A 57,671-nucleotide genomic window follows, 5' to 3' on the forward strand; every position below is an offset into this window, starting at 1 on the left:
TTCATGGTTATGACATTACGAATACAAAAGTAGCACAAACAACAGTAGAAGGTACGAAAACGTGGAAGGACGGAAACTCAACAAATCGTCCGGCAACAATCAAAGTAGACTTACTACAAAATGGCCAAGTAGTTGCGACGCAAGAAGTAAGTGAAGCAACAGGTTGGAAATATACATTCAAAGACTTAGCGGCATACGATGCCGAAGGCAATGCATATAAGTATGAAGTAAAAGAACAACCAGTGGATGGATATAAATCTGAAGTAAAAGGTTATGACATTACAAATACAAAGGTTGGTAAAACAACCGTAGAAGGAACGAAAACATGGAAGGGCGACAATGCGAAAGATCGTCCGGCAATGATTAAGGTCGACCTACTACAAAATGGCAAATTGATCGCAACACAAGAAGTGAGCGCAGCAAGCGACTGGAAATATGCATTTACAGATTTAGCGGCATATGATGCCGAAGGTAAGGTATACAAGTATGAAGTAAAAGAACAACCGGTAGATGGATATAAATCCGAAGTTCATGGTTATGACATTACGAATACAAAAATCAAAGAAGATCCAAAAGATCCAAGCGTAGATCCAAAAGATCCAAGCGTAGATCCAAAAGACCCGAGCACAGATCCAAAAGATCCAAGCACGGATTCAAAAGTTCCACCTACTAAAGAAAATACTAAGACATCAGTATGGCTTCCTAATACAGGTGGAACATCAATGGAGATGATTTCATATATTGTAGGAATGTTGTTGATGGCTTTAGGTGGATTCGTATTTGTTCGTCAACGAATGAGATAAAAAGACTGGTTATGCTATAAAAAATCAAAAGGCCGTAAAGCGCTGTGTGTAAAACGCTTTGCGGCCTTTTCTTATTTTAAAATCTTTTGTTATAACAGGTTTTGCGATATGGGAAAGTGTATGAAAGACTTTAGTCCAACTTTTAGATTTGGAATGAAATTAACGTTTTTTTACAGAAAACTACTTGTTTTTGAGGCTATAATTCATCTATAGACAAAGGAAAGTCTTTACAACTCCAATGTGTTTATAAACTGTTTAACTCTATTGAAAATTAATACTTCATGGTTCAAGGATGTACCTAAAAAGATGAATAAACGTTTTCTTTTTCAAGAGTAGATATAGGAAGGTTTATATTAACTGTTGTTCCTTTTCCTACTTCACTTTCAATAAGTATCTTTCCTTGGTGCTTTTCAATAATTTTATAACAAATCATTAATCCTAAACCGATACCATTTTCTTTGATACTATAAAATGGTTCCCCTAGATAAGGTAAACGTTCTTTTTCAATTCCACACCCGTAATCGGTAAATTGAATGTTTACCTGTTTTTTATCAGGTGCATATTCGATTTGAATCAAGATTTCCCCTCCCATTGGTGTTGCTTCAATCGCATTTTTTAAGACATTTATAAAAGCTTGCTTTAATTGATTTCCTTCACAAAGTATGAATGAAGTATCAGATGTAAACTCAGTTGTAATTTGTATGCAATTCATTATCGCTTGAGGTTCAAGTAACATTACAATTTGCTTCATTAATACATTCAGGTCATTCGTTTTAATTTCTAATGCCTCAGGTTTTGCTAATGTCATAAATTCATTAGTAATACTATCTATACGTTCAATCTCTGCTAACACTATATCTATATAATGCTCAGTGTTCTTATTTTCTATTGATTTTAATAACTGCATGAATCCTTTCATTGCTGTTAAAGGATTTTTAATTTCATGAGCAATTGCAGTGGATAATTGACCTACTACAGCAAGTTTCTCCGATTTTCGTAATAATTCTTCTGTTTTTAACCGTTCAGTGATATCACGAGAGATACTTAGGAAAACGTTTTTGCCATTCAAGTTAAAAATACGTACACTAAACTCAGTTGTAATTGTTTGTCCTGTCGGAAAAACAAATTCATCTTGCAAAGTGAAAAAGGTCTGTCCTTCTCTAATTTTTTTTAGCAACCGTATAATCATTGGAGAATCTTGCGGTACAGTATCGAGAAATGGTATCGAGAGAAGCTCTTCTCTACTATATCCAAATCTTTTACACCCAACAGGATTTACTTCAATAAATCGAGTTGGAACATGATCCTCATCCATCTCTACTACATATACTGCGTCAGTTGCTTGTTCGATTAATGCACGGTATTTCATTTCACTGTCTCTTAATTGTTGATGTAATCGATGTAGTTCTCTTTCTGCTTGTTTTTTTTCAGTAATGTCTCTACAAATTCCTGATAAAGCAATTACATTGCCCCTTAAATCTAAAATGGGTGAAATTGTCAAGCTTACATCAATGAGCGTGTTGTCTTTTCGTTGTCTAACTGTTTCTACTCTATTTATAACATCTTTTGTATTAATATTTTTAATAGTTTCTAAGGTTTGATTCATTAAAAAATCAGGTACGCAAGGTAATTTTTTCCCCAAGCTTTCTTTTTCTGACCAACCAAATATCTTCTCATAAGCTTTATTCGCTTGTATCATATGTCCATCTAAATCAAATATAGTGATAGCATCCACGTTATGATTTACAAATGACTCCAGACGTTCTTTCGTCACCTTTAGTTCATCTTCCGCATTTTTTCTTTTCGTTATATCAACCGTAGAACCAACTACCTCAATAACTGTTCCTTCTCGTATAACAGGCCTAAGAGAGAAAAGGATAATAGTCTCATCAGTTGGCCATGGCAGTTCGAAATTGACTTCTTCACCATCCCATGCCTCTTGATAATATTTTAGTAGTCGAGGAAGTAGATGAAATGGAACAATGGAAGAATCTATGGTCAGTAAACTTTTTCCTACCACTTGTTCGGAGTGAAACCCATGGTGATAAAATAACTGCCCATCACATAAAGTGTGGATAAAATCCCCATTTTCTTTTTTAAATTTAAAAATACCTCCTTGCAATTCATGTACGGTATCCCTTAATACTTGCTTTGATTCTAGTAAAGTTTCATTCGCTTTAGCTAGGTCTTGTGTTAAGTTATATAAATTTTGATAGGATTCCATAAGAAAAACACCAATTAAGAGTCCGCAAGATATAAATAATGTACCTTGGATGTCAAGAAGTATAAGTGAGATAGAAGGAAAAAAGAATCCAAATACCCAATGAATTATGGCTAGATAAACAGCTAGATAAAGAAAGACGCTTTTAAAGGGATGGGTATTTTTGAGATATGTTTTGAATATAGTATATATAGTAGCAATTCCTAAAGCAGCTATCAAAGCTGGTCCCCAATCACCACCAAGGTAGAAAATACGCATAAATAAAATAAACATTAACGTAATCCAGCCAGCTGTACGACCAAAATAAATAAACGAAATAATAAGAGGAACGGCTCGCAAGTCATAAAACAATCCCGTGTGCTTAAAATTAAAAACCATCAAAATAGCAGCTATGATACCTGCATATGTGCCCCAAAATAAATGGATAAATTTATAATCCATTTTCCTTATAAATACTTGAATAAAAATAGCTGAGCTAGCTAGGAAAGAAAAAATAGATAGATTAATGAAGAATCCTGTGAATAGCATGCCATATTCCCCTCCTTTTTACATGTATTCGACAAAGAGTATAAAAATCCTACAAATTGCACCGTAATTAGACTAATTATTCTAAAAAACAAGACTGTTTTTGGAGGAGAGATATGAGTAGTGATAAAAATTTAGCCCCTTTTTACCAGGATTATCAATTGGGTGTGTTGGATAACAATATTTATATAATTTTCAGCACAAAAAGTTTCCATTCCAGAGAAAATCACGTTCCAGATTTATTTGTAATCGATTTTTAATGAATCGTTAATATATTTGGTATCGAATGAGATTGTGTTTGTTATTCGGGATCCTAAGTAGTTTAAATTAAATTTCGAAAAAAAGGGTGTGAGAATGATTTTTTTAAGGGTGTTGCATATATTTTATTAATTATTGGAATTTTTAAAGGTTATTTTGGCAGGGTTAGCGAGGATTGTGAAGAAACATAGTGTAATTGTAAAAATATACGAAAACAAAAAGCATTTGACACTCCCACCCCTAAAGGGGCCAGCTGACTAACGTCAGTGGGATTCAAGTCCTGCGTGGGTTTTCCCGTATCGTAAATTCTGTAAGGATGAGTTGTAAGCGTACTATTGGAAAGGAAGTGGAGAAATCATGATACATCGATATGAAATTGATTTTTCTGTGATGTATGATGGCAAGGTAACAGACTTACAATCAGCAATTATTCCAGCACATTCTTTAGAAGAAGCAAACAAGAAATTACAATCGGAAGTAAAGCGGAGGTTAGGGAAATGTGTTGTCAAAATTGATCATACAAGTTTACTGGTTTCAGAGGATAGTCGATACACAATTGGATGAAATTAGGAGAGGAGTCTTGCAATCAGCAAGGCTTTTTTATTGATAGAGCTTGATGGAAAGCGAACAATTACAGAATTATTATATCTACCTCGACAAGATTGATTAGAAAATGGTCATATTTTAACGGATTACCCGAAAGAATTCTCCTTCCTCAAGCGTGCGCAGGGCGTAGCCCAACGATAGGTGGGAGATGAATTTCGGTTTGGCGTAGCCAAAAAGCACGTAATTGTGCTTTTTATTTTCTATACAATATAATCAGTCTTATAAGATAAAAATGTTGGTATATCAATGAAATTAGATAGTAATAATCATTCAGTGTTCTTGTTGTATTATCATCTTGTGTTGGTTGTGAAATACAGAAGAAATGTCTTTGATGATGATATGTCAGACTATGCAAAAGACATGTTTGTAAGGTTATCCGATAATTACAACATAACACTGGTAGAATGGAATCATGATGTTGACCATGTACATATCTTGTTTAAGGCACATCCTAATACAGAAATGATAAAATTCATTAATGCTTATAAAAGTGCAAGTTCTCGACTCATTAAAAGAGATTTTCCACAAGTAAAAAAGAAACTTTGGAAAGAGATGTTTTGGTCAAGAAGTTTTTGCTTACTAACTACTGGTGGTTCACCAATAGATGTGGTAAAGAAGTATATTGAAAATCAAGGTGAAAAGTGAGGTGAAATGATATGACAAAGCATAATAAAGCATATAAGTTTCGTTTGTATCCAACAGAAGAACAAGCATACCTTATGCGTAAAACCTTCGGTTGTGTACGTTTTGTGTATAACAAGATGTTAGCAGAACGTAAAGAAGCGTACGAAAAATACAAAGATGATAAGGAACAACTAAAGAAACAAAAGCTTCCAACTCCTGCGAAATACAAAGCAGAATTTGAGTGGTTAAAAGAAGTTGATTCATTAGCTTTGGCAAATGCTCAACTAAACTTGCAAACTGCCTATAAGAATTTCTTTAGTGGTCAAAATGACTTTCCAACATTCAAAAGTAAAAAAGACAGAAAGTCTTATACAACGAATGTAGTAAACGGAAATATTATGTTGCTAAATGGTCATATCAAATTACCAAAACTGAAAATGGTACGTATCAAACAACATAGAGAAATACCACAAGGCCATATTATCAAGTCATGTACGATTTCTATGACACCTACTGGTAAATGCTATGTGTCCATCTTGACTGAATACGAAAAAGAGATTGTACAAAAAGAAGTAGAAACAGTTGTTGGATTAGACTTTGCGATGGATGGATTATACGTTAGTTCTGAGGATGAGAAAGCCAATTATCCTAAGTTCTATCGTAAAATGTTAGACCAGTTAGCAAAGGTACAAAGAGTATTAGCAAGACGTTCTAAAGGCTCAGAACGTTGGAACAAACAACGTATTCGTGTAGCGAAATTACATGAAAAAGTAGCGAATCAACGAAAGAATTTTCTTCATCATAAGTCTAAAGAGTTAGCTATTAATTTTGATGTTGTAGCTATTGAAGGCCTAAACATGAAAGGGATATCGCAATCACTTAATTTTGGAAAAAGTGTTGCTGACAATGGTTGGGGTATGTTCACTTCTTTTTTAGCTTATAAACTACAAGAACAAGGCAAACAACTTGTGAAAATAGACAAATGGTTTCCTTCCACAAAAACATGTAGCAATTGTGGAATTGTGAAAGATATATCATTGTCTGAACGAGTATATTCTTGTATATGTGGTATAAATCTCGATAGAGATTATAATTCAGCTATCAATATCAAAAATGAAGCAATACGTCTATTAGCGTTAGCATAAATAGCAATAAAATAACCTTTGGAACAAGGGAGTTAGCTCGGCTGTCTAAGGACTAATTCGTTAGCTATCAAAAAGTAACGACTAACCGAGAAGCCCCCACTTCAGACAGTCCGTTAGGACGTTAAGTGGCGGGTAGTTCACAGAAATCCGAATAGAAAATGAGTAAATCTTCCTTACAAAAATGTCACATTCCTGTAAGGTTATTAGATAGTTTAGCTACTTTTTCCATGTCATAATAAAGACATAAGAAACGCCAATTAAAAATTATAAGTTATAGGAGAGTGTCAATCATGATTGTAACAACAACGCAGGGAATTCAAGGGAAAGAAATTAGTGAATATATTGATATTGTAAATGGTGAAGCTATTATGGGTGCGAATATTGTCCGCGATTTATTCGCTTCAGTTCGTGATGTTGTCGGTGGTCGTGCTGGTGCTTATGAAAGTAAATTAAAAGAAGCACGTGATATTGCAATGGACGAAATGAAAGAACTTGCAAGACAAAAAGGTGCTAATGCAATCGTTGGTGTTGATGTAGACTACGAAGTTGTTCGTGATGGTATGTTAATGGTTGCTGTAAGTGGTACGGCTGTACGTATATAATAAGTTAGAAAACAGGCTCTCCCCGTAAAGTGTATATGCTTTGAGGGGATTTTTTTGTTAGGTAAATTTTGGGAGTATACCCACGAGGCCGCTTGTACACATGTAATCTCAAAATAACATGCCATAATTTCATTTAATAACTGTGTACTATCGTCAAAAATGATTCACCATAACTTTTATTAATCAAACATTTGTTTAAAATTCTTAGGTATGATACGTTTGAATTTGGAAGAGCATACATACGTTCAGCTAACTTCCAAATTTGATATACTAAAAGAAAAAATTAGGATGATAAGGCTATGCCAACAAAAGAATTCTAAGATACAGTACAGCATTTTTCTTCGTTCTTACAGCCCGTTCCGAACGAGAAATCCGAGATCGCCTTTAGGCATGGGATGAAAGTGAGGTTGGATACGGAGTACCACTAAAAATCGAAAGGTTTGTGGTACTTTAAGTATCCAAAATGTTGGTATCTTTTATTTTTATCCTTTTTGTTGCATAAAAAACAAAGCCGTTATCTCTAAATTTTCTAAAGTTCTCCCTTCATAAATCGACTTTTTAAATGAAATTCCATATATATCCGAATAATAGGGCGTGATATACAAAGTACTAATAAATTATATTATAAATATTTTTTTATTAAAAAATCGTTATATATAAATTGATATTTTTTCCTCGCATATCTCAAAAATTAAGTATACTCTTTGTTTTGAGATATGAGACATTTTTAGTTTAGAATTAAAACTTGCTATCTATCAACATATTAATTTCATAATATAAACCGTAATAAATTTTTTTAGTAAAAGACTCTGTGGTCATCCTAGATTGATTTACTGCATGATGCTACCCATAACACAGACCTGAAAATGAGAAAATTCCCATGTTTTATCTCAATGACATAAGATTACTTTTCATTTTGAGATAAAGATTTGATGAAATCATCAACTACTGATAATATATGTTATGTAAACTGAATGATTATAAATTCATATAGGAAGCCCGTAAAACCTTATCCTTTCTGAATATAAAAATATAGGGACCTTTATCGTTTTCCGTCAGTAGCGTAAGCCTAACGTTTTTTGCTTCTTGTGTAAAGATAAAATAAAAGAGCATATAGCACATATATTTTTAGTGGAATTGTATTTTATGCTATAAGTCCAAACACTTGGTGGATGAACTCTTTTTGATTTTGGACAGACTGGCTCAGTAAATCAATCTGTCCCTTTTTTATCATATGTATGGCTTCAACACCACTCAATATAGAAGTTGCAGTTTTAAATGACTTAAACCCTAAGATATGACGCACACGTTTCTTAATAAAACGATGATCTTGTTCCACTATATTATTGAGATGTCTGACTTGTCTTATCTTTATGCCTCCGGGCATATGTTTCTCTTCTTTCAACGCTTGAATCGCTACAGGATAGGCAGGGTTTTTATCTACTGTTATCACACGAGGTTTAGAAATGTACAAAAAAGCCAAGGCTTTCTTGAAAAAGCGCTTGGCTGCTTGTTTATCCCTTGATTTACTTAGATGAAAATCAAGGGTATTCCCTTCTGAATCAACGGCACGATATAAATACATCCATTGCCTTTTTACTTTAATAAAGGATTCATCGACTCTCCATGAATCCTTTGTTGATTTAAGATCATGCCGTATTTTCTCTTCTAAGTGAGGGCCATATTGATGAACCCATCGCATAATTGTAGTGTGAGCTATGGATAAGCCTCTTTCCTCCATCATTTCCACCAACCAGGTTACGGAAGCTCAAATTGTAACGTAGGCACCACCTTACCGTTAATAAAATTAGTTCCGGCTGATAATGCTTCCATTTAAATATATTTTCCTTTTCCATACTGATCACACACCTTTTATAGAGTAGTACTATCAGTATGTCCAAGTTTAATAGACAAATTTCATATACTTCTAAGTTTTTTGCACCAGAACCAAAGAAAAAGACATCCTTCCGGATGCCTTTCCACAGTTTCTAGGTTTACACATTTTGTAAATTTGATAGGACGTTAGGTTCGAATCTAACGATTAAAGAAAAAAATCTGAGCAGTTCTATTACATTATATGCTAATCTGGACTAGTAATTCTATGCAATTTTACATATTAGGGGTCACAACGCAGACCATCAAGCTAAGGTCTTGAAGTACCCCCTAAACAAAATTTTAAATTTTCCCACAGTTATTTATGTGAATTCAATTCGTTTTTTGTTTTGGGGGCGTTATAAGCGTGTCCTTTTACACTTTTCTATCAATGAAACTATTATTTTACTCCTACGTCATTCCAAGCTTTTTGCACAGCTTGATATGTCGCGCTATTAACGCCATCGTAATCAGCAACAGATTGTAATAAAGCAGCACGTGCCTTGCTGAAATCACTTGTTGGCGTAAGGTACGTTGTTAAAGCACGGTAGTAGATTTTTTCTGCTTTTTCCTTACCAATAGCATTGATTGTTAAATAAGCAGCTTTATTTGGAATACCGCTATTGATATGTACGCCGCCATTATCTCCTTCTTCTGTTGGTGGTAAATATTGATAGTCATTCATATGAGCAGGTTGGCCATACTTTTCAGGATTTGATAAGCTGCGAAGTGCATCTCCTGCAACTTTTGGCGTAGTTACAGCTTCTCCTAAATCCCAGTTGGCTGGATCAACGAAATATCCAAATACATCAGAAAAAGATTCATTTAGTGCCCCGGATTGATTTAGGTATTCAAGCTCAGCTGACTTGTCAGTTACCGCATGTGTTAGTTCGTGTGCAACAACATCAAGAGAACCTGACAGCGGTGCGAATTGAACACCATCGCCATCACCATATACCATTTGTTGTCCATTCCAGAATGCATTATTGTAGTTGGTTCCGAAATTAATTCCAGAACGAATTGTTGCACCTTTTCCATCAAAACTGTTACGGTTATGAACATTTTTATAATAATCATATACTTTTCCTGCATTGAAGTGTGCATCAACTGCAGGAGCTTGGCTCTTATCTATCCAAGCATTATCTGTATCGAATAAATTGTAATTACTTGGATTTTGCCAATCAGTGCCATGATTAGTTGTAGTTGTCTCAATAACGCCACCGTTCATCGGCTTTGTTGTGTCTTTTAAATAGTATTTTCCATATTGACTGCTATAAGTTGTATTCAGGCTTTTTTGATCCCCTAATACGCCGTTGCCATAGCCTTTTTGCGGAGTATCTGCATCTGTAACTGCATTATATGAATTTACAATTGTTCCATCTTCTGCGTTTACATAGATTTTCCAGTTTGCTCCATAAGGTTTAATGAATTGTAATTGTACTTTATAAGTTAAGTAATAATTCCCGTCTTTTTCATAAACAACTAAATCTGCCTTTTCATTTGTAGATTTTACGGTTTCTTTCATTTGTTCTAACGGAGTCCCATTTGTTTCTACAAATGTATCTTTTTTTGCTAGATTAATATGTTTCCATGCATTTGAAAGGGCAGTTTCATTTGAAATCTTTGCCTTTGTATTTCCTTTCAAACGTTCAGTGGCAGCGGGATGTACGTCTCCGTTTACCGTTGTTACTTTGCCATCACGATCTGTATGAACAATGAAACGTGCACCATCAACTGGAACTTTATTAATAGATTGAATGTACACATAATGTTTCATTCCTAAATCATCTGACTTTACTTCTTTCAGTGTTAAGTCAGTTTGGGGGTTGATTTTAAATAATTCTTTATTTTCTTCAAGGAACGATTTTACCGCCTTTTCTGAATCTACTTTTTTACCAGATAATTTTCCTGAAAGGAAAGATGGATTTCCTTGTTCATCATTCCACTTTTTTTGAACGACTTCCATTTTGTCCAAAGCTTCTTGCTGTGGTACTTGTTCTGCTGCAAAGGCAGTTGAAAATGGAGCACCTAAAACCATTCCGGTTGCTAGTAATGTAACGACGGATTTCTTCATTTTTATTTCTCCTCTCAATACTACGTATAATAAAGATGTATCTTATTAAGGAATTATACAGAAAAAATATTATTTTGTTATTATTAATGCAAAATTTCATATTTTTTAAAAATTATAATATTTTGGGTTCTGGTGCAAAAACTTTGAAGTATATGAAAATGGTCTATCAAACTTGGAAATACTGATAGTACTACTCTATAAAAGGTGTGTGATCAGTATAGAAAAGGAGAATTTATTTAAGGGGAAACATCATCTTGTTAACCGTACGTTGGTACCTACGGTACAACTTAAGCTTTCGTGATTAGGTGGAAATGATGGAGGAACGAGGGTTATTCCTGGCTCATACAACTATTATGCGATGGGTACATCAATATGGGCCGGAGTTTGATAAACAAATTCGATGTCATCTCAAACAAACAAATAACTCATGGAGAGTGGACGAAACATATATAAAAGTAAAAGGACAATGGATGTATTTATATCGTGCCGTTGATTCTGAAGGAAATACAATTGATTTTCATTTAAGCAAAACAAGAGATCATAGGGCTGCAAAGCGTTTTTTCAAGAAAGCTTTGCAGTCTTTTCATGTTTCAAAGCCCGGTGTGATTACAGTAGACAAAAAAACGGCCTATCCAATTGCTATCGAACAGTTGAAGAAAGAAAAAAGGATACCAATAGGCACCCAAATCCGAAGGATAAAATATTTAAATAACATAGTAGAACAAGATCATCGTTTTATTAAAAAACGTATACGCTCTATGTTGGGATTTAAATCATACAAAACATCAGCCTCTATATTGAGTGGTGTTGAAGCCATGCATATGGTCAAAAAAGAACAAATTGATTTGCAGGACCAGTCTATCCAAAATCAGAATATTTTTATTAACCAGCTGTTTGGATTAACTGCTTAACAGGGGTCACCATACATCGCTATCAAGCTAAGAAATACAAATACCCCCAAAACGAGAAAATTGACTTCTTCATGTGAAAATGTACAATTTTTTTGTTTTGGGGTGTTATAAAATTCTTAAGTTGATGGGCATGTATGGTGAGATTGCGTCCCTACCTCTTTTGTGTAAAGTCATAAAAAAAGACACTCCTCTTGAAGTGCCTCTCTCTACTTAATCTACATAAGACTTTTCTTACAGCACAAATATATCTGGGTTCCCACCCGATTTTATTTTACTACATCTATTTATAAAGTTTAATTGATTTAATGTAAATTATATAAAGAAAAGACACCCTAAGGTGCCTTCCTCCGACTTGAGATCACATCTATGTATTGAAGAAATTTTGAAAAGATAAATACAAAAAGGAAAGCTTCTAACTATAATTTATAGATGTTTGTTATTCTCCAATGTACTAAAGATCTCCTGATTTATGTAAAGCCGCTGTTACTTCATCACCGAAATTATTTAAAGAGAATGTTTGCTCTTCTATCGGATCCATTTCTGTAGCTTCACCTATCTTGCCGTCTTGAAGTTCCCAGAAATAGTTATGTTCTTCTACGATTTTACTAAAATCTCTATTTACCCATCTTTCAGTGATTGCTAATAGTTCTTCTTTGTTCTTAAAATCATTTTGGTTTAGAATGCTTCTTACTTTTTCTGCATTCTTTTTAGACATAGGAGTTGCTCCCCGTCCGTCATTTGCTTTTACTTTTTGATGAGTCATGCTATGCATTGCTGAAATAACTTCTTCTTCAGTAGAACTTTTAGTGATGTGAAGTTGTGCATTTGAACCTTCAATTTCTGCTTCATTCGATGGTGGTGCTTCTTTATAATCAGACTCTGCAAAAGCATGCTTCTCACTACCCATTGGTACTTCAGCAAACTGTAACATTCCATAAGTCATACCAGCTGAAAGTACTATTACCCCTATAATAGATCCTAGCCAATACGTTAGCTTCTTGTCCATATTCACTTCCCCTATCTACATTTTAATATTTCATATAAATAATATTATATCGAATTACCTTTTTATGGATATATCATTTTACCATGTTAAGTTATATTGTTCATTGAGAAATATGATTCAAGTCTATTGTTTTACTTTTAAACTCTTTTCGTATTCTTTAGCTTCATCAACATTTTTAAATGTTTTTAAATTAAATATCTTTTCTCCATCAATACATACAACTAATACTCCATCTTGAGCTTGAAGAACACTGCCTATATTGCCTTTTCCGAGTGAAATACTAAAGGGATTCTCTACATTTAATGATTTCTTTTTAGCAAGATAATCATTAAATGACATACCAATGGTTAGTTCGTCTTTTAAGCCTTTAATAGTGTTCCCAGAAGTAGTTGTTGATTGTTCCTTTTTTGTAGCTTCTTCTTGCTGTTTCCGTTGTTTTTCAGCTGCCTCTTGTTCTGCTTTCTCCTTTTTTACTATCCCTTTTTCTTCAGCTTTCTTCGCTTTCTCAGCTGTTTTTTGTGCTTCTTGCTCAGCTTTAGATTCTTTAGAAGTACTTGCTGTTTCATTAGATGAACATGCTGCTAATCCCATAAATAAAGCGCAACAAGTAAGTGTTTTTAAAAGTTTATTGTTCATAATATGTTTCCCCCAGCGTTTAAAATGTTAGATTTCCTGAACTATCATAACAAATGTGGTTACAACTATTTTGTTATGTTTTGTCGAATAAAAATAAAAAAGAGAGATTCCGCTTATGTAAAGATCATTTATCTAATATTGAGCATTTAATAATTATGATAAGTACAAGCATCGTAAGGAGGTGTGTACATAAATGAAAAAAATGAGTTTTTGAGCGGAGCAGCATTTGATCCAAATTTACTGGGTCCTACATTGCCGCCAATCCCACCATTCACTTTACCCACAGGACCAACGGGTCCTACTGGAATTGGAAGTACTGGTCCAACAGGTCCAATTGGTTTAGGATCTTCTTACTTTTTTAATCAAACAACAGAGAGGTTGGATATTCCGGAAAATCCGAGTTTCACTTTCCAAACTATTTTACAAGTTGACATAACTACAACAATACCAGGAGAAAGAGTAAGGCTAGATTCAATGATTGAAACTGTAATTGACACTTTTAACGAAGGTACATTGTATACCTGTCGCTTAACTTTTAGGTTCACACGAACTGGAGATGTACAAATAATCGAGGCTGATTCACACGTAATCAATTTCGTTAAACCAGTAGGATCTAGTTCTGTTATAATTGATACCCAGAATTTAACGTGGACTGATATACCTCCAGGCCCAGGCACCTATACCTATTCTCTTGAAATTCGTCGTGGCACAGGTGTTTTTGAAAGCAATATAGATAGTGTTATAGTTTTAGCTAGGTCAATGGATGCCATTGTATTTCCGCCGTCTCCATAAATCAGTAACAAAAAGAGAGCAGAAGCTCTCTTTTTCATGCTACGGAAAGCATTTTATTATAAAGAAAAGACACCCTAAGGTGCCCTCCTCCGACTTGAACCATCTTAATTTTAATAAGGGGTAGCGTCACATCGCCATCAACTTAAGAAATTAATTGTTCCCCAAAACGAAAAAAATGAGCCGAGTTCTCATAAATAACTGTAAAAAGGTAAAGTTTTCGTTATGGGGGTGTCTCAAAGTCTTAGCTTGATGGGCATGGGGTCACCATATCAAAAAAAGAAAATTGTACGTTTAGACACAATTCGGACACATTTTAGCCGGTTCCCTGTACGTTAAGGAACCGGCTACTTACTTTACTACTTCTTTATATAATTTTTGTCTCGTAATGGTCTTAGATTATTAAAATTTGTTTTTTCATTTAAGTTCCAAACATAATCACCTGTCAACGTAATATGTTCCCATCCAAGTGGAGATATATGTTGTAAATATTCTTCTGGAATGTCCACACCTTTTGCACGTAAAGCATCTACTGCACGTGATATATATACCGTATTCCATAATACAATTGCTGAAATAAGAAGTTGCAAACCACTTGCTCTATGTAATTGATCCTCATAAGAACAATCACGAATTTCCCCTAATCGATTAAAAAATACAGCTCGAGCAAGTGCGTGTTTTGCTTCACCTTTATTTAAACCAACCTGTACACGTCTTCTAAGCTCAGGACTCTGCAACCATTCTAATGTATATAAAGTTCTTTCAATCCTTCCTATTTCACGCAAAGTTACAGATAAGCTATTCTGCCTAGGATAGGCCGCAAGCTTTTTGAGAATAAGAGAAGCTGTGACGGTTCCATTACGAACAGAGCTAGTTAATCGTAATAAGTCATCCCAATTTTCTCTTATTTTCTTTGTATGAATTGCTCCACCAATCATAAATTCTAGATGTGGTTGATTTACGGGCTTTTCAAAAGTATAAATTTTATTTTTACTAAACGCTTTAATTCTAGGAGCAAATCGAAATCCTAGCATATGACACATGGCAAAGAAATGATCTACAAAGCCTGCTGCATCCGGATAATGTTCTTCAATTTCCAAATCTGTTTCATGATATAGTAGGCCATCAATAATATGTGGCGCTTCTTCTGAAGAAGGGGCACGGCAACGATTCTTTCTTTTTGGGGCCATTCAAAAAACAGATAGAATTCAAAGAACATATTGCATTCTATCTGTTTTTTATTTTTTCACATAAAGAACATTGAGGCTGCTTATACTCTTATCAGTCAGATGGTTTACTAAAACATCATCATAACAGAAATAAAAACTTTTTTATATTTTACTAATATACAAATACTTTTGATGAGTTTTCCTCTAACAAACTAGAATTATAATTAGGTGCTAGTACGATGTTTGTATATGTTCCTGTACCCGAAAGGTATTTGTACCTATGTTTTAACCCCGATGGAATAAAAACAGATGCTGGACTTTCAATTATTTGCAATTCTCCTTCAATTTCAACTTCACATATGAGACCTGTACCATCTATTCTATTCCCCCAAAAAATAAAGGCACTATCACAATGATGTGCATGAGTATCTACATGTCCTTCTAAGTTCTCATCCATATGGGCGTCGTAAAATACACGCTGTATTACATAAAATGAAGCACGTTCATCAGTTCTATAATCCATCTGTACCCAACGCTCTCCTGGACCATCACGATGATATAAAAGCTCAGATGCTCCTTTTACAAATGGTTTACTAACTCGGAGAGACTTTGAAAGCCGAGGCCCTTTTCTTTCTATATGTTTTTGTTGTATGTTCCTTACTCTTCCTATCATTTCAGGTTGAATGCCCTCGTATGCTGAGTAATTCTGCTGAACAGCTTGTATATGATAGGATGCAGTATGAGTAAATATATTCTTTCCAATAATCGGTCTCCAATGATCTACTTGACAACCAGTAGCTAATTGGAGAGAGTGCGTTAATTCAGGAATCATCTGTAGTTTAAAGCATTGTAGATTACGCTTTTGAGATAAAAATACTGATAAATTTAGCAAATCAACAATCCCAGCACGTTCACCTATTCCGCACAATGTAGCATCAATGACAGATGCCCCTGAATCGATTGCCGCAAGAGCATTTGCCATGGCTAATCCTAAATCATTATGAAGATGAACTTCAATCTCACAAGGGAATGTCTCAACAGATTTCTTCACGATTGTCGCACACTGACCTGGCTCCCAAATTCCTACAGTGTCTGCTAAACTGATTCGATCTGCTCCAGCTATATGTGCAATCTGTCCAATGTAGGCGATATCTTCCCATTCCGTTCGTGAAGCATCTTCAATAGTAAAACGGATTTTCATTCCTAAAGATTTTGCTTCTTCAATAGCATGTTTCACCTGATTAATAACATAATCTTTTGATCGATTGGTATACTTTGTTTGTAAAGAAATAGGATTAATAGACGCCCAGATTCCTATCCAATCGGCACCAGCACGATAAGCCGCATGAACTTCTTCTTTTTTCGCCCGAGCATGCATAAGTATTTCGGCGTGCTTTGCAGATGCTGCAACTTCTCGGCAAATCTCTTCTTCTTCTTCAGAGATGCCAGGGTGTCCAACTTCAATAAGACTTACTCCAAAATCCTCTAACATGTGAAGTAATGTAATTTTGTCTTCCTTGGAGAAACGAATACCACATTGTTGTTCTCCTTCACGTAAGGTAGCATCTAATATTGTTAAACCCTTTTTCATTCCTGTTTGCCTTCTTTCGCTTCTATAAAGTTTAATGTTTGTTCGAATAGGGTATTACGATTCTTTTCATAAACAGCCCAGTGTGTTGCATCGGGGATTACTACTTCTTTTTTTTGTTTTGCACTTGTTAATTTTGACATCATATTTCGGTCTGCAAATATGTCATCTTCCCCGTAAATGACAAGTAATGGAGCGGTAATCTTAGATACATCATATAGAGGCTGATTTTTCCAAATATAAAATAAATCTTCAAGTGGACCGACTGGTCGACGAATCGTTTGATTATTTTTCTTACTCATAGGATCTGAATCAATAAAAACTTGTTTTACGGCATCCATTGCTTCGTTTGTAACAATTTTTTTATTTCCCATCATCATATGCCAATGATGCATTCCTTTATCAAAGTCCAACATTTGATAAGCTGGTGCTTCAGGATTAAACTGATTAGGTTGTAGTGGGTTTTCGAAAGGCTGTGTCATCATAGGAAGTGTGAACCCATGCATATATCCATATAAAATAAGTTTATTAATATCTTGAGAATGGGATATTGCATAATTTCCAGCCACAACACCTCCATATGACCATCCAACAATATGAATTTTTTTTACGTTTCTCTTCTTTTTAATCCAATTTACAATTGTTTCCAGATCCTTAGTTGCATCATTCAAATGAATAACCGGACGGTTTTGGGCAGGAGGATCTGACATTTCTTTAGGGCGAGAAGAACGACCAAACCCTCTGAAATCCATAGCCCAAGTATCATACCCTTTTCTGGCATACTCATCCATCCATGAAAATTTTGGTACATCAAATGCTTGAGCTGTAGGTACACTAAATGGTTCTAAAAATAAGATGATTTCATCAGATGTATACTGTTTTTTATTATTTAAGTTTTTATGAAGTAAAAATAAATTTTCTTCTCCTTGCTGAATTTCTAATTCTTGTTTTACCACTTTAGAAGTTTGATCATTTTGAGAAGTTTCTTTGATATTAGAACAACTAGACATAAGTATTATCAAAAAAATCCCTACTAAACTAATATGTGTCCATTTCATCTTCATTTAGAATATTCCTTTCATTTCATAGAAATGATAGCTATGATTCCAGCCGCAATAATTAATCCGGCTGGTAACCCTTTTGTAAATAATACGGCAATAAGAGTACCTATTAAGACACCTAACAATATCGTAGGATTCATAGGTAGAACTCCTACACCTTTTCCTCCTATGTATGACACAGTAAAACCCGCTAGAATGGATCCTAATCCGATAGGAGAGGTAATTAATTTTATTACGTTTTCACTTGTAATCTTTCCAGATGTAATTGGTACTAAAAGGAATAGCATCAGAAAGAAAATACCAATTGTAAAAGAATATTGTTGAATAAGATGTAATAAAGTTTTTTGTCCAACAGCAAGTAAAACTCCTAATAAACAAGCCGCACCAGCTAGCGCATAATCCTTAACAAGTAGAGCGAGTGTAACAATAATCCCCAGTAACAAAAAAGGAAGCATATTCTCTTACCTCATCTATAATGTTGTATAATCCCAACTATCATTTTCAGGTACAGACACATGTACCATATTTTGATTTGCAAGGTTAATTTGTATTAAATTTGGACTTATTACAGGTTTTAAGTCTTCTCGATTTATTATAAATTTAAATGCTTCAAAGCTTGCTAGAATGCCTACGATATTCGCAACGGGAGACAGCACAGCCCATGGACGATCTTCTTGTACATAATTATTTGCCCATTTCTCATCCGCACCATGTTTGACGGAATGAAGAGCACGTCCATCTTTTAATTTATGAATTTTATTTTGCATTTCTGGTGTTAGCTCTTGTTGATAAGACGGATATCCTAACGCGATTTCATAAGGCGTAGAGTCAGGAGTTAAAGACATGACGCCACCTCTAAAGGGAGGTGTAACTGCAATCCAAATAGAAGGAATCCCTAATTTTTGAGCTGTACGATGGATGATTACTCTCGCTACTAAATTATCAGTTGCATCTATAATGACATCTGTATTCGTTAGAAGCTCTAATGCATTGTCCTCGGTAACAAATTCTTTCGTTATCTCTATTTGTAATAATGGATTAATGTCTTGCAAAACTTCTAAAGCAACATCTGCCTTCGGCTGTCCTAATTTACTGTTGGAACTTAGCATTTGTCGATTGATATTGCTTGCTTCAAATACATCTTGATCAATAACATGTAAAGAACCCACACCCATTCGCGCCAATTGGATGAGTGTAATTCCTCCTACGCCCCCTGCTCCAACTACAGTAACTCGAGAATTTTTTAATTTCTCCTGCTCTGCTACAGAGATAACACCAATATTTCGCGTAAAACTTTCTTCATATATATTTTGCATATCATTATTTTTTGTTAACAAATTATATTCCTCCTTACAGTGTTTTATAATCCCATCCACCCTTTGGGACTTCTTTTACTTGAACCGGGATATGACTATCTAAATCCATTACAATGCCTTTAGGCGCTCTAGCTAGAGGCTCACGACCAGTTAAAACTTGTATTGCTTCATGAAAGCTAAATAGTGACAATAGATGAGCACGCATCGGTGTGATAATCCAGCCTGCTTTTCCATCACAAAAATCTTGCGCCCACTCTTTTGGTGCGCCTTTCTCCACAGAATACCAAGCTCGACTTTTCTTTATATCAGCAATCTGTTGTCTTAATTCTTGATTTGTTAATTTGCATCCGACACTTGAGATGTTTAATGCTTCTTCATAAGGAATTCCGGTTGGGAAAAATGTAGAAACAAATCCTCGTGTTGGGGGGCTACCTGACATCCCCACACTTGGTATGCCTAATTCTCTAGCTGTTCTATGTATAATAACTCTTGAAGGCATATCATCTACGGCTTCTACTACAATATCATGCCCTTTTATAAGCTCGATTACATTATCTTCATCTACTCTTGTTTGTATAAAGTTTGTTGATATATAGGGATGTATATCTTTTACAACCTGTTCTGCAACTTTTGCTTTTGGTTCACCTACAACACTAGAAAGCGCTAACATTTGTCTGTTAATATTAGAAACTTCAAATTCATCGGGATCAACACCGGTAATATGCCCTATTCCCATTCGCGAAAACAGAATTGCTTCATATCCACCTACTCCCCCTAGTCCAAAAATAATGACCTTCTTATTTCGAAGACATTCTTGTTCCTGTTCAGAATACACACCAATATTTTTCTTAACCATTTCCCAATAATATGAATCCATATCCATTTTGAAGTCTCCTTTATATGTAGTAACTATTTCAAAAAATAATTCCTCTATATAAAAATAGTCTAGAAGTATGTCATTTTTGTGTGCTATTTGTAAAAAAATTTAAAAACTTTAAATTCTTAGTTTTTTAACAAATGAATATATCTCCATTTATTAAAAAACTAAATAAATATAGCATTTTTTTAGTTAACAGAAGATGTCTTCCGTTAACCTATTAAACTTAATATAATAGATATTGTTTACAGAACACATTTAAAATCGATGATAAATTAAGTTTACGTGTCACTTTAGGAGTTATTTTGCACCTATTTTAAGCGCTATTTTGCACTATAAGTAAATATAAAAAGCCCAATTTCTCATTAAAATTGAGAAATTAGGCTTTTTTCGTTGCTCCATTAAAGCGCCCGATTGTGGAAAATCATTTATGTTTTCTTATTGAAGATAAGACCCTCGTTAGCAACAACTTAGACTCACAATGACTCGTCAACAAATTGAATCACTTGCTGATGAACCCGTTCCCAATTGAGGTCATCATTTCTTATAACTGACTTCGAAATCAAGAGTTGCTCTATGATTTTTAACTCTATTTCGGTTCGAACTCTTAAAAACTCAACAAGCCCGTCAAACCCTGTCAACCCGTGACTCCGTCCATACCCCTGCTGAGTGTAATACTGAGTTACGCCATCTCGCCATTCTGATGAGCGTTCCTCGAATGCTCTCTTTAAAATAGAGCGAACATCACCAGGATGAAAATAGAGAAGTGATGGATTCAACGGCTTAATAATGTCGCCTAACTTCAGTATATAATCTGTAATCACATCTTGCGAAGCATCATATCGACCAAGCATAGCTGAAAGGGGGTTTTGAATGAAACAGCACTCAAAGACTGTTACCGTCTCCTCTTGTTGTTGAGCCTTTACAAACTCACTCCACCTATTCAAATGCACTTCACAATGCCGCTCTAATGGCAGTGTTCCATCATAAATATCATATTGCATCACATCAGACAATAGTTCATCAGGGAACGCCTTACTTAATTCCTGTTGACGCTTTCCATATTCAATAAAATTATAATTCCTTTTGCTCTGAGTAATCGACCGAATCAATCCGATAGACTCTGAATGCTTCTCTAATAGCTTGTTAAACTCTTTATGTGTAAAGCATGCTACTTTATCGTAATCTGCTGGATTATCTAAATCTCCCTCAAGAAATAGACGTGTCTCTATTCCAGATTCTGTTAAATGGTCATAAATCAATTTAGATGTAGTGCTCTTGCCAGAACCCCACATACCTTCAACGATTATCAACTTAGTTCTTGTCATATTAATCACCCACCACAATTTAAAATAAATGGTGGTCAGTCTAATTTAACCACCATTTTAATTCTTGTTACCTTGTGTAAACTCCATTTCGTTCATCTCCCTTCACTCTTTATAAAAATCATATATCCATTGTGAAATATTAACAATATTATTCAGCAAAACTCCCTATAAAAAAATGGTAGGTTCTTATTCTACTTGAATACTTTAAATCCCTGCCCTGTTAGATAATAAAAAAGAGTTGTCGATTCAAACATTGATCTTCAACTCTTGCGCCCTTTAGTTGAGGAGAGGGTGGTTATACGGACTAACTACTTAGCCGTCGTCCCATAAACTCTTTTTATTGTTTCATCCTTTTCATTTTCATTCAAATATTCGAAAAAACCTAAGCGATTCCCCCATGGGTCTGTAAAGCTACCCCATTTTACGGGAACCTCTTCTCTTGAATATATTTCAAAAGGCTCAATATTTAATTCCTTTATCATTCTATCCCTTTCAGCCTCTATATCCATCACACCCATGCGTATAGGACCGCTACCTTCTGTTGGCGTTCCCTTGGCTACCTGTAACCAACTCCCGGGTACGAGTTCAAACTCAACAAATCCTTCATGAGGTACAAAATCAGGCTCTTTATTCAGTAGTGACTTGTACCATTCCTTTCCCTTTTCAAAGTCTGAAACACGAACTTGCACAGTCGTTTCAATAATCACCATAACCCCTCCATTTTTTAAACATCAACCTTAATCTACTTCAACACAGTTGTATACATTCCTTCTTTGCTGATATTCAACAAAATGGCCCGATTGCTGAACAAAGAAATACTCTATAAAATGGATCTTTTTATCAAACTTTTTTACAAATTATCACTCTTTATTATAAATGATCGAACTTTATTTTAAATCAACACAAGAAAAATCATAAGAGAGTTCTTCAAGGCTTAACCAAATGTTATAAACCAAAAAACCTCCTCCATATTGCATATTAGTAATGAGAGGAGGTTTTTATTGGTAAAGAGTAGGCATGTCTTGGTAGATTCTTTGTCAAAGAGTGGTACAAAAGATGGCATAGGTGGTAAATTCCTATGGCCATAATCATCTATATCTATATTGAGAAATTTATTACAAAATTAGCTATAAATGATTCTAAACCCGAAAGTAAACTTTCACCCAAAAGTTTACATTTGTACATATTAATAGTTTGGTGTCGCATAGATCGCAAAAGTTTCCCCAATTGAGAATGCCCCCCCAAAAAAAATAACACCTACAAACATTTGTAGGTGTTATTTTAATCTATTTAGGATTGTAAAATTTCTCGTATTTCTTCTATACTTAACTTCGTGAACTTTGCAATGTCCTCTACTGACATTCCATTTTTATGCATACCACTAACTAATTGAATACGTTCAGCAAGCTTTCCTTCTTCTCTTCCTTTTTTTATCCCTTGTTGTTCTGCATGAGCAAACTTTGCAGCCTCATCCATTAATGCTTTTTCCCTTGCTTCATAGGCTTGACGGAAAGAAGAATCTTGACTCATACGTTCCCACTTATTCATTGCCTTTTGTAAAATTGGATCTTGGTTCATCGCAATATCCTCCAATGTTTGGGTTAAGTGTTCATCTTCATTAGCTGGAAGTAATAATAACCAACGAACAAACGAATCTTCCCAGGGATTTACTTGTTCATTACGCCATTGTTGCATTAACTTCGGAATTTCAATAATATGCATTTCTATATCATCACTCAATACCTTTTGTTGTTGCTGATTCCACAAGATTCCGGTTGTATGAAACGCTTCATATTCTGGAAACATCACAAAGTTTAACAAATTGATGGTAATTGTTTTATGAAGTGAGCTATATGGCATTCCTTTTTTTAATTGAGAAGTGTATAACCTTCCCCAATAATACAAGCTTCGTTTGATCATATCGTGATTGTTATTCAGCTGTATTTCTACATTTATCTTTGTCCCCGTATCTAATGTCGCTGAGATATCTAAAATCGATAATTTATCTTCTTCATGTTCTCGATGCAAATGTGGATCTTCTAACTGCAAGGATATAATGGGTGATTCTAAAGAATCATGTAACATAGCATTTAAAAAGGCAACCAGAATATCCTCGTTCCCACTTGTACCAAATAATTGTTTAAATGCAAAATCAATACGTAAATTCACTAATTGTTGATTGGACATGGGCTTCCTCCCCCTGCCTTATACTATTTCTTTCCCTTATTGTACATAAAATGAAAGTAAAGATGCAAACAGGATTTTATATCTAATAAAAAACAAATCATTATATCTATGTTCATGATAACATTAAAAATAAGATGATTAATCTAATGGAGAACTACAACATGAAAAAAATAAAAAAAATCTTAAATAATCCATTTGTGAAATATCCATTAACTATAATTTCAGCCATTGCAATAATAAATGTAGGGTATGATTTAGGATCATTTTTAATAAGATTAAAATATATTTAAGTAATAATAGAGCATTTATTTGATTCCAAGCTGAGATGGCTGCTGGTATCTATGAACAAAAAAATATAGAAAGAAAAAAATAAATAAATATAATAAGGGAATGCAAGTATACTAATCTATACTGCATTCCCTTATTGTAATTGTATATCCACTATATTTTTATTCTTCCTTTTCCAAAATTAAAAAACTAACATCCGAATTTCTTAGTTTTCACCTCTTTCTAGCTTCACTCTATTGTAATGCAAACTCCTCATTAAATATCCAATCTATTAGCTATCGCCCCCCTATAAACCATAATAACTTTTAAAATAGTAATCCCAACTGTTAAACAACAAATTATATTTTTATAAAAGAAAACAACTTGGATAAAAACAGGTTGTTTTCTTTTATAGGGTAGAACAAAGAAAGAGTGGAAAAGCAATACACAAAAGTGTAAATCACATGGAGTAAACCGATAAATAATACTAAATATTCTGAAAATTTAACCGATAAGGGTTTTCGGTGACTCTTTCTTTGTTGTTATGAGTTTAACATAAAAAATAACACGAATCAACAAAAAAACTAAAAATTCTGTTTAATTCGACATTTTTTGATATTTTTTTACCCCAACTTTTAAAAATCTGCTATTCTTTATATATATCTTTCACTTTAATATTGTTTTCATTTTAATGTTGTAATACATTCCCCAAGGAGGCTTATTATTATATGAAGATGATCACTACCACTTTTTCATTAACAACTGCTGCAATTGCTACGCTTCTCCCTTCGGTAGTAGCAGCTGATTCTCATGCTGTATCAATACCACAAAATGACAAAGTAAAAATCAGATTTGTAAATTTTGACAAAGCACATCTGTATCAGGATGCTACTACAAATAGCAACTCTATTGGAAATATTACATTCAATACTCCAGTTAAAATAATAGAAACAACACCTGACTGGTATAAAGTAGATGTACAAAATAAAATTGGTTACATGCAAAAATCTTATCTTTCTCCCACAAAACAAACACAACCAAAAAATCAATATATTGTAAATGCGATTGCATTAAATGTTCGTATAGAGCCAAATGCAGAATCTACTATTCTCGGTGTACTACCAAATGGAAAATACATCTCCATTTTAGAAGAATGTGGTGAATGGTATAAAATTTCTTATAATGGAAAAACAGGATATGTGAAAAAAGAATTTGTCTCTGATGGTTCCTATTCAATGGTTAAAGGAACCACCGTACAAGGAAATTCATCTTATTATGTTGCAACTCCTGTATTAAGAGTACGAAGTGGAGCGGGAACTAACACTTCTATAATTGGATCTTTAAAAAATGGTACCCAATTACAAGTTGTAGAAACAATGGGTTCTTGGTATAAAATACGTTTCGGTTCAGGTTTTGGATATGTAGCTAAACATTATGTATTACAAAACAAACCACAAGAAACTCCTTCTATTCCAGCTGTTTTCAAGTACCCAACGAAAGGGATAGTCAGCTCTACATTTGATGTTCGTTGGGGGGAAATGCATTACGGAGTAGATTTCACAGCTCCAGGTGAAGTTCCAATCCTGGCAGCAACAAGCGGAAAAGTAATAAAATCCTACTACTCTAATTCCTATGGAAATGTTGTGTTTATTGCTCATACGATAGATGGGAAATTATATACAACCGTTTATGCACATTTGAAGGATCGTACAGTACAAGCGGGTGATCGGGTTAAAACCGGACAAATGATAGGACACATGGGGAATACAGGACATTCAACCGGGCAACATCTTCATTTTGAATTACATAACGGCGAGTGGAATTTTGAAAAAACAAATGCAGTGAATCCCATACCTTATCTAGTTCAGTAAAGTATTGTACCAAGTATTTGTAAAGAGAACCACTACGGATTTATTTCCGGGTGGTTCTTATAATCTATATAGATTATAAGAATGAATGGCTTTTTATTCGTGCAATCATCCTGCCCATCACTACATCACTTAATAATCCAATTATAAATATAATATTAAAACAAATTAATATAAATTTACAATAATTTCATAGGAATAACTTCCGCATCAAAAGGTGCAGCATGCAGAAGAATTTGAATTGAATGGAGAAGACGTACAGCGCCATGCTTCCTTATTGAAAGCTTTACAACCGTGGCACATACGCAAATATAATAACTGGATAAAAAATGTAGAGAATGGAAGAGGAAATACTCGCTATAGCGTTGCAACGCTTGCGAAGAAAACGGTGTTAATTCGTTCTTTCTTAAAACAACTACATGTATTTGAGTACATAGAAAAACCTCTGTATGAAGAACTGCAGCGTGCAAATGTAAATGAACAAGATCGACCGAATCGTGATTTATCCTATGATGAAGTGATGAAAATATTAAAGTTTTATAAAGAGAGAGGGTATTTAGTTAATTATACAATCCTGCTAGCTTTAGTGAGTACAGGTGCAAGGATTCAGGAATTGTGTACAGCCAGGGTAAAAGATCTACACTATGACGGGAAGTACTGGCTAAAAGTCACAGGAAAAGGGGATAAGGTACGGGAACTTTTCATTTCAGATCATTTATATCAGTGTATTTGTGAAATGAGAAGAAGAAGAGGGTTTCAAACAGTATTGGAACAAGGTGATGAGAGTCCTTTACTTGTAAATCAAAGAAGAGATTTTTATAAATCAAAAACGTTATCGAACCAGGTAACGGACATGATAAAGAAAACGAATTTAGAGTTCTTACAGCATCGTGAAAATCCAGTAACAGCACATACGTTTCGTCATGCTTTCGCAATTATGGCAGTAGAACAAGTAAATGCAGATTTATATCACTTAATGCAAACACTGGGGCATGAAAATATCCAAACAACAAAAATCTATTTAGAGAAATATATGAAACGGAAGAATAATGTGGGAACAAGTTTTGCGGATATGCTAGGTTGATAGAAACAGCCGATGTAAAGGTATAATTAGGTTCCTAAAATCCTTTTTTGTATATTTATGTAAACTATTTATCTGTCATGTGAAAAAACAGGCGCTCAAATTTCGATTTAACAGGTGTTATATTGTTAATCAATACAACAAAGGTACCACTCTCCACAAAACCCCATTTACGTGCTGTTAAGTACCTTATATGACACCCTTTCAAAAATCACGATCTAAAACAAAAATAATGTGATTTCTCTAATCATAGGAAAGTATGGTGTATGTTTCATTATAAGCACAATTTTGTTTTTCTGGCTTGAAATTTTTAGTTTAGATATTGAAGATATGAGCTATATTCTCTTTTATTTTATCTTTGCACCAGAACCATAAATAAAAATTTAAAAAACTACTTCAAATAAAATACAAGCTAATCTTACGCTTCATCTCCACACATATCCTTTTCCCCATACTGTTTGGAGAAACTGAGGTCCAGAGGGATTAGGTTCTATCTTTTGACGTAAGCGCCTTATATTTACACCTATTACTTTGGTTTTAACTACATAATTTACACCCCATATTTCATTTAAAAGCTCATCACGTGAAATTGGCTTGCCCTGATTTTCCATTAAGCACCGCAAAATAATATACTCTGTTGGGGTTAAATCAATTACCACTCCCTCCCTATATAATCTTTCTTGCTGAAGATTTAATCGAAATGGTTCCGAATGAATCGATTCCATATTTTCTTTGTTTCCTTTTACCCTTCTTAGTATTGCTTGTACACGTGCTGTTAATTCAATTGGACTAAATGGTTTTTCAATATAATCATCTGCTCCAATTGTTAAACCTTGTACCTTATCCCTATCTTGAACACGTGCCGATAACATAATAATACCAATTTTTTTATTGTTTTCTCGTACACTTTTACATACCTGAAAACCATCTATTCCAGGTAACTTCACATCAATTAATATAATATCAACATTGTGTTTACCTAAAAGTTCGAGAGCTGTTTCTTCTGTATCTGCTGCTAACACATTGAAACCAGCACGCTTCATATTTAATACAATAAAATTACGAATCGTTATTTCATCTTCTAATACTAAAATAGTCGTCATACATCGCTTCTCCTCTACTCATGATGATATTCAGCTATAGGTTTAATATAGGATTTGGGCTTTTGGTATTTTAATTGTTTTGGCACTGCATACCACATGTAAATTTGTTTGACTGCTGCTTCATAATTTTTCGCCTTTGGCCATACCTTTGCATCAAAGGTGTGAACTTCAAGCCACTTTTCGTCTGTATCAGTATAAAGAAAATGCTGAGTATTCTTGGAACCCGCTTGAATTGTAATTTCTCCAACTAGATTTTTAGGAATTGTAATAAAATATCCTTGCTCTATATTTACATATCTCTCTTCTATAGGCCGAAATTCAGTATTTCCCTTCCACTGTACATATTGTTCAAACAATGGGATTTCAGCATATGGATATTCTCCCCATCCTTTCGGACGAACAGAAGTGGAAAACTCAATTATTCCATCACCATTCAAATCTTGACTCTCTAACAAAAATTCATTCATAAATGGATTTGTTTCATCTGAAATGTTGACAAGTCCACTTATGAATGAAATAATGTGTCTAACTTTTTGGGGGCACTTCAATGCCCGGTCGTCTTTTCATTATATTTTTTTTCATGCAATTCTTTTAAAAGCTGTATCATTTCAGCTTGTTGTTTTATCTTCTTATGACCATTTCGATTAATCGCTGCAAGTTCACATGCAATTCCAATGGCAAAGAAAAACAATAAACTTTCTAACATATAAAATCCTCCAAATGTATTGTCTACTACACAGCTTGGCGTAACTGTTCCTCTTGTAAAACCTGTATATTCTTATTTTTTCTCTACGCTGACAATACAATAAACACATACAGTTGTATCACTTACAGTAACCATTAATATTCCGTCACAATCGAAAATTCCTAGTTAATTGAATTTGCATTATAACCAAATTTGAATTATTCGATTTTATCATGTATTTATCTTCTAGTCCGTATTTTTTTGACCCTATATTTTCTCTTCTTATTAAGTTGAGAAATATCTTTTAACAAAAAAACAATCGTAATGACAACCATTCCAAAATTAAATATAAGAGATGTTATAACAATTTCGTCAGTGGAAGGTAATAAGAAAGTGGATACAAGAAAAATAATCGTAATAAAAGAAATGCTTTGTCTCATTGGTAAGATAGAATGCCTTTTTCTTGTATTATGGTATGTCATAACGGTGCCAATAATTAATAATAAAGGAGCAGTGAAAAAGATTTCATAACATCTAACAGCACCTTTAACAACCCAAGGTAAAAATCGCATGGTTGAGGAACACATACATAGGTTGATTACTAAGGTAAATAATTGTATGAGGGATAACGTTATATTTAATTTTGCTTGTTTCATTTTATTCACCCCGTCATCATTGTTATATATGAGTGTGTTTATGTTGCTACAAAGGAAGTTTTATCAAAATCACTGTTCTCATCTCTTCTTTATTCACAACACTTACCGTGCTGTCATGTAGTTCAACAATTTCCTTAATATATATTTGCACCAGAACCTTTTAAGATACTAAAGCTGATAATTAATTTTCTTGCTTTTGCTCTTTTATTTTAATCTTCGCGTCTTTATAGAATCTTAGTTTTCCTTCATTATAATCTTTAGTATATTGATTGAATTTTTCTTTTTCTTTTAGTGTTTCTTTATTCAATGTATTGACAGCTTTAACTTTCTCACTAATCTCTTTTAGATTTGTTCCTTTTTCTTTTAACTTTTCATAAAGTTCTTTTTCAGTTATTAATGATTCTTTGCAGATTTTATCCATTTTTTGAAAAACTTCATAACGATTTTTGTAAACTTCTTCTACTTTTTTCGCTTGCTTTTGTAATTTTTTGTCCTCGATTTTATCTATATAATTATGAACCGATGTTGTTTCTTTTTGGGCTTTTTCTATTACATCTTTTTCACTTTTCAACACTTTTTCACGTTCATCTACATTTGTAACAGCCTGTTCTATTTTTGGTATTACTGCCTCGTTATGCTCTTTCCCTTCCTTTACAATTTGATCGTACAATTCCTGTCCTTTTGTTTCTAACTGCTCTAATTTTTTTGCATTATCAAATAAAGTTTTTTCTTGGTTTGCTGCGTTTTCAAAAGCAACATATAACTCTTCCTCGGGTTGTGCTCCCAAACATCCTCCAAGAAATCCAATTGATATAATTCCAATTAACGCCACTTTCCTGTAAGTCAATGTCAATTCCTCCTATGTTACATACGTTTATCATGCATAAAGTTCAATGGGAAATGATCTTCTTCATGATATGCTTCAAATTCATACCCTTTTTCTTTTAAACCTTTAATAATAGCAGGTACTGCAGCAACGGACTGCGGATGAATGTCATGCATCAAAATAACTTCTTTTGGATCTGTCGCACCAGCAAGTACATTTTGAACAATTTTCGCTTTCGCAGTATCAATTGGTATACTATTATATTCCCAATCTAATGAATCAATTGTCCAATCCCATACTCTAAGACCATCTTCTACAACTTTATTACGAAGTTCTTCATGTAATCCTGGCATGGAACCATATGGTGGACGTGTTAGTTTTGGGGCATGTCCAAGAATACTAGCAATTAGACCTTGATCCTCTTTCATTTCATCTACATATCCACCTTGAGTATACAGTTTCTTATAATCGTGCGTCATACTATGCATTCCAACATAATGCCCTTCCGCTTCTTCTCGTTTTACTAAATCAGGATAAGATTTTACATTTTGACCAATTAGAAAAAATGTTGCTTTTGCATCATTTTCCTTTAATATGTCTAGTAACTGTGCCGTATACTTTCCTGGACCGTCATCAAAAGTAAGATAAGCCACTTTTCTCTCTTGACCATTAAGGCGAACTGGTACTGCTTTCTTTATTTCGGTTTCGGGTTGAGTGCTTACTAGCTGCACCGGGTTTTCTTGCTTAGCTACAGCTGTAGCTGATGAAGTAATAGTTTGAAACATAAAGTAACCAATTGCAATTGCAACAATTGTAATTACTATGCGTTTTATATTGGTGATATTTCTCATGATAGAAGTCCTTTCCTCTTAAATCTTTATATACTAATATTTTTATAAAGTTTTTGTTTATTTTATTACAACCCCCAACAATAAATATTGGGAAGATTACAATGTACCCATTCTTCATAATAGCCCATTTAACTTCTGTTCTTGACGAGTAACTATTAATTTGATAAATAAGCTGGTTCACAAATGTCAACTGCTCTTTTTTAATTTCTGGATCTATTATAATGATTGCTGTTTGTCACATCTTTTGTATTAAAACTAATAATATGTTTCTTTTAACAGATGTGATATCGATTCCAGTTAGGTTTTTAATTGAAGTTTTTTGGTAATTCAAGAAGACTGGATAAACAGTTCATCCAATCTTCTTGAAAGAATATGGTAATGCAATTTCTTCATCCATAGCTTCTTAAAATATGCAGCTATAGGTCTAATTGCTTTGAACGAGTAATGCCTGCATTTCATAGTTTCATCGCTTTATCCAAAACGAGTCACAATCCTATTGTCTGTCTCTATTTATATGAAACTCTTTATAATTTCAACCCTATGTTAACAACTGTCATAACGTCTGTTTATTCCTTTATATGTTTCCCAAGTTATAAATAATTACAATAGATGTTATCTAATAAAATGTTAGCCAATAATATACGATAACATTCTTATTTCTTTGTCCATCGCTTTAATATATGAAAAAACACACAAATTTTATCCTTAATTAGAGTTTTATCCAAAAACTTTAATTACTTACAATTCTTTTTGCAAATGCTTCTTCTATGGAAACATACTTGTAGCCAAGTTCCTTTGCAACCACTTCACATGTAATTTCACCGTTCAACGTGTTTACTCCAAGTTTTAAAGCATCATTTTCAAATATTGCTGTTTGTACACCCTTGTTAGCAATTTGTAGTGCATAAGGAATTGTTACATTTGTTAAAGCGATAGTGGATGTTCTAGGAACTGCTCCTGGCATGTTCGCAACGGAATAGTGAAGCACTTCATATTTTTCAAATGTCGGATTATCATGTGTTGTTACATGGTCACATGTTTCCACAGCTCCACCTTGGTCGATCGCTACATCCACGATTACAGAGCCAGGCTTCATTCTTTGTACCATTTCTTCGGTGACAAGCTTAGGAGCTTTAGCACCAGGAATCAATACGGCACTAATTAAAAGATCTGCTTGTTTTACTGCCTCCGCGATGTTGAACGGATTAGACATCAATGTCTTGATTTGAGTACCGAAAATGTCATCTAGTTGTCGTAGACGGTCTGCATTTAAATCAATGATTGTTACGTCGGCGCCAAGACCAATGGCCATTTTCGCAGCGTTTGTACCGACGATACCTCCACCGATGATAGCAATTTTACCACGATTTACACCAGGTACTCCTGCAAGAAGAATACCTTGACCACCGTTTGACTTTTGTAGAAATTGTGCTCCTATTTGTACAGACATGCGTCCAGCTACCTCACTCATTGGTGTAAGAAGAGGGCGGGTATGGTTTACTTCTACTGTTTCGTATGCGATGGCGGTAACTCTTTTATCTTTAAGGGCCTGAGCTAAATTAGATTCGGCAGCTAAATGTAAGTATGTGAATAAAATTAAGTTTGGACGAAAGTGAATATATTCACTTTCGAGAGGCTCTTTTACTTTCATAATCATTTCTGACTGATTCCATACTTCGGCAGCACTTTCAACAATTTCAGCACCAGCATATACATAATCTACATTTCTAAAGCCACTACCAACACCCGCATTTGTTTCAACTAATACCTTATGGCCAGCTGTCACAAATGGAATAACTCCTGCAGGTGTAAGTGCGACACGATTTTCATTATTTTTTATTTCCTTTGGTACACCAATAATCATAAAATTTCCTCCCGTTACTTAATCTTTGAGCTACCATATTTTAAGTATAGAGTATTGAAAATGCCTTTTCATTGTGAGAAAAAACAAAAATACAGCATCCTTTTGTGGAAATCCACAAAAGGATGCTGTTACATAAATTTTTTCAACTTGAGATCCAAGTACAGAATCATTTTTTGATTTGGATCTTTCAAATCAATCTCACTAATTTCATAAATACGCTTAAGTCTATAGCTAAGTGTATTAGCATGAATATTCAATACCTTGGCTACCTCGCCAACATTGCTATCTTTATTTAAGTAGGTTTCCAACGTTTCAATAAGATTGCAATTATACTTTTGGTCATATTCATCTAGCTTTTGCAACGCCTGATTTTCATACTCTTCATCTTTTCTTTGCTCAAGTAGAAGATCGATCAATTGATAGATCCCTAAGTTTTGGTAGCTGTGAATATTAGTTGTGTCAGAAGGGAATTTTTCTTTTATGGATAAAACCGTTAGCGTTTCTTTGTAAGCTTTACTGATCTTTTGGTAATCACTATATACGCTGCTAAATGCTGGCTTGATAGATTTGATGCCATATCGCTTTTCCATATTGTGTACAAACGTTTCGATGAAATTGTTGATTTCATGAAAAGGGCGCTTCACATTATCCAATGAAGTAAGAAGGATCAATTGATTACGATCAATTGTATAAAGTAAAACTTTCAAGTGTTGACTTGTTTTTAACAAATAAGAAATTTGTTTTTCTTTTTCATTCGTAATTCCTTGCTCAAAACGGAATACAGACACAGTAAATAAGGATGCTGGAGTTATTTGGAGCAGGTAGAAATTTTCCATAATTTCTGTATTTACCTGCATATGATTAGTTAGCAGTTTCCAGAAAAACTCCTGTGATCGTTCTTCTTTTTGGTTTTTTCGGGCTTGAAGTTGCAACAGCTTACTTTTTACGACCTCCGCGTATTTTTTTAGCAAGAGACAATCTTGTTCAGTTAAAGATTTTTCAATTTCTAAAGCCCAAATGAATCCTAAAACGTCTTCTTTGTTCCAAATAGATATCGCGACTCTATCGCCGAGACCAATATCATCTCTTTTTTTTACACGAATAGGCTCCCGATTTTTTAATAAATCGGGAATAATTCCTTCTTTCCACAGGTTATTGATTACTTTTTCAGGTACGCGACGCCCCATAATAGTACCAATTCTCGCTGGGTCTGTCCTTTCATCATGGGTACTATATGCGAGAAGACGATGATTTACATCCTCAATAGTAATCGGACATTGCAAAGTCTCACTGACTATATCAGCAAATTCATCCAAACTATCAAAGGTAACTCTAAAAGAATCATTTTTCATATATGTCAAGGTTCCTCCATCCTAAGTTAATATAAATTTTCGTATTCACTGACTGTAAGAAAAATATCCTTTGTATAAATTAACAAAATGATAAAATAAATAACTGGCTACAGCAACGCTGTATTGGTCCCTACAGTGAAGTATCTTACATCAAAAATTAACAACTATACTTTAACCCCGTTCTAAATTTAGAACGGGGTTAAGTATTTGAAGTTTTAAAATCAAATAACTTTATTGTCACTTTACAGCTCGATATTTGCTACTTACCTCATGTATATAATCTTTCCATCCTGCTCAATTTGGACATCATTAGAAATAGATTGTAAATACTGTAGCATATTTTGTTTCTCCTGTCCTTGGATAGGAATGATTTGATTATTACGAATGATGTATGGATTAAATGACATTTGTTCATTTTCCCCTTTAAATTTCATTGTTAACACTCCTGTTTCTGCACTATGATTTTCACATAATCAGGAAACAAGAAATTCCCTAGAGAATATGCAACAGGAACCTTATTATAATATTCAAATCCCTTCACCAATGTAAGGAAAACCTATCTTTTCTACATGAGAAATCGTATCCATTAAACCACCTTACCAGTAATCTTTTGTATGTTTAGACACAAATTACCTTTTTGCTGTACGCTAAGAGACATTTGTTCAGAAAATCTTATGTTTATAAACAAAGGATAAAAACTCAATAATTTCACCCTTTTCTAGCTATAATCATGTTCATAAAGCATGTAAATAATTCAATGTTCAGTTAATCGGCTATTTTTATCCTTCTAATCGTTCTCCAAGAACGCTGTCATAGTAAGAATTTATAGTCCTTAGTGTACAATTTTCTCTGAATGATATAGTGACCTCTATTAATCACACTGAAAAATGACGCAGAATACATATTCTACGTCATTTCATCTAAGCACTTCAAAGAATAAGGGGATCTTACACTCACATTAAAACACTAAGTTTTTGAAAAGTAAATTACAGAATTTCATCTGTAACCTTTTGTAACCTTTCATAATCTTAATATAGAGAATAAATACGGTTTTGGTGCAAAGATTGCATTTATTTGAAAGAGGTATATAGATTCCTAATGGAATCTATTCTTATGCAGCCATTCCGAATAGTTGATGAATAAACTTCACTTCATTTTGGACAGACTTGTCCCGTAAAATAAGTTGGCCTTTTTTAATGATATGCATCGCTTCTATTCCTGAAAGAATAGATTTAGCTGTACGAAAAGATTTCAATCCTAGCATTGAACGAACTCTCTTTTTAATAAAACGATGATCTTGCTCTACAATGTTATTAAGGTATTTTACCTGCCTTATTTGGATGCCCACAGGCATCTTTTTCTCTGTCTTCAACTCTTCAATCGCTATAGGATAGGCCGGGTTTTTGTCCACTGTAATCACACGGGGCTTTGAAACATGAAAAGACTGCAAAGCTTTCTTGAAAAAACGCTTTGCAGCCCTATGATCTCTTGTTTTGCTTAAATGAAAATCAATTGTATATCCTTTTGAATCAACAGCACGATATAGGTACATACATTGACCTTTGACTTTCACATACGTCTCATCGACTCTCCAAGAATCATTGGTTGACTTAAGATGACGTCGTACTCGCTTATCTAATTCGGGACCATATTGATGAACCCATCGCATGATAGTTGTATGAGCCAGGGATAGCCCGCGTTCTTCCATCATTTCGACTAAATCACGAAAACTGAGGTTGTACCGTAGGTACCATCTCACGGTTAATAAAATAATATCCGGTTGATAATGTTTCCACTTGAATAGATTTTGCTTTTCCATACCAATCACATCCTTTTTTAGAGTAATAGTATCAGTATGTCCAAGTCTGAAAGACTTTTTTTAGATATTTTGAAGTTTTTGCACCAGAACCATATTTTTTAATTATCATTATGGTACGTGAAATTATATACATATATTTCTTCAATATTCGACCACTGAACAATATAGTATCTCTTAATTTATTAAACTCGTTTTCATTACTCCATAAATTAAGAAAAGCCTAAACCCTTGTGTACCAATGGATTTAAGCTTTTTATTTTGTAAGAATACACTTTGCAACAAGTTGCCATTAGGATAGTGTATCAGCAACTTGTAGCTATTACTATGAATGCTAGATTCCTCAAAATTATTCCATATTTTTTGATTTTCTTTATATTATTCTATGCTTTGTTTCAAATTATAATTCCATATTTATGAACAAAGGTTTAGTTTTATGGAATATTGTACAAGCTATAAGTACGATATTCTTTATTTAGGAGGGATTCCTTATGTTTGGTCTAGGAAAAAAAAGAACTCCATTTGGTGACTATTTGGATCGTAGAGGAATTAAACAACAGTGGTTAGTGCAAAAAACTGGATTAAGTAAATCATTAATAAGTGATTTAGCGAATAAAAAGGATCGTGTTCCCACTTTAACATCCGCAACTAAAATCATTAAAACACTAAGAAAATTTGATAACCGCATTGATTATCATGATTTTTGGGATATCAATATTTAAAATTCCTAGAATATGTGGTCCATCACGAACGTTCTCATAAACACATTTTGTTTTGCAGCATATTGTTCTAATTTGGATTGCCGATAGTCTGATAATGTGAAAAAGATAATTACTGGAACAATAGCATTCTGTCTTTTGTAGATATCTGTTATATGGCCATATAACTGTATTTTATGTTCGTTTGCCTTCATATGTTGCAATCGATCTATTTCAACGAAATGGGGAACATTATTTTCAAAATACGTTGCGTCAGGAATAATCTGATACCGTTGACCATTAATTGAAAACTCTATAGGTCTTTCTGTTTTCCATTCTGGAAATCCTAGCCACATCCAGCCTTCGTTTCTCATTAATATGTGTTGTAATTGACTGCTTTTCTTTACTTCCCTTGTAATTCCTAATAAATCACGCCCTTTTTTATTTAAATAATATACATGCTCACGAGCTATTTTAGTAATATGACAATACAGCGTCAGATCCTTTAATACACGATTTGCATTTCGAATACTTCCTAGGCAGTGGATGGCTTGCAATTGCCTCCTGGTTGCAAAATCTAACTTACTCAAAGTAGATAAAATCTCGATTTGTCTCGCTTTCTGTTTGAGCGTTTGATGCCTCATTTTGTTTCACCACCTTGTATTTCTTCAGTAACTTCCACATGTCTGTATCCTTTAAATAAGGTACCTGGATTTCCTCTGTACGATCTGTTTTAAACAATGCTCTTCCAGGAAGAGACGGCAAATCCTCGAGTCCTGATTCATCCAAAGCAACTTGTGAAGCGACCGTCGTTGGTAATCGAAAGCCTATTTTCGCATCAGCATTTTGTTTAATTTGTCTTGGCAATGTATCAGAGGTTGGATATTGCGTACAAAATATGAGCCGGAATCCTAAACCACCTCCGATTCTTGCGATTTCAGATAGCATCTCCTGACACATGAATAATACATCACGTTGTTTCTTAGGTAATCCTTGTGTCGGACAAAGATTTGCTCCTTCATCTACTATGATGAAGCAACGTTCTCTAATTGATGTGTCTATGATATTAGTAAAATAGGACTTCTTCATCATTTCAATCTGTTTTATCATCTTTTCACGTACTCTCCCCAACATCTCTAACGCCCGTTCCGGGTTTTCAGCTACTTCTACAACTTGGGATAGATCTTTATAAGGACTAAATTCTAGCCCTTCTTTCAGATCAACAATAAAAAATTTCACGTGTTGAGATTGTTGTAAAATTAAACTTGTCATCACATTTTTTAAGAATACTGTCTTTCCAAAACGAGTCATTCCACTTACACACATATGAGGTGTTTTCTCAAAGTCATGATATACATATTTATCTAACGCTTTCCCCACCATAACGCTCCATGTATGCTCTTTTAATAGATCCTCAGACCAATTCCACATTTCAGGTATTTGTTGGCTAAATACTCGAATATGAAGCTCTCTTTGGTGAAACGATATTTTAACAGGTTTATATAGGCCTTCTTCTAATACTTCAGCTAACTTTTGGATAAGTTGACTAGGTACACCAAGTGGTAACTTGTAAACATAATTCATACTTATATCATCTTTAATTTCTTTTATAAAACTGGGGTATTGTAATTCACCTTTATGTTGAACACATATCTTTGCAATTTCAAAAAACGTTGCAATTTTTTTCTTATCACTCATTCCGTTACTTTGATATAAATAAGCTACAGTTATAAAGGTTGCTGGGATTAATAAAAGTGACAACATTCCCTCCATACCTCCTTAAGGTAGTTGAGCCTGTACGGAAGCTTAGAAAAAGTGGTTTAAGATGCGCTATTATAATCACCTTCAACTACCAGATGTAATACTAAAGCAGAAACACATCTAGTATATCCATTAGAACGTACCAAACACTCCCAATCAACAAGCATTTAAGACCCGCACGTAGCAACCAACCTGGAAGATAAAGACCTTTCTTCTTCAGCAATTTTATTCCTAAAATTGAAGCTCCGGTCACGCCATATACAATCCCTAGCTCTCCAATGATTGTCATGTTTATCTCATCCTTTCGGTTTGATAGATAAATTCCCCTTCCGATCACTATAAAGTTGATAATCATCCAGTAGCTCATTCCATGACAATACATGTTCTTCGCCGTATAACTCCTCCTCAATTTTTTGACTTAAATAATAGTAACCTCGGTATTGTTGGTCCAGGTATACTTCGTGACGTAACATATGCTCTTGTATAGCGCATATGTTTTCTTCATTTTTATTATCTTTGTACATTTGATTCAATGTTCGAGAAGAATACAGATAAGGTGTACTATAAAGCATTTGATATTGACTCATATGTCTTCACCATCCATATAGATTTCTAGATACACTAAATACATATGATAATGATACGGATTTTCGAATTTGTCCAAAAAAAAATACGTCATTCCTATTTTGGAATGACATTCGACAAAAATCTTAAATTCTTTGAAACTGTGCTAATAACAAGAACCCCCCCCTTTTCTTCACGCCGTCGCAAGCAGAAAAAGAGTGGTTTTCGTAAAAATAAATGATAATTGATAGCCACCACCTGACGGTAGCAGTTATCAAAAGAGGAGCACATGTTGGTAGCATGTTACTCTCTTTTTTTATTGTATGATTTTTTTAATCAGATATATAACTGATTAAAAAATATTGTTTCCTAATTTATTCCTTTTATAAGTGGTTCGAAAGTAAAATCAAAAATTGTAACTTAATCTTTTCAGTTATTTTAGTAACAATGGAATTGAAGAGTAGTTAATAAAATCTAATATAAATATATATCTTATATATCTTAAAAATATAAAGATAAAACTTATATAGGACCGGCAAATGTATGTATATCCTTACTGTAACATACACTTTTAACATCTCATCACGTAAAAAATCATAAATGGTAGAATCTCACAACGGAAAAATAGGCAATATTATGATCTAAAGTCTACAAATAATCATAAATGGAATTTAGTATTCCTACATAAAAAATGAAACAAATTGATACATTGTTAAACATATTTATTCAATCGTAAAATTTCATGTGAATTCACTGAATCTCAACAATCTTATTGTATTTACCCACAAAAGATTCACATTATGTGTTAATTAATCAACATTATTAAGATTTAGCACATAACTCACATTAATATTGATGATTTTTGATAGATGAAGGCGTATAAGCTATATATATCAATGATAATTGCACAAAATTACTCACATTATGTGTTATTTATCTACTTATCCACGAAATTTAATTTTTTTCTTATGATTTCTTGTAGATATTTGAATGTATTTAGACAACTTATAACATGTTTTTATGAAAGTATGTGTGGAAATTGAGATAGGTATCACACTATTTTTGTATATGATTGCATAAAAAAAGACTCTATTATGAATAGAATCGAGTAAAGTTACTTATTGTGAAGAATGAGTAAAATTCTTCACAATAAACGTATCAACACGAATAGCCCTCTATCTTGAATTTTTTTCAAAAATAGAGAGCTGATTATGATTAATTCGTTTTCATTGCTGTCAGTACTTGCTCAGCTGTTGTTACTGGGATACCAGCGCGTATTAACTGTTCAAAGGCACGCATAAATGTAATTAAATTAAAGTTATCTGGTACTTCAATAACGCGAAGCTTTTCTTTCGGTAATCTATCTATCTTTTCAATGAACAATTCCCGAACATCACTAGGAATAGAGCGCTCTTTATGTCCTCTTGCCTTTAAGAGTTCACGTATTTCTATTTCTAAAGCCATATAAGCGTTTAGGTGTGTACCTTGTTCATAAGCGTACTTTCTAAACAACGTTTCTTCTTGATACTTTAGATAGTTGCGGTGATATGATTCCTCTGTAACAGGTACAGCAAATTTGTAGTTTAGTAACTCATACGTTTTGCGGAACAGCTTTTTGATGTTTCGCAGAGAGTACATAGAGAAATGTAATCCGAAATCAAATACAGCTTGTTCTTTTTGTTCTTTTGGAACATGTTGTGTAATCAGAGGATAAATACCCTCTTTAGCTGCGGTATCAAGAATTTGATATTGTGATGTTTGATTTAATAATTTTTTCAGTGTATATACTAATTTGCTTGGATATTCTTCATTACGATCTATCATGTCACGTAAGCTATGAATTACGCTTCGAATTTGTCGATGGCATGTATATTTAAGTACATGGATAAATTTGTTCATGTCTTGTGTAAATTCACCAATATTCATTTCTTGTAGTACGGATTCGATAAAACGAGCTTTACGAGCATAAGTAAGCTTTGGTGTGAATGGATCGCGATACTGTACTTCTCCTGTTTCTTTTGCACATAAGAAATCCGTATGTAAGGATAGATATAGAGTCGTATATCTTTTTTTATTCTTAACCCCTTTTTGTAATTTACAAATTTTGAATAGTGGAGTCCCTGTACATGGTAATGCAGTTGTTAATTCTGTCATAACTGCGCGGATTTGATGTGGATATTTTTTATGTAAAAAGCGGTACATCCCACCAAAATGAGTTTTATTCCCTTTTTCATCTTGTTTGTCTAGGGAACGTTTTAGTGTAGTTTCACTGTGCTGTTGCATAGCAATATCTATGAATAGCTTCTTAGATGCAACTGATAGCTCAAAGAAAGCTTTCGTAAATACCACCGGGCTAATATAAACATATGCATTCGCCTTTTCAGTTTCTTCATTCATAAAATGAGTTAATTTTATTGTATATCGGCCATCTAATTCATTTTCAATCGTAATAATGTTATGTATACTTAATTTCTTTAATGCAATATAGAATTGAGAATGCTGTATGTAAGCAAATTCTTCTTTATATAGTTTGTAATCTTCCCACATCATATGTATTGTTACATTTGGAATGACTCCATTCGTGTAACATTTTTTATGTAGATATAAGAAGACTTCCAAATCTGCGTTTGTAAGGCCATATAATTTATGCTTTCTTCCCATTGTTTCCGAAATAGCAGATAGTGTACGACGTGAAAAAGATGGTTTAGCCTGTGCTACGAAGCCATCCACATCGGCAATACGCTCCTCATATGTCATTTGATTAACAATATCCTCAAGGTATGTATCTTTAGAGCTGTAGTATTTCTCTTCGAAAGTTTCAACAAGTTTTTGCCAAGACTTCAGTGTTACTAAAACTGCATTTGTAGATTGTCCATTTAAACTACGTTGATTACGAATAATAAATGATTTTCCCATCTTTTTCACCTCCTACCTATAAATTCAGAAATAAATGCCAAAACACTATAAAATATACCAATTTTGATTATACCAAATCGAAATTTGCTGAAATGCGTCCCTTTAAGAGAAAAAACAAAAAGATGAAACGCCCTTTAATCCCTTGTGTATCAAGGGGTTTCAGACTTCTTGAAAATTTTTTTATGGACATGATATGGCTATGGATTTTCATATTGGTAGAAAAGAAGGGAAATAGCAAAAAAACCTTGTAAACATGATTAAATCAACAGTTATATCGATTTTCAAAAAAATAAAAGGGACATGATATGGCTATGGATTTTCATGTTTATAATTGTGAATTAAACAGATGAACCCTTTTAAACAGTGATATTAATGCGGTTTATCTGTAATTTTATAATTACAAAAGGAACATGAAGTGGCTAGGAGAGTTTTCATGTTTGGGTAAAAAAGGGGACATCATACAGCTATGGATTTTCATGTTGCATAAATACATGAAAATAGGGTTATAAACATGTAAAGCCTTAATATAAAAAGGTTTAAGGGGGTTTTCATCTAAAAAAAAGGGACATCATATAGCTATAAATTTTCATAACTAATAGTATAGGTTTAGTAGAAAGGCTTATATATCAAGCTTTAAACACTTTTAGAAAAAAATTTCGAGTTAGTAAAAAGAGTTACATAATATCATTTTTGTTTCATGTTTTGATGGAAAGGGGAATGATATGGCTATAAATTTTCATTTTGATGAATTTGGGGTGTTCGAAGTAACATTAATATTCTAATCCTTACATTTTTTTACTTTCACTTCTCTTTTAACGAACTTCAGCCAGAATTCTCCTTCCTCTAAGCGCAGCGTAGGTGGGAGATGAATGGCCCGCCCTAACAAAAGTACTTCTGAGTGGTAAAGCATCGTAAAATTTGTTTATAATAGAGTTATTAGAACGAACATTCGGAGGTGACGACATAATGAAATTGAACTACAGGTTTGAAATCTATCCTACAATAGAACAACAACATACACTAGAGAGATGGATTTCCATTTGTCGTCAGCAATATAACTCCGCTTTGCTAGATAAACAACGATATTATAAACAAAACAAAAAAGACTTAACACGGTATGAATTACAAAATCAGCAAAAACTTGATAAAAAGATATATCATTTCTTAAAAGAGGTTCCTTCGCAACCTTTTCAGGAAGTGTTTGCGCGCTTGGAAAAAGCCTATAAAAAGTTCTTTAAAAAGGATGCTGGCTATCCAAAAATGAAAAGTTTTAAAGAATATCGTTCTATTACTCTTACTCAATTTGGTATGTTCAAATATAAAAAGAAGGATGGTTCCTTGGGGACAAGCCGTCGTATGTGTTCTCTCACAAAAGGCGGTAAACTTCTTATCTCGAAATTAGGGGTCATTGATATCAAATGGCACCGTAAATTAGATGGCCGCGTTAAACAAGTTGTCATAAAACATCAAGGAAACCGTTGGTTTGCGACTTTTTGTGTTGAAAAACACGTAAACCAAGATTCTATTTGTGATGCAAATAAAACAACTGGTATTGATGTAGGTATCAAAAAATTTGCGGTTCTATCTAATGGAGAAGAAGTTCAGAATCCTACGTTTTTACGCAAAGAAGAGCGTAAATTAAAACGTGCGCAACGTAAACATTCAAAAATGAAAAAAGGTTCGAAGAACTGGTGCAAGCAAGTAGACAAATTACAACAAATTCATACGAAGATAGCGAATCAACGTAAGGATTTCTTGCACAAACTAAGCTTCCGATTAACCAACAGCTATGGTGTAATTTGTATAGAAGACCTAAAAATCAAAAATATGGTACGTAACCGTCACCTAGCAAAATCCATCCACGATGCAGGTTGGGGGATGTTCCGTACATTCCTCTCCTACAAGGCAAAACGAAATGGTGGATGTTTGGTAATGGTAAAACCGCACTACACGTCACAAAAATGTTCGAATTGCGGGGAAACAGTTAAGAAATCACTTTCTGTTCGTACGCACGTATGCAAACAATGTGGTACTGTACTGGATCGTGACCACAATGCAGCGATTAACATTGAAAAAGCCGGCTTAACGCAAATTGCGTATCAGCCAACATATTAAATGTACATAACATCTATATAACTGTAGGGCAAGGTCTTGTCCGAACAGTATAATCTACGCCTGTGGAGAGCGTGTAAGACCGAATCTCGTAAGAGATAGGCAATGCTTGTAGAATCAGGAAGCCCCCACTTCAAGCGGTGATAATCGGTAAGTGGTGGGTAGTTCACAGCTACTGTAACTATGTTTTTAAGGTGAAATTAGAGCGAGGTGAATAAAATGTCGAAAATATAAGAATCTTTTGTTTTTTTGTTGATTTATGCTATTTTTAATGTTAAACTCATAATAACAAAGAAAGAGTAAACGAAAACCCTTAGCGAATAAATTATCAGAATTTTCATTCTTTTTATCGGTTTACTCCATGTGATTTACACGTTTGTGTATTGCTTTTCCACTCTTTCTTTGTTTTTTATAACAGTTGGAACTTCTATTTTAAAAATTATTGTTGTTTAGGGGGGATAGCTAATAGTTTGGACATTTAATGAAGAGTTTTTATTACAATGGAGTGGATCCAGAAAGAGGTGAAAAATAAGAAATTTGGATGTTAGTTTTTTAATTTTAGAAAAGGAAGAATAAAAATATAGTGGACATACAATTACAATAAAGGAATGCAGTATAGATCAGTATACTTGCATTCCTTTGCTATGAAAATGTATGGTGTTTGTTTAAGAAGGATAAGATATTGTGAACTACTCGCCACTTAGCTAAGCTTGAAGTGGGAGCTTCTCAGTTCCACGACGAAAGTAACCTTTCGTCTCCCTGAGCGTTACTTCGGGGTGTTCCACCCCTAGATGTCCAACGCTTGGATGCTCTTTTGGTACGGTTGATATTTTACGCAGGAACCGAATGGCTTGGTTTTCGCACTCTATTTTCTTCCTGCAACCTCATATATCAAGTTATCAAAGAACTTCATATAGCTAGTTTATCAAACGTTTTTGGCTATGCCAAACCGAAATTCATCTCCCACCTACCGTTGGGCTATCGCCCTTCACACGCTTGAGGAAGGAGAATTCTTTCGGTAAATTCGATAAATTATGCTTTGTATCGGCATTGAAATCCAATTATCTATATATAACGTATAATAGTTTTTATGTTTATAAATAATATTACTAAAAATCTAATAGAAAAAGAGCTAATGGATGAAAGATAGGTTATTGTATAAGTACTTGTATAATTGCTATTTGGATTTTACAAATCGATTCAGTCTTGTATAATCAGTTACAGAGTGTGCTATAAGTATGCAAACTAGAGCCCCTAACATGTTAAGGGTGAAATGAAAGAATTGAATATTCTGACTTTATTTCTAGTTTTATAAAAAGGAACATCATATAGCTAATTATTTTCAAGTTAAGATCAATAATAACTAAATGTATATAAGGAGCCGAATTTAAATGGAAGACGTTCTACAATTGTTTAGAGACGCACTATCAATAACTGAACAACTGTATAAACAAGATGAGCAATTGTGGCATAAATGGGTTTCCTATTATGTTGATGTTGAAGCAGATAATAGTAAAATTGTGACTTCAGAATACCTTTCTCCATCATTTTCAATGCTTGTACAGTGGTTAGAGCAACAACAAAGAAAAGGTGTTTCTCCTCTAGATATATTTAAAAATATAGATGCTTACAGATTAATTATTCATGAGACCATAGGTGTCTTTATTGAACAAGAGTTTCGTAAAAATCAGACAGCTAGTACTATAGTGCATACAGCAACAAGTGAATCAGATGCGAACATATTGAATGAAAACTATGTAGAAGTAAATAACTCCGCGGTCTATTATAAGTTAAGAGATGGAATAGCTAAAAATCAATTTGAGGAAGATGAAAACACACGGTTAAAATCTTATCCTATTGAAACAAAGGATAGTAATGGAGTGGCACAGCTTTCCTCTCATAAAGATGAAGATCTAAAGTTAACGAACATTGAAGAGACAGCAAGATGGAATACATTAGTAGATGGTGTAATGAGTAATATGGATGATCTAACTGCAGATTGTTTAGATACCATCACGATTCAATGGTTGAATGAAGCAAAATCGCCTGATGAATTTATTGATTTTTCATATGAACAAGTTTTAGAAATGTGCAGTGTTTCAAAGGCTAAGGCAAATGGTGTCGAATATTATAGGGTAGAAGATAAAATTAAAGTTGCGAAGCGGATTGCGGCCCTAGCGAGTATTTTTATATATCTAAATGATGACAATGAAGTAGTCGTATTAAATGATCGCGCTGAAACAGGTAAGCATTATGAAGTAAAACGCGAGGTAATTAAAAGACTATTTGTATTAGATTCCGTAGTTCTATGGAGAGATAAAAACACAAACGAATACATGGGGATAGAATCGTGTCGAATCAAACCGGGAAGTTTCTTATCCGGATATCTATATGGATCTAATAGTACTACAGCATTATTATCAAAAAAGGCACTTGAATATAATAGTTATAGACACAAATATCATAAAAGATTAATTCGATATTTGACATGGCAATGGAGAATACGTCAAATGTTTTCTAGCTTACAAAGACCTTATTCTATAGGTGGAGATAAAGGTTTGTTAGCAGTTATGGGTATAAATCAAAAACAAAAACCTAACCGTATCCGCGAACAATTAGAAAATGTTCTTAGTGATTTAGAAAAAGAAGAAGTAATTTCTCATTGGGAATATCATAATGCTTTAGAAGAAGAAAAACTGACAAAGAAGAATTGGTTTAAAAATTATTATTCACAGTTAGGAATAGTAATATTGCCACCCAAAGAACTAATTAGTTCAATGGAAAACTTAGCGAAAAAGAAAACAATTGATACAATAGATGAGGAAAGTCATCCAGTAAAAATTGTAGAAAAACCATTAGATACGAATGAAAATGAACAACTTATCAGGGAGAAAATAGAGTTTATTCATATGAAGAAGAATATAACTATGCGAGAACTATCAATAGAGATAGGTATATCACAGCCTACTCTTTCTAGATTTTATAATAAAAAAACAAAGCGTCTCTCTAGTACGGCGAGAAGCAAATTAAACCAATGGTATAAAAGACAAATCATCATCGATAAAATGTAAGTTAAAGCTAAAAATTAGTATTAAAAAGAGTCCTATTTCTAGGACTCTTTTTTTTAGAGTATTTATATACTAATTGCCAAATAAACTTGCTGTATCAAGATCCTCATATTCATCATTCAAAGTTTTTGTTTCAGATTTAGAAACGTCTTCTTTTTTTACATCTTCATTATCGGATTGCTCTTCAGAAGTCTCAATTTCTTCATTAGGAGATTTTCTCTCATTATGGATGCTTGGGTCTTCATTTTTGATAATGAGATTTGAATCATTCAATAGGAACCGTTTAACCTCATTTAAAAAATCTTTATCTTGAAGTAAGATTTCTCTTTGCATTTGTTGTTGAATCTTATAATCACCAACATCTTGTAAGCCATGTTTATCAATAAAGTAACAGACAAGTTTATATAATGAATCTGCTATATTCCCTTGAGATTCAAACCATTTAAAGAATTCCTCGTTCTCAATTTTTTTGAGATTCCAAAAGAAAGATTCTCTTTTCTTGTCAGACATATTATCTCACCTTTTTTCGAGTAAGAATTTTCTTAATTACTTGCATCCCTCTAGCATTCATATCTACAGCATATTTTTCTGGAATCCATAATAAGTACATACCCACTCGCTCACAGTACTCTAATAATTGTTCATATAATTCATCTTTAAAAGTAACACTTCCCCCACCATATACACATAAAATTTCAGCTTCACTAGCTGTGTTACTTACATATTTTTCACTTGTATCTTCTAAGATAAGTTCAGCCTGTTCCACTTTTGTGATATTAAAGTACCCAGTTGCTTCTTCATGATATTTATGGTCTGGATCTTGAAGGATTTGTGAAAATTGTTGGCGTTTAATGTTTGTTCCACGCTCTTGGTTTAATAGCTTAACAGCTTCTTCTGTAGCGTGCCCAACTCCACGTCTTTCTCCACTACAAGCATCAATTACTGGATTTACGCCAACTGTGTATATATACTCAGTTGTTCCATCTCCAATGTCACTATGCAAGATTTTTTTGTTCTTAAAGAATGATTTTTTTACAGTCTCTACCTCAAGTTTGTCTTTATATAGTTTAATGAAATCACTAAACATATCTTCTTCGCCTTCAAGGATTGCATATAAAGGAGGAACACCTTCTTGAGTAATGTTTGCACTGTTAAATGCTAAGCTGACCGTTACTTGTTCTTCCCCTACATAAACAACTACAACATGATTTGAATTAGTAAAACGTTGCTCTAGGTGCTTAGCATTTACAGGTGTCCATTGGCTTGCTGGAATAGCTGAAATAAGATCAACAGTCACATTAATTGATTGTGGTAGTTGTTCAGTTCTTTCCCACTCAAGCTGAACTGATTTATTTGCAATTAGTCCTAGCATATTAATTAGAGGTAAATCATCATTATATTTTTGGCCTACTTTAATGTTCATGTTTTTTGGGTTCTTCCCTGTTAGCATCGCTCGATTACCAATAAAATACATCCCGGATCTTCTAATTGATTTACTAGCAATATTTACAAACATGTTGTCTACTAAATTGATTACATTTTTTTGTGTGTTTGTTTCAGTTACATTGGGCATTGAGTAAACGCTTTGATATACGTTTTTCATTTTTATGTATTCACCATTGATGTAACCTTTAAAAGAATCGTTTCCAATATCACCTTCAATGTCTATATGAAGATTCTTCCCTTTTAAATCTGTCATTATACATCACCTCTATAATTTTTATTTCTTATTTATATTTATTAACTATATTATAACTTAAAATCAGAATAAAATCAAGAGTCCAGAAGGGGTTGATATCAATAAAATATAAAATAAATATATTTTTGATATATTTTAAATATTAATGGGGTTAATGTTATTTCGTGTGTTAGGAATGGAATCCGATAAATATAAAATAAATATGTAATAGATATTTATTTTATATTTCGTTTCGGCGTATTGGATAGATTTTCTTTTTTTAAGTTAATAGTACGTTTGGTACTTCATTTGTATAGGTCCTGGAGAAGTTTTCTATATTCGTTGATAGGATTCCTTTAATATATTTTTAGAGATTAAGGTTAGACTTAAAAGTTTAAATTGTAATATTCTTAAGAGAATTTGATGTTTTAGAGGGTGTATCCGAATCCCCTAATAGCACAAACGTTATCGAAGTGTTATTTTAGTGTTTAACATTACGTGAACGCTATCCGTTTTTGTAGCGATTATCCTTTTAATATCAACGTTTATAAGTTTTTTTGAGGGGGATGCGAATGATACAAACGAGCTGTTCATTCTATAATTTTAATGAATAAACATGCTTTAAGGAACATCCCAAGAATCAATCTGTAAATTAATATATCTATAACGACATATCAATGAAACCTGGATAATATAGATCTGTGCTATAGCGACACATAAATTAGTTGCTGGTATTAAAATTGCATTATTATGTCTAAATCGTATCGTTATATAAGGCTAAGATATCTTTGCTTCGGTTGTATAATGTAATTTTGTTATGATATGTTTTTAAGTTTGAAGTGGGAGATTCCTACGATTAAGAGACGAATAGCTTCGTTTCTAAGATTTAGGTCCTGCGTTAACACCTTTATCGTGAGATGGGCTACAAGAAGAGCAATCCCACTCACGAAGTTTTAGATTTTTAACGTCCTTATTTTGGTAACCACAACTTGCTTCCCGTATCAGTTTGCCTTTTTAGTTGAGTGAGCTCTGCAGAGCAAGAATTATAAGTTAATCCTTTTCCTGTTTCATTGTAGGTGTCATTCCATAGAGCGAGTAAACTAATTTAGGGCGTTTTGCTTTCTTTGATCCATGTATATAATGCGAGTTCACAGTTTACATAATAAAGTTTGGTATTGCTCTCTAGGTCTAGAGTAATAATGAAAGCATCGATTAGAGTGAGTATTTTGTATATGATCCAGCTCAATTATTTAAGTTGAAATTCATTTTTTGCAAATAAAGTAGTTGGATTTGAAAGTTTAATACTTTCAAGAGGATTTGATGTTTTAGAGAATGTATCTGAATTCTCTACCGTATAAACGTTATCGAAGTGTTATTTTAGTGTTTAACATTACGTGAACGCTGTCCGTTTTTGTAGCGACTATCCTTTTAATATCAACGTTTATGAGTTTTTTGAGAGAAATGCGACTGATACTAAAATAGTTTATAAAGTTTGATAAAAGATGTACAAGCTGATGATCAAGAAGGCTTTGTTTGTTAAATTTAGGGGGACATTATTTTGACCTTGTAGTTTTATTTAAATGATACACATGAGTTTATCATTCTATATTTGTAATAAATAAGCATAATTTAAGGAACATCCCGAGAATTAATCTACAAATTAATATAGTTATGACGGCATATCAATGACGTCTGGATAAGATAGATCTGAGCTATAACTACATATATTAGTTGCTAATATTAAAGCTGGAGCATTATATATAATGTTAAAAGATTCATTGCAACATATACTGAACGCTATAATAACGATCAGTACTTAATCATAACCAAATTTAAATATAGTAAATTCTCTTCAACATATCTTAGCTCTTTGTAAAACTAGTGTTACAAAGAGCTATTTTAATAATAAAATATAGAAGATAATCTTTTAATTATTAAATAAATAATTTCATTACAACAAGATTGAGAACATATAGTATGAGCGCTTGTAAAGCGTTAATTTAACGCTTTACAAAACGTGAACGCTATGCGTTCATAAGCTATTAAATCCATTACCATAAGGTGTTAAGATATCCTTGCTTTGGTTGTATAATGTAAATTTATTAATAGCGTTCATAAAGCTCAATGATTTAGCGATAATGAAAGCTTTAATTAGTAACATTATTGTATGCCAATCGAATGCCGCACTCTATATGGAAGACACGACCTGTTAAAAATATTAAAGAAGACTTGCAAAAACATGGAGCTTCCGATGAAGCTTTATTAAAATTTTGGGGAATCATAGAACCTAGTCAATCTTCCCCAAAAATCGATAAAAGAATTTGCTGATTTCTGCAAAGTATGATGAATATGTTGATAGTAACGATACTGAAGATATTTGGAGTTTACAGGAAAGGTAAAAGAGATATGTATATAGCTGTGATCATGCTGGAATTTCCTTAAAACGAAATAAAATTGCAACCGATACTTCAAATTTCATACAAGATCGAATTAAAATTTGAGTTGAGGAACAACTATATAGAATTTAAGTATATACACACTGGGATTTAGCATGAACGCTAGGCGTTCATGGCGCGTTCGGATTTTTGATATCAAGGGATTAAGATGTTTTTGATTCGTTTAAATTTAGAAAAGTATATTGGATAAGGATGATAAAAGACAGGAATTCTTGAGGTTTTTTCAATTAATAATATTATAAATTAAATCGCTTTACCTTCTCTTCAATGTACAAAGGCGGTATGTATGAAGCTAAGTAAAAATGTATAGCTATATGAACGTTTGATGAGTGTTAGTTTGATGTATATTATAAAAAAATGTTTTAATTTCAAAGTTAAATGGCTATAAAAAAAAGATATAAGAGGAACTCCTTTTGAAAAATGTACACTCAGCATTGTGAAGATGAGTAAAAAAAAAGCGGTAATTTCCGCTTTTTTTTACTAATTCGGATATGTATTTGATAGAAAATGCATATCCGAATTAGTTTCGATTGAACAAACGTTGAATGAACGTTTTCTTAGTGTTATCTTGTTGTTCCTGTTGCTCTTGGCGATCTTCATTTAACAATTGAATTGTTTTATCCAGTTTTTCTTGTAGTAACTGAATTTGTAAATCTTTTTCTTCCTTTTCTGAGCGTTCCTGTAATAGTAAATTAATAATATCTTGGTTTTGTTGTACAATTTTTTCTTGTTGGTTAAACATATAGGAAAACTTATCTTGAATTATTGAAATATCCGTTTCTGAACGTTTCTGAAGTGTTACTTCAGTATCAGGTTCTTCTTGAACGCTATCCGTTTTTTCGGTGTTTTCTCCGACTATATCCATGCTTCGTGTAGCGGCCTCTTCTAATTTCCAGTTTTGATTTAGGTATTCCTTCATTTGTTTTAAAATATCTATATCATTTTCATAATAAATTCGTTGGTTACGTTCATTTCTTTCAAATATGTACTCCATTTTTTCTAGTTCAATTGACCATCTACGAAGTGTATTAGTATTAATATCTAGTTGCTTTGCTACTTCTTGTGCAAAATATCCATATTCCAAATTTCACACCTCCATTATTTGTGTGTTAGATATTCTTTCTTTATTAGGAGGATCATTCCTCTAAAAATAGAAATCTTTATAGGGCTACAAGGTAAGGTTTTTTATTACTTTCAAAAGGTATCCTGTGTAGATACTTGTGTATTAGATTTGTCTATGTATCTAGTATTGAGGTAATTAAATTATAAACGCTATCCGTTTTCATAACGTTCACCTTTGAAAATAAGTGAATATTTATTAGATAATACAATAATTAAAGAATTACTTGAAATTTTATTATTAGAAGTTTGTTTCCAATATAAGAATTTTACTAGATATATGTGCAAGAATCAAAGCTTTCATTAATAGAATTAGTATCTAGTTAATATTCTTTTAATTTAAAATACATGAAAAGTTAATAAGGAAATCTATTTGAACGCTATCCGTTTACGTAGCGTTTTACTAGTGAATAATAATTCTCGATTTAAAGGTACGTATTATTTAAATCTTGAATAATTATTTTGAGTTTCTTATATAAAACAATTATAAGTCCTTTATTGAGGGTCAAAAGGGATAATTCTAGATATTACTAGTAATATTCCTGGCTCCTAAAACGGCTTAATCTTCGCCAAAAATGGCTTATGGGGGTGTCTTAGAATTTTACAAAATCTGCAGGGCATTAGAGGTGTTTAGTCTTAGATCGAAATGATTTTACAAATCCCTATTTAGGAGTTCACATTTATTAGTATGGACGATCTTTTCAGAATGCATTCAATTGCTAATGATATTAGAAGTGGGGGAGGGGAGTATATTAATGTGCTTAATTTGAAACAAATAGAATTTCATCAGATTTTAGGGAAGCCAATAATAGGCATCTGCATAATTATTTATATGTTTTGCAAGTTTAATCGGATTCCCTAAAATTAGACAATACAGAGAGATTTTCAGAATGCTATATTAAATAAATCTTGTTTTAATAAGTATAACCAATAAAAACATTAGAATAAATTATGATGCCTTTAAACATACTCTGACAAGCTATTCGAGATTTTCTCTTAGTAAATTTCAAAATTAATTTGATAGTAAATGGCGAATTATCCAGAAATAAATTACCGTTAATCTTATATGTAAATTGCCTGGAACTTCATAAAAAGATTCTATAAAATGATTTGTACTTTGAAGTTTCTTGTGTCGAAAAATAAAAGTGTATGATCTTTTATAAGAGGATATGACAAATAGCCTTGCTATATTTGATATTTTTAAGCAAGGCTACATACTAGTATGATTTTTTAAATTTAATTATTTTCTTCTAAGAAATTATAGAAAACAAATTCTCCTTTTTTATTTATCCCATGTAGAGAGTTCTTTTCTATTGCGTTATGATTTCTTCGTTCCCAATTTTGTTTAGATCTTTGTCCAAACATTTTTATAAAATGTGCGGGATTGCTATTTTGAGCTTCATTGTATTGGAACCATTGCACACATTCTTCAAAATCCCATCTAGCATAGCGGTTGATATAAGGTGGCATCCTTAAAGCAATTGTGTATGCATCCTTTTCACTAAGGTGATTTAGTTCTTGACTTAAAATGTAGTAATAAGCCTTTCTCTGATCCTCACTTAGATAGTCGTCTAAATCTTGTAATCTGTTATTCTTTTCTTTTAATTCACAATACGTATTTGATTTTGCTTGTTTGTTTGCGCTGAAAATATCTACAGAATTAGACGAGACTTGTATATCATTCTTTATATCTTCGTGATTGGCTACAACAGTCTTCTTAAAGAGCTTTTTACTTAGAAATTCAGTGAAAGTAGAGCATACATCAATTGCTACAGCCCATTTTATCTTGAAGTATTCAATAATTTTTAAATAGTTGTTATGTATGGTTAAAATGTAAATGGAAGGGGCAATCTTACCGTGTCTTCGCACTCTAATTTGTTGGCATACTCCCAGATCTTGCAGCCATGTTAACACGTAGTTAATGACAGGTTTTGAAATACCTGATTTTTTGCTGATATGATCTTGCCTTACTTGGGAATATCCTTCTTGTACTAGGTACGATAAAACTGTTTCTAAAGCTTCATATTTTCTTTTGGTAAGGTAATCTTTTGTGGTAACACCTTCGCATTCTAGGACAATACTATCAATATAAGTAGTAACTTTCTTAATTGATTGATTAATAGCCCCAGTTTTCTTTGATAAGTGATTGATGTGGGGACTTAGTTCCGCTTTTGCTCGACTAAGTAAAAAGTTGTGTAACAACACAGAAAAAACCTCCTAATTTTCCCACCACAAATAAACAGGAAAACAGGGGTTTTATATTCACATCGTATGCACTTTATGGTATAATTTTAATATCAAGTATGATATTAAAGAAAAAACACATGTATTTATAATGTGAATTTAAAACCCTATCCAGAGGAGTTTTTAATTAGTTCGAAGTTTGCCGACCTAGACTAATTAAAAACCGTGCGGTGGGGTTTTATTTTTTTTTATAAATTTAATGTTACTAGCATTAATTAAACCGTTTTTAATATGGGTAATTTATAAACTATTTTACACATAGTTTTTTGAAATATCAACTAAGAATAGGTTAAAAGTTGGATAAGAAAGCGTATTTATTAACTGAAAATTCTGATATCTATATAGAAATATTGAAAAATGTATATTGGAACGAAAGTTTCACTGATTTCTGTTAAGATGTATTTACAGAATATTCTATACGTATAGACCTTTTTATACGTTAGCATTTCAAGAGGATGTGAGAGTATATCATGATTCTAGAAAGAATCCATAAAGACTTAAATGATAAAGGTATTACTAATAGACAGCTTGCAGCAATATTTGATACCAGCCATTCTAAAATAAATGATTCATTTACTAGAAAAAGAGAGTTTGATTTTTATATTTTTACTGAAATATTGAATATGTTATACCCACATGATTATAATTTTAGGAAGATGGAAGTACTGAAATATTGTGAGGAAGCAAAGCGCAAAGTGAATTTGAGAGTTGCTTTTGAATATTTAGACATGTGTGGAGAATTAGATGTATTACAGTATTTAATTGATAAGGAAAAAGGGTCTAACAATATACTAAATCGTAAATTTGCAAATGCTTATGAATTACTTTATTTAAGAAATGCTGGAAACATGAATACGCAAACTTTTTTTAAAATAGTAAAAAGGAAAATGGAACAAAGAAAGAGTACAGATGATATCAGCAAAATCCCAATGGATTTTTCACTAATCTATGCTTTTTTTGATTATCGAAATTATAATTTGGTAAGTGAATATACAAATGATTTATTATCACAAATTAGAAAATTAAAAAATCCATTTTTACGTTCTTCTTACGAATTACGCACTATGGAATTGCTTGCTACAAGTTTTCATAGGAATAACGAGTTAGAAAAGGCAAGAGAATTATGTACTGAAATGATTGCTAAACAGGGGAGAGTAGCTTTAATACCCAAAGCAACAGCATATTGTATCATGGGTGAGACATATATACTAAGCGATTATGAATTATCCAAGTACTACTTGGATAAAGGGCTGCAACTTATGATATCCCCAAATAACAAAAAGATGCTTAAGAAAAAACAAATGATACAAACTACACTAGATTTTCTTAACATACATTTTGAAAAGAATTTAGATGATATTGAACCAAAAAACCCGGCAGAACTTGCATATTTGTATGTCAAAAGAGAGCTGAATCAACAAGCAGATAAACTTATTGAAGAAATTAAAAGAAAAAATAATTTCCTGACACCGCTACAAGTGTTCATCCAGGCTCTTGCAAGAGAAGATATGAATTTAATGAGAGAAGCATTATTGGCATTTGAGAGAAATAACGACTTGTTCTATGCAGAACTTCCTAAAAATGTACTAAAATTGAAGTAGGAGTGGTACAAGTGAAAAATTGGACAAGGAAAACATATTTACAAATTACAATAACGGCATTAACAATGCTCCCCATGCAAGGGAGTATTGCTAAAGTTATTCAATATATGATGGTAGATCCTGGTGGCGGCGCCGGATGATAGGCTTTTTAAAAAATGACACTACAAAAAATTGTAGTGTCATTTGTCATTTAAGGAGTGGAACATTTGTTGGTAATTTGTAATGTTTCGTTCCACTAATGCGTAAAAATAGGGATTCATAAAATAAAATCCATCTTAAAGGAGAGTGCTTATTTGATGAAAAAGAAAAATATATGTAAACAAGTTGATTATGATTTCTTGGTATCAGTGTTGTCACAAACAAGCGATTACGTTGAACTACATAGTAAATTAAAAACGTATATACGACAAAATAAAAACTCAAAATCTAGTCTAACAAAAAGAGCAAATTAAACGGTGGGGGATTTATTTCTTTGTTTTTTTTACTTTGTACCCGAGAAATTCTATGTATCCTAATAATCCTTTTTCTATTTCTTGACGCTCATCTTCGGAGACTGAATTAAGGTCTTCATATAATTCTTTTGCTAATCTACTTATTTCATTTTTATTAGAATCATCGTCATTTCCAACTAAATAGTCAACTGATACACCAAAAAAGCGTGAGATTTTTACTAGCATTTCATAATTTGGCTCAGCTCCTGAATTTTCCCAATTGGAAATTGTTGTTTGTGCAATCCCCAATGTTTTTCCAAGGGCGGTAGCGCTCATATTTTTTTTGTTTCTTAATTCTCTTAATCTTTGTCCAAACATGATTTCCAACTCCTTTTAACTGTTTATGTGTTATTATTTAAAAAAACTAACATTATCGATGTTGACTTTAGTCTTAAAGACGAATAAACTGTAAATAAGGGGGTGAGATATTTGACAGTTCTAAGAGAAATTCGTGAGTTAAAGGGTTATACAATTAAAGAAGTTTCAAAGGGTTCAGAAATTCCTACAAGTACTTTATACGATGTAGAATCAGGGAGAAAAGGTTTGATTTTTAGCAGAGCAAAAAGTATTGCAGATTTTTTTGAAGAACCAATTGAGAATCTTTTTTTTGCAACTTACTATCGGGCAAAGGTGGAATAAACTACTTTCCCAAAAAATATTTATACATTTATATTGTAAATGAACCGCGTAGAAAAGGTACAATTTTATTGTTATTTTTTGAGCTTTTAAAACAGAAATTTCTGATTACTATTGTTTCAAGCTCATATGAAAAATATTTGTATCAGATGAATATCAAATTAACAGAAACCCATACTTTTGAAATTAAAGAAGCTGTTCAAATTTTAACCACATAAACTAGAAATACCACAACCACAGTTACTAGAACAACCAAAAGTAACCGAACAACCCGTAACCCCACAAATAAAGCAACCACAACTAGAACAAACACCAAATAAAAGTAGAAGGTAACCTTCCAACAACAGGCGATAAGGCCGA

46 protein-coding genes and 6 pseudogenes (1 of these 52 running past the window's edge) are annotated in these 57,671 nt (G+C 33.1%); 18 read left to right on the plus strand and 34 right to left on the minus strand.

Annotation, left to right across the window (positions count from 1 at the left end; translation table 11 throughout):
* On the plus strand, positions 1-803 hold an 803-nt coding region (locus SB773_RS24475), incomplete at its 5' end, for a Cna B-type domain-containing protein (protein WP_410592691.1).
* Between the two features lie 298 nt (positions 804-1,101).
* Here SB773_RS24475 and SB773_RS24480 read toward each other — a convergent pair.
* A complete protein-coding gene (locus SB773_RS24480) occupies positions 1,102-3,552 on the minus strand; it encodes a PAS domain S-box protein (protein ID WP_410592693.1) in 2,451 nt (816 codons plus the stop codon).
* Positions 3,553-3,665: 113 nt separating this feature from the next.
* Here SB773_RS24480 and SB773_RS24485 point away from each other — a divergent pair, with 113 nt between their 5' ends.
* The 5 genes from SB773_RS24485 (at position 3,666) to SB773_RS24505 (ending at position 6,784) form a co-directional block, all read left to right on the plus strand.
* Positions 3,666-3,809 carry a hypothetical protein gene (locus SB773_RS24485; protein ID WP_165497912.1) on the plus strand — a complete coding sequence of 48 codons (144 nt, stop codon included), beginning with the start codon at positions 3,666-3,668 and terminating at the stop codon, positions 3,807-3,809.
* A 355-nt stretch (positions 3,810-4,164) separates the two neighbouring features.
* Positions 4,165-4,371: a hypothetical protein gene (locus SB773_RS24490; protein WP_002130290.1), complete on the plus strand. Its 207-nt coding sequence runs from the start codon at positions 4,165-4,167 to the stop codon at positions 4,369-4,371.
* A gap of 288 nt (positions 4,372-4,659) precedes the next feature.
* Complete coding sequence (tnpA, locus tag SB773_RS24495; RefSeq protein ID WP_410592696.1) at positions 4,660-5,058, plus strand: IS200/IS605 family transposase; 399 nt, start codon at positions 4,660-4,662, stop codon at positions 5,056-5,058.
* Positions 5,059-5,069: 11 nt separating this feature from the next.
* On the plus strand, positions 5,070-6,182 hold the full coding sequence (locus SB773_RS24500; protein ID WP_215556809.1) for an RNA-guided endonuclease TnpB family protein: 1,113 nt from the start codon (positions 5,070-5,072) through the stop codon (positions 6,180-6,182).
* Between the two features lie 290 nt (positions 6,183-6,472).
* Positions 6,473-6,784 (plus strand): heavy metal-binding domain-containing protein, encoded by a 312-nt coding sequence (locus tag SB773_RS24505; RefSeq protein WP_000637500.1) that lies wholly within the window; start codon positions 6,473-6,475, stop codon positions 6,782-6,784.
* Between the two features lie 1,144 nt (positions 6,785-7,928).
* Here the strand turns inward: SB773_RS24505 and SB773_RS24510 are convergent.
* Positions 7,929-8,640, minus strand: a pseudogene (locus SB773_RS24510) (IS6 family transposase).
* A 416-nt stretch (positions 8,641-9,056) separates the two neighbouring features.
* Entirely contained in the window at positions 9,057-10,730 is a 1,674-nt protein-coding gene (locus SB773_RS24515; RefSeq protein ID WP_131247121.1) for a M4 family metallopeptidase, read from the minus strand.
* Positions 10,731-10,947: 217 nt separating this feature from the next.
* Between SB773_RS24515 and SB773_RS24520 the strand changes: the two are divergent.
* Positions 10,948-11,641: pseudogene (locus SB773_RS24520) on the plus strand (IS6 family transposase).
* Between the two features lie 451 nt (positions 11,642-12,092).
* Here the strand turns inward: SB773_RS24520 and SB773_RS24525 are convergent.
* Together SB773_RS24525 and SB773_RS24530 are read right to left on the minus strand one after the other, a co-directional pair.
* Positions 12,093-12,647 carry a PRK06770 family protein gene (locus tag SB773_RS24525; RefSeq protein ID WP_131247120.1) on the minus strand — a complete coding sequence of 185 codons (555 nt, stop codon included), beginning with the start codon at positions 12,645-12,647 and terminating at the stop codon, positions 12,093-12,095.
* 123 nt (positions 12,648-12,770) lie between these two features.
* Positions 12,771-13,283 (minus strand): hypothetical protein, encoded by a 513-nt coding sequence (locus SB773_RS24530; RefSeq protein WP_131247119.1) that lies wholly within the window; start codon positions 13,281-13,283, stop codon positions 12,771-12,773.
* 189 nt (positions 13,284-13,472) lie between these two features.
* On the opposite strand from SB773_RS24530, the gene SB773_RS24535 reads away from it, so the two are divergent.
* Positions 13,473-14,075 (plus strand): exosporium leader peptide-containing protein, encoded by a 603-nt coding sequence (locus tag SB773_RS24535; RefSeq protein ID WP_410592740.1) that lies wholly within the window; start codon positions 13,473-13,475, stop codon positions 14,073-14,075.
* A 356-nt stretch (positions 14,076-14,431) separates the two neighbouring features.
* Here SB773_RS24535 and SB773_RS24540 read toward each other — a convergent pair.
* From SB773_RS24540 to SB773_RS24580, 9 genes and pseudogenes are all read right to left on the minus strand, one after another.
* Positions 14,432-15,217, minus strand: a pseudogene (locus SB773_RS24540) (Tn3 family transposase); the annotation flags it as partial.
* A gap of 196 nt (positions 15,218-15,413) precedes the next feature.
* Positions 15,414-16,832 carry a homocitrate synthase/isopropylmalate synthase family protein gene (locus tag SB773_RS24545; protein WP_002107136.1) on the minus strand — a complete coding sequence of 473 codons (1,419 nt, stop codon included), beginning with the start codon at positions 16,830-16,832 and terminating at the stop codon, positions 15,414-15,416.
* A complete protein-coding gene (locus SB773_RS24550; RefSeq protein ID WP_410592701.1) occupies positions 16,829-17,893 on the minus strand; it encodes an alpha/beta hydrolase in 1,065 nt (354 codons plus the stop codon). Before SB773_RS24550 ends, SB773_RS24545 begins: the two co-directional genes overlap by 4 nt.
* Before the next feature lie 14 nt (positions 17,894-17,907).
* Positions 17,908-18,345, minus strand: coding sequence for a DUF441 family protein (locus tag SB773_RS24555; RefSeq protein ID WP_016513468.1), 438 nt, complete (start codon positions 18,343-18,345; stop codon positions 17,908-17,910).
* A 15-nt stretch (positions 18,346-18,360) separates the two neighbouring features.
* Positions 18,361-19,227 (minus strand): HesA/MoeB/ThiF family protein, encoded by an 867-nt coding sequence (locus SB773_RS24560; RefSeq protein WP_002107139.1) that lies wholly within the window; start codon positions 19,225-19,227, stop codon positions 18,361-18,363.
* A gap of 13 nt (positions 19,228-19,240) precedes the next feature.
* The gene (locus SB773_RS24565) at positions 19,241-20,089 is read right to left on the minus strand and encodes a HesA/MoeB/ThiF family protein (protein ID WP_002107140.1); all 849 of its coding nucleotides are present in this window, start codon (positions 20,087-20,089) and stop codon (positions 19,241-19,243) included.
* A gap of 470 nt (positions 20,090-20,559) precedes the next feature.
* Complete coding sequence (locus tag SB773_RS24570; RefSeq protein ID WP_410592704.1) at positions 20,560-21,411, minus strand: P-loop NTPase family protein; 852 nt, start codon at positions 21,409-21,411, stop codon at positions 20,560-20,562.
* Between the two features lie 308 nt (positions 21,412-21,719).
* Positions 21,720-22,118: a VOC family protein gene (locus SB773_RS24575; RefSeq protein WP_410592706.1), complete on the minus strand. Its 399-nt coding sequence runs from the start codon at positions 22,116-22,118 to the stop codon at positions 21,720-21,722.
* 583 nt (positions 22,119-22,701) lie between these two features.
* Positions 22,702-23,598, minus strand: a complete 897-nt coding sequence (locus tag SB773_RS24580) for an Rpn family recombination-promoting nuclease/putative transposase (RefSeq protein ID WP_000070893.1) — start codon at positions 23,596-23,598, stop codon at positions 22,702-22,704.
* Positions 23,599-23,759: 161 nt separating this feature from the next.
* Between SB773_RS24580 and SB773_RS24585 the strand changes: the two genes are divergently transcribed.
* The 3 genes and pseudogenes from SB773_RS24585 to SB773_RS24595 all read left to right on the plus strand — a co-directional run.
* On the plus strand, positions 23,760-23,888 hold the full coding sequence (locus SB773_RS24585; RefSeq protein ID WP_002107230.1) for a hypothetical protein: 129 nt from the start codon (positions 23,760-23,762) through the stop codon (positions 23,886-23,888).
* Positions 23,889-24,593: 705 nt separating this feature from the next.
* Positions 24,594-25,736, plus strand: a complete 1,143-nt coding sequence (locus tag SB773_RS24590; RefSeq protein WP_410592709.1) for an SH3 domain-containing protein — start codon at positions 24,594-24,596, stop codon at positions 25,734-25,736.
* A gap of 214 nt (positions 25,737-25,950) precedes the next feature.
* A pseudogene (locus SB773_RS24595) lies at positions 25,951-26,817 on the plus strand (tyrosine-type recombinase/integrase); the annotation flags it as partial.
* Positions 26,818-27,239: 422 nt separating this feature from the next.
* Here the strand turns inward: SB773_RS24595 and SB773_RS24600 are convergent.
* The 10 genes and pseudogenes from SB773_RS24600 to SB773_RS24645 all read right to left on the minus strand — a co-directional run bounded on the left by SB773_RS24600 (position 27,240) and on the right by SB773_RS24645 (position 35,970).
* Complete coding sequence (locus SB773_RS24600) at positions 27,240-27,917, minus strand: response regulator transcription factor (protein WP_002130480.1); 678 nt, start codon at positions 27,915-27,917, stop codon at positions 27,240-27,242.
* Between the two features lie 14 nt (positions 27,918-27,931).
* Positions 27,932-28,465, minus strand: a complete 534-nt coding sequence (locus tag SB773_RS24605; RefSeq protein ID WP_002130479.1) for a hypothetical protein — start codon at positions 28,463-28,465, stop codon at positions 27,932-27,934.
* Positions 28,462-28,623 carry a YrzO family protein gene (locus tag SB773_RS24610; protein WP_002130478.1) on the minus strand — a complete coding sequence of 54 codons (162 nt, stop codon included), beginning with the start codon at positions 28,621-28,623 and terminating at the stop codon, positions 28,462-28,464. The genes SB773_RS24605 and SB773_RS24610 overlap by 4 nt, the downstream gene beginning before the upstream one ends.
* 218 nt (positions 28,624-28,841) lie before the next feature.
* Positions 28,842-29,258 (minus strand): hypothetical protein, encoded by a 417-nt coding sequence (locus SB773_RS24615; protein WP_033708254.1) that lies wholly within the window; start codon positions 29,256-29,258, stop codon positions 28,842-28,844.
* A 181-nt stretch (positions 29,259-29,439) separates the two neighbouring features.
* The gene (locus tag SB773_RS24620) at positions 29,440-30,105 is read right to left on the minus strand and encodes a YkyA family protein (RefSeq protein WP_002130477.1); all 666 of its coding nucleotides are present in this window, start codon (positions 30,103-30,105) and stop codon (positions 29,440-29,442) included.
* Positions 30,106-30,122: 17 nt separating this feature from the next.
* The gene (locus tag SB773_RS24625; RefSeq protein ID WP_002130476.1) at positions 30,123-30,935 is read right to left on the minus strand and encodes a peptidoglycan-N-acetylglucosamine deacetylase; all 813 of its coding nucleotides are present in this window, start codon (positions 30,933-30,935) and stop codon (positions 30,123-30,125) included.
* Between the two features lie 730 nt (positions 30,936-31,665).
* Positions 31,666-32,799, minus strand: a complete 1,134-nt coding sequence (gene ald, locus SB773_RS24630; protein ID WP_002130473.1) for an alanine dehydrogenase — start codon at positions 32,797-32,799, stop codon at positions 31,666-31,668.
* 128 nt (positions 32,800-32,927) lie between these two features.
* Complete coding sequence (locus tag SB773_RS24635) at positions 32,928-34,151, minus strand: PucR family transcriptional regulator (RefSeq protein WP_002130472.1); 1,224 nt, start codon at positions 34,149-34,151, stop codon at positions 32,928-32,930.
* Between the two features lie 263 nt (positions 34,152-34,414).
* Positions 34,415-34,692, minus strand: a pseudogene (locus SB773_RS24640) (hypothetical protein); the annotation flags it as partial.
* Between the two features lie 570 nt (positions 34,693-35,262).
* On the minus strand, positions 35,263-35,970 hold the full coding sequence (locus tag SB773_RS24645; RefSeq protein ID WP_002130470.1) for an IS6 family transposase: 708 nt from the start codon (positions 35,968-35,970) through the stop codon (positions 35,263-35,265).
* Between the two features lie 488 nt (positions 35,971-36,458).
* Between SB773_RS24645 and SB773_RS24650 the strand changes: the two genes are divergently transcribed.
* A complete protein-coding gene (locus SB773_RS24650) occupies positions 36,459-36,689 on the plus strand; it encodes a helix-turn-helix domain-containing protein (protein ID WP_000467332.1) in 231 nt (76 codons plus the stop codon).
* Positions 36,690-36,694: 5 nt separating this feature from the next.
* Here SB773_RS24650 and SB773_RS24655 read toward each other — a convergent pair whose 3' ends face one another.
* The 5 genes from SB773_RS24655 to SB773_RS24675 form a co-directional block, all read right to left on the minus strand.
* A complete protein-coding gene (locus SB773_RS24655) occupies positions 36,695-37,309 on the minus strand; it encodes a replication-relaxation family protein (RefSeq protein WP_088031891.1) in 615 nt (204 codons plus the stop codon).
* Entirely contained in the window at positions 37,248-38,429 is a 1,182-nt protein-coding gene (locus tag SB773_RS24660; protein ID WP_410592716.1) for an FtsK/SpoIIIE domain-containing protein, read from the minus strand. Before SB773_RS24660 ends, SB773_RS24655 begins: the two co-directional genes overlap by 62 nt.
* Before the next feature lie 100 nt (positions 38,430-38,529).
* Entirely contained in the window at positions 38,530-38,715 is a 186-nt protein-coding gene (locus tag SB773_RS24665) for a hypothetical protein (RefSeq protein WP_088031895.1), read from the minus strand.
* Positions 38,716-38,722: 7 nt separating this feature from the next.
* The gene (locus SB773_RS24670; RefSeq protein ID WP_410592718.1) at positions 38,723-39,013 is read right to left on the minus strand and encodes a hypothetical protein; all 291 of its coding nucleotides are present in this window, start codon (positions 39,011-39,013) and stop codon (positions 38,723-38,725) included.
* Between the two features lie 1,192 nt (positions 39,014-40,205).
* Positions 40,206-41,906 (minus strand): hypothetical protein, encoded by a 1,701-nt coding sequence (locus tag SB773_RS24675; protein ID WP_410592721.1) that lies wholly within the window; start codon positions 41,904-41,906, stop codon positions 40,206-40,208.
* A gap of 966 nt (positions 41,907-42,872) precedes the next feature.
* Here SB773_RS24675 and SB773_RS24680 point away from each other — a divergent pair.
* Positions 42,873-44,021 (plus strand): RNA-guided endonuclease InsQ/TnpB family protein, encoded by a 1,149-nt coding sequence (locus SB773_RS24680; protein ID WP_002130461.1) that lies wholly within the window; start codon positions 42,873-42,875, stop codon positions 44,019-44,021.
* A gap of 1,388 nt (positions 44,022-45,409) precedes the next feature.
* A complete protein-coding gene (locus tag SB773_RS24685; RefSeq protein WP_410592723.1) occupies positions 45,410-47,089 on the plus strand; it encodes a helix-turn-helix domain-containing protein in 1,680 nt (559 codons plus the stop codon).
* A 69-nt stretch (positions 47,090-47,158) separates the two neighbouring features.
* Here the strand turns inward: SB773_RS24685 and SB773_RS24690 are convergent, their stop codons facing one another.
* The 4 genes from SB773_RS24690 to SB773_RS24705 form a co-directional block, all read right to left on the minus strand.
* Positions 47,159-47,596, minus strand: coding sequence for a hypothetical protein (locus tag SB773_RS24690; protein WP_001280890.1), 438 nt, complete (start codon positions 47,594-47,596; stop codon positions 47,159-47,161).
* A 1-nt stretch (position 47,597) separates the two neighbouring features.
* Positions 47,598-48,785: a ParM/StbA family protein gene (locus SB773_RS24695; RefSeq protein WP_002130458.1), complete on the minus strand. Its 1,188-nt coding sequence runs from the start codon at positions 48,783-48,785 to the stop codon at positions 47,598-47,600.
* Positions 48,786-51,740: 2,955 nt separating this feature from the next.
* Positions 51,741-52,304 carry a MerR family transcriptional regulator gene (locus SB773_RS24700; protein WP_116349265.1) on the minus strand — a complete coding sequence of 188 codons (564 nt, stop codon included), beginning with the start codon at positions 52,302-52,304 and terminating at the stop codon, positions 51,741-51,743.
* 1,271 nt (positions 52,305-53,575) lie between these two features.
* A complete protein-coding gene (locus SB773_RS24705) occupies positions 53,576-54,544 on the minus strand; it encodes a Replicase RepFR55 (RefSeq protein ID WP_410592727.1) in 969 nt (322 codons plus the stop codon).
* 509 nt (positions 54,545-55,053) lie between these two features.
* Here SB773_RS24705 and SB773_RS24710 point away from each other — a divergent pair.
* Together SB773_RS24710 and SB773_RS24715 are read left to right on the plus strand one after the other, a co-directional pair.
* A complete protein-coding gene (locus SB773_RS24710) occupies positions 55,054-56,184 on the plus strand; it encodes an AimR family lysis-lysogeny pheromone receptor (protein ID WP_410592729.1) in 1,131 nt (376 codons plus the stop codon).
* Positions 56,185-56,195: 11 nt separating this feature from the next.
* On the plus strand, positions 56,196-56,324 hold the full coding sequence (locus SB773_RS24715) for a hypothetical protein (protein ID WP_255302407.1): 129 nt from the start codon (positions 56,196-56,198) through the stop codon (positions 56,322-56,324).
* Positions 56,325-56,648: 324 nt separating this feature from the next.
* Here the strand turns inward: SB773_RS24715 and SB773_RS24720 are convergent, their stop codons facing one another.
* On the minus strand, positions 56,649-56,993 hold the full coding sequence (locus tag SB773_RS24720) for a helix-turn-helix domain-containing protein (protein WP_098986526.1): 345 nt from the start codon (positions 56,991-56,993) through the stop codon (positions 56,649-56,651).
* Positions 56,994-57,104: 111 nt separating this feature from the next.
* On the opposite strand from SB773_RS24720, the gene SB773_RS24725 reads away from it, so the two are divergent.
* Together SB773_RS24725 and SB773_RS24730 are read left to right on the plus strand one after the other, a co-directional pair.
* Complete coding sequence (locus tag SB773_RS24725) at positions 57,105-57,314, plus strand: helix-turn-helix transcriptional regulator (protein ID WP_074594166.1); 210 nt, start codon at positions 57,105-57,107, stop codon at positions 57,312-57,314.
* Between the two features lie 207 nt (positions 57,315-57,521).
* Positions 57,522-57,671: pseudogene (locus tag SB773_RS24730) on the plus strand (adhesin) (its annotated part continues 91 nt past the right edge of the window); the annotation flags it as partial.

Source organism: Bacillus sp. SIMBA_074 (assembly GCF_046534555.1).
Taxonomy (GTDB): domain Bacteria; phylum Bacillota; class Bacilli; order Bacillales; family Bacillaceae_G; genus Bacillus_A; species Bacillus_A mycoides.

What these genes read in the sequence shown, in the direction of transcription:
- SB773_RS24480 (WP_410592693.1), bottom strand. Translation starts at nt 3,552, where the DNA reads ATGCTATTCACAGGATTCTTCATTAATCTATCTATTTTTTCTTTCCTA.
- SB773_RS24485 (WP_165497912.1), top strand. Translation starts at nt 3,666, where the DNA reads ATGAGTAGTGATAAAAATTTAGCCCCTTTTTACCAGGATTATCAATTG.
- SB773_RS24490 (WP_002130290.1), top strand. Translation starts at nt 4,165, where the DNA reads ATGATACATCGATATGAAATTGATTTTTCTGTGATGTATGATGGCAAG.
- tnpA (WP_410592696.1), top strand. Translation starts at nt 4,660, where the DNA reads ATGAAATTAGATAGTAATAATCATTCAGTGTTCTTGTTGTATTATCAT.
- SB773_RS24500 (WP_215556809.1), top strand. Translation starts at nt 5,070, where the DNA reads ATGACAAAGCATAATAAAGCATATAAGTTTCGTTTGTATCCAACAGAA.
- SB773_RS24505 (WP_000637500.1), top strand. Translation starts at nt 6,473, where the DNA reads ATGATTGTAACAACAACGCAGGGAATTCAAGGGAAAGAAATTAGTGAA.
- SB773_RS24515 (WP_131247121.1), bottom strand. Translation starts at nt 10,730, where the DNA reads ATGAAGAAATCCGTCGTTACATTACTAGCAACCGGAATGGTTTTAGGT.
- SB773_RS24525 (WP_131247120.1), bottom strand. Translation starts at nt 12,647, where the DNA reads ATGGACAAGAAGCTAACGTATTGGCTAGGATCTATTATAGGGGTAATA.
- SB773_RS24530 (WP_131247119.1), bottom strand. Translation starts at nt 13,283, where the DNA reads ATGAACAATAAACTTTTAAAAACACTTACTTGTTGCGCTTTATTTATG.
- SB773_RS24545 (WP_002107136.1), bottom strand. Translation starts at nt 16,832, where the DNA reads ATGAAAAAGGGTTTAACAATATTAGATGCTACCTTACGTGAAGGAGAA.
- SB773_RS24550 (WP_410592701.1), bottom strand. Translation starts at nt 17,893, where the DNA reads ATGAAGATGAAATGGACACATATTAGTTTAGTAGGGATTTTTTTGATA.
- SB773_RS24555 (WP_016513468.1), bottom strand. Translation starts at nt 18,345, where the DNA reads ATGCTTCCTTTTTTGTTACTGGGGATTATTGTTACACTCGCTCTACTT.
- SB773_RS24565 (WP_002107140.1), bottom strand. Translation starts at nt 20,089, where the DNA reads ATGGATATGGATTCATATTATTGGGAAATGGTTAAGAAAAATATTGGT.
- SB773_RS24570 (WP_410592704.1), bottom strand. Translation starts at nt 21,411, where the DNA reads ATGACAAGAACTAAGTTGATAATCGTTGAAGGTATGTGGGGTTCTGGC.
- SB773_RS24580 (WP_000070893.1), bottom strand. Translation starts at nt 23,598, where the DNA reads ATGTCCAATCAACAATTAGTGAATTTACGTATTGATTTTGCATTTAAA.
- SB773_RS24585 (WP_002107230.1), top strand. Translation starts at nt 23,760, where the DNA reads ATGAAAAAAATAAAAAAAATCTTAAATAATCCATTTGTGAAATATCCA.
- SB773_RS24590 (WP_410592709.1), top strand. Translation starts at nt 24,594, where the DNA reads ATGAAGATGATCACTACCACTTTTTCATTAACAACTGCTGCAATTGCT.
- SB773_RS24600 (WP_002130480.1), bottom strand. Translation starts at nt 27,917, where the DNA reads ATGACGACTATTTTAGTATTAGAAGATGAAATAACGATTCGTAATTTT.
- SB773_RS24610 (WP_002130478.1), bottom strand. Translation starts at nt 28,623, where the DNA reads ATGTTAGAAAGTTTATTGTTTTTCTTTGCCATTGGAATTGCATGTGAA.
- SB773_RS24615 (WP_033708254.1), bottom strand. Translation starts at nt 29,258, where the DNA reads ATGAAACAAGCAAAATTAAATATAACGTTATCCCTCATACAATTATTT.
- SB773_RS24625 (WP_002130476.1), bottom strand. Translation starts at nt 30,935, where the DNA reads ATGAGAAATATCACCAATATAAAACGCATAGTAATTACAATTGTTGCA.
- ald (WP_002130473.1), bottom strand. Translation starts at nt 32,799, where the DNA reads ATGATTATTGGTGTACCAAAGGAAATAAAAAATAATGAAAATCGTGTC.
- SB773_RS24635 (WP_002130472.1), bottom strand. Translation starts at nt 34,151, where the DNA reads ATGAAAAATGATTCTTTTAGAGTTACCTTTGATAGTTTGGATGAATTT.
- SB773_RS24645 (WP_002130470.1), bottom strand. Translation starts at nt 35,970, where the DNA reads ATGGAAAAGCAAAATCTATTCAAGTGGAAACATTATCAACCGGATATT.
- SB773_RS24650 (WP_000467332.1), top strand. Translation starts at nt 36,459, where the DNA reads ATGTTTGGTCTAGGAAAAAAAAGAACTCCATTTGGTGACTATTTGGAT.
- SB773_RS24655 (WP_088031891.1), bottom strand. Translation starts at nt 37,309, where the DNA reads ATGAGGCATCAAACGCTCAAACAGAAAGCGAGACAAATCGAGATTTTA.
- SB773_RS24660 (WP_410592716.1), bottom strand. Translation starts at nt 38,429, where the DNA reads ATGTTGTCACTTTTATTAATCCCAGCAACCTTTATAACTGTAGCTTAT.
- SB773_RS24665 (WP_088031895.1), bottom strand. Translation starts at nt 38,715, where the DNA reads ATGACAATCATTGGAGAGCTAGGGATTGTATATGGCGTGACCGGAGCT.
- SB773_RS24670 (WP_410592718.1), bottom strand. Translation starts at nt 39,013, where the DNA reads ATGAGTCAATATCAAATGCTTTATAGTACACCTTATCTGTATTCTTCT.
- SB773_RS24675 (WP_410592721.1), bottom strand. Translation starts at nt 41,906, where the DNA reads ATGGGAAAATCATTTATTATTCGTAATCAACGTAGTTTAAATGGACAA.
- SB773_RS24680 (WP_002130461.1), top strand. Translation starts at nt 42,873, where the DNA reads ATGAAATTGAACTACAGGTTTGAAATCTATCCTACAATAGAACAACAA.
- SB773_RS24685 (WP_410592723.1), top strand. Translation starts at nt 45,410, where the DNA reads ATGGAAGACGTTCTACAATTGTTTAGAGACGCACTATCAATAACTGAA.
- SB773_RS24690 (WP_001280890.1), bottom strand. Translation starts at nt 47,596, where the DNA reads ATGTCTGACAAGAAAAGAGAATCTTTCTTTTGGAATCTCAAAAAAATT.
- SB773_RS24695 (WP_002130458.1), bottom strand. Translation starts at nt 48,785, where the DNA reads ATGACAGATTTAAAAGGGAAGAATCTTCATATAGACATTGAAGGTGAT.
- SB773_RS24710 (WP_410592729.1), top strand. Translation starts at nt 55,054, where the DNA reads ATGATTCTAGAAAGAATCCATAAAGACTTAAATGATAAAGGTATTACT.
- SB773_RS24720 (WP_098986526.1), bottom strand. Translation starts at nt 56,993, where the DNA reads ATGTTTGGACAAAGATTAAGAGAATTAAGAAACAAAAAAAATATGAGC.